The organism is Allohahella marinimesophila (assembly GCF_039538005.1).
Lineage (GTDB): Bacteria > Pseudomonadota > Gammaproteobacteria > Pseudomonadales > Oleiphilaceae > Allohahella > Allohahella marinimesophila.
Genome location: NZ_BAABBO010000005.1, coordinates 1 through 57,671 on the forward strand (window position 1 = coordinate 1; position 57,671 = coordinate 57,671).

Consider the following 57,671-nt stretch of genomic DNA (forward strand, 5'->3'; position numbering starts at 1 on the left):
GCGTGAAGTCCAGTACGAACCCCGGCGTCGAAGACGTAGTCACCGTGACTGTCAATGCGCCACCGCCACCGCCTCCGCCAGCGCTCACTGGCCTCTCGATCTCCGGACCGTCGTCAGTCACCCTGGAAGCCGGCGATAGCCTCGATCTGAATGTTGCACCCGTACCTGCAGATGCGCCCCTTGGAACTGTGGACTGGTTGAGTGATAACCCGGCCATTGCTTCGGTCAACGGCGATGGTCTAGTGGTTGGCACTAGTGCCGGTCAGACCTCCATACGCGTGAAATCCAGCACGAACGCCAGTATTGAAGGCGTGGTCCCCGTGACGGTCAATGCGCCGGCTCCCCCGCCACCACCTCCGCCGCCAGCGCTTACTGGCCTGACAATCACAGGCCCCTCGCCAGCCACGCTGGAAGCAGGTGGCAGCCTTGATTTGGATGTAGCACCCGTACCTGCAGATGCGCCCATTGGGGCCGTGGTATGGGCGAGTTCGGACACCACGATTGCCACGGTGAATGCTGCTGGTGTCGTGCAAGCCCTCTTGATCGGAGACGTTCAGATCAGTGTCTCCAGTGACGGTGTTCCGGCCGCCCAAATCCTGGTATCTGTCCAACCACCGATGGCCGAGCTGGACCCCGACACTGAAACGCCTCTGGAAGGTGATGATAGTAGCGGCAATACGCAAGAAGAATAGAGTGGCGGCATCCTCGGATTTATCTCCAGCCGCCAGGTCAGATCTTGCCCCACACTGAATGACGCAACAGGTCTGATGTCCATCTAAAAAACGTATTGGTACGCAAGCCCGGCTGCGCACCTCGAATAGGTCGCACATCCGCTCTAGGCATAACAACGGAGTGTTCACAAAAGGCTACAAGCAGTATCGTATGGTAACATTCGTCCGCCCTAGTCACGTGGTCAAACCCGAATCTGTCTCTAAATTATTGGATTGAAGAACGCTATGCTCGGATTTTTTAAGTCAGTACGATCTTCGGGGCCTGCAGGGCCCTTCGTCCGCTGGACCAGCATGATGGCGGCGGCACTGCTGCTGATCGCCTGCGGCGGCGAAAGCGGCGGCGGCGGTGGCAGTGGGCCGCCAGCAGTGTCTGGCGTAGTGGTCAAGGGACCTGTCAGTGGCTCTGTGGTTTTCGTTTTCAAAGGCGACACCCTCGACCCTGTTGGTCCGGAGACAGTGACTGATTCACAAGGGCAATATTCGGTTCGGAATGTCACGAATTATCGTGGTCCTATTCGAATTGAAGTCAACGGCGGGGCCTACATCGATGAGGCCAACAATGCCGATACGGCTTTGACTGCCACACTAGAGGCCTACGCAATCATTGAGGACTCGGTTGGGTCCACGACTGCTAACGTTACTCCGCTGACGACACTGGCTGCCGCCCGATTGAAAAGACAGGGCGGTATCGCTGACGGCGCTACCATTTCCAATGCGAACAACGACATATCCACCGCTTTTGGTGTCAGTGATATTCTTCGCGTCACACCCACCAACCTCCTGTCAAACCGTATAGCTGCCGAGCAGTTGAGCCAGGCAGATCGTTATGGCATTTTGCTCGCCGGCATCAGCCAGCTGGTCTTGAGTGGTGATCTTGGCCAGACATTGTCAGATGTTCTTGACGCGTTTTCTGATGACCTGGAAGACGGGGCGCTCAATAGCACAGACGGGATTCTGGATGCAGCGCTTGGTCAATTGGGGGCCCGAAACGCCGTATTGCTGCAAAATATTCCAAGCCAGTCCCTGTTGGCCGTTGCCCAGGCTACCGGTGCAGGCGCGTCAGTCCTCGAGATTGGACGCATCGAGTTCCTGGTTGATCCAGCAGAACTCGCCGTTGGTGAAACTCGCACTATCAATGCAGCTGTCTTTCCAAGGACCTCTGCAGACAACTCGCTCGTCTGGGAGTCAAGCATTCCCGAAATCGTGTCTGTGGACGCCAACGGTGTCGTGACCGCGGTGAGTCCAGGTACCGCCATTGTCAGAGCCACGAGCGCGAGCAACCCTGGTATATCCGCATCGATCGATATAGCTGTCAGAAACGATAATGGCGTGATACCGCCGCCTCTGACCGGGCTCGAAATCGTGGCGCCGGCAACAATCGTTCGTGGTGAAACCGCCACAGCCGTCGTTGCGCCGATACCTGCAACGGCTATCAGAGGCGACGTCATCTGGTCATCGAGCGACGAAAGTGTCATCGCAGTCGGTCCCACAGGCGTGCTGACTGCTTCGAGCGTAGGTCCAGCCACCCTGACCGTTTCAGCCGGCCCCATAAGCCAAAGCGTGCCTATTGAGGTCATCGCCCCCAATCTGGAAGGTATAGCGATTTCAGGGGCCGAAGAAGTTCCCCAGGGCTCGAACATTCGGCTCAACGTCGCTGCACGGCCATTTGATGCGCTGTTTGGCACGGCGGTTCAGTGGAGCAGCAGCAACCCGGCGCTCGCCACTGTCGACCCGAGCGGTCTTGTGACTGGTGTTTCGGTCGGCGAGGTAGTCATCACTGCGGTGGTCGGCGAGTTCTCGGCAAATATCAGCATCCAGGTGACCCCTCCACCTCTGACCGGCCTGGTCATCACCGCGCCGACGCAGATGAGCCTTGGGGAAGCGTCGACTGCGACAGTTGCGCCCAATCCTCCGGCCGCAGTGGTGGGCGGAGTAAACTGGAGCTCTGCCGATCCATCGATTATTTCGGTAGACGCCAACGGCCTGCTGACTGCGAATGCACTGGGTCGAACGAGGATTACAGTTAGTAGCGGCAGTGTCAGTCAGTTCACCGATATTCAGGTAGTGGCACCTTCACTTGCTGGCATCATCATTTCGGGAACTGATAGATTAGCCCGAGGCACGACAAGTACGCTTACCGCTCAACCTTCACCAAGCCAGGCTGTTCTTGGGCCCGTGTTCTGGAGTTCGAGCGCACCTGAAATCGTGAGCGTTTCAGGTGGAGTGATTAACGCCATCCAGACCGGGCAGGCCATCATCACTGCCACTTCCGGAGCGATTTCTTCGTCCATAGCCATCACGGTAATACCACCGGCAGTGAGCACATTGGCAATTGAGGGCGCAGCTCCCCTTACCGTTGGCGGTGGAGCGATACAGCTTAGCGCCGTGGCTACGCCTCTAGGAGCGGATACCGGCACCCTCACCTGGTCCAGTGACAATCCGGGGATTGCTTCCGTCAATAATTCAGGTGTCGTCACCGCCGTCAGTGCGGGGCAGACTACGATTCGCGTGAGATCCAGCACCAATGCAAGCGTGGAAGGCACAGTGTCGATTAATGTTTCAGCGCCGACGCCAGAGCCTCCCCCGATCTCTGTTCCAGACCCAGGGCCAGTTAGCCCCCCTGTGGGCGGTGATGATGGAGATGACGACGATGATGACGACGACGACGACGACGACGANACGACGACGACGATAATGACGGTATCTTCGGTGGTCTGCTTGGAAAGATCTTTGGTCGCTAAGCGCTAAACCCTGACCTTTCTAACAAGTCCTCTCGTAGTCTTTAACAAGACTCGAGAGGAGGTCAGAATGGATAAAACGCCGATTGATACCGCAGAAGCGGAAATTAAAAGGGAGCCAAAGAAAAGTCTGGTCGTTATCGCAATCGTTTCGATCTGCGAGATCATTATCGGGCTAGTGGTCATCCTGAATACAGATGGCTTAAGCGAACAGTATCTCAACTCAGCTGGCTGGATTGTCATGCTATTGGGCGTTGCGGGCCTGGTTCTTTACGCCATTTATCGAAAGCCGAAATAATCACCAATCGCCCGCCAGATTTGCTCTGGCAGGCAAGTTTACCAGGCCACCATCAGGCCGCCATCAGGCCGCCATATAGTTGCCACCCTCGGCCCGTGCGCTTTCAAGCTTTTCTTCTGCCTGCTCGAGCATCGAGTCCAACGCTAGCCCTCTGGCGTCGCACACGCCACCGCTCAGAGCCACTTCCAGTGTCTGGCCCTCAAGCTCAATATCGCAATCGTTCAAGCGGGCAATAATACCGTCGAACAGCGTCGCGCATCGGGCTGCGTCGATACCAGGTAACGCCGCTGCAAAGGTTGGCCCCATCTGGCGACAGACCTGAAAACGTGACAGTGCCTCGCCCACTAGCTCTCCGACAGTCCTCAGCACGCGATCAGCCACCTCGCGACCATAGTCAGCGTTGATTCTGTCGAAGTCATCGATCTCGAACACCGCGAGCGACAGCGGTCTGGGGTGCTCGGCAGCCTCGTTCTGTTCGACCAGCTCGTTGGCAAGCTCCCTGAAATGGGCGGCGTTCCATAAGCCGGTCGCCGGATCGCGCCGCAGGCTGTCCCTGAGTTGTTCCACCAGCTCCAGCGTCTCGACGCAGTTCATCATCCGGCAATAGAATTCTTCCTGATTGAACGGTTTGCGAAGAAAGTCATTGGCGCCGTTCTTGATGAATTTCGCAGACAGACTGCTCTGCCCTTCACCGGAGAGGCCGAGAATCACCAGGTCGGTCTTTTCGTATTTGTCACGAAGGAGCTGCGTCAGCTGGAAGCCGTCGATCTGGGGCATGTTGTAGTCGGCGATGAGAATCCGGGTATCGCTGTTGAGCAGCAACTGGCGAATCGCCTCTGCCCCATTGTCAGCCTCAATCACCTGGTAACGGTGACGCTCCAGAAGATCACGCAGATAGTGCCGCGCTGTTTTCGAATCGTCTGCCACCATGACCTTGATGCCTTCGTTGGCCTTGAGGCGCTTCACCAACCGGACGGCATAATTGTAGGAGTAACGTCCCTCCTTGATCACATAGTCGACGATACCCGTAGACAGCAGGCTTTCACGCCGCTCTTCGCTAAACGTACCAGTGAGTACGATGGTCGGTATCTTTTTCGACAGACAGAGGTCAACCACCTCGCCGTTCGGGGCGTCAGGCAAATTGAGGTCGACCAGTGCCGCGAAGAATTCGTCGCGTTCGGCCTCCAGTATGGACACGGCTTCAGCCATACTGGAAGCGAACCTGGCGTCGATGTCACCCGCTTTCAGGCAAAGATGCCGAATGATCTTGGTCGTCATGACACTGTCTTCGACAACGAGCAATTTAATGTTCTGGGTCATGGCAGGAGGCAACTCCCTGGCCTGTTAGAGATGAATGGTCTAACAGTATAGACGGCGGCCACAGACCTGCCCGGTTCAGGCGTCCCGCCAGGGGCGCCCGAGCCTCTACGGACGCAATTTCAGCTGAACTTCACCATCCCGGATTCTGATCGTGTCCACGCCGGCAGCCACCTGCTTCCAGAAACCGGAGCCGCCTTGCTCCGAGGCCGATACGAGGTCGACATTCTTGAGATTGCCAAGCCAGGCGTCCGGCAGGGGCACGCCGCCTACGCTTACGCCCTTGAGCGCGATTCGTATGCTTGAATCCTCGAGCTGAATGATCTCGAGTCCGGCATCGAGTCGTACAGTCTTGCCGGCCATAATTGGAAAATCCGGTGGGAGCGGCACCAGAAACGTGGCACTGGCGGCATCATCAGATAGATCAATGGCCAGTTGCTGGGCCATGTCTGTTTCCCGGGCGAGCAAAGCATTCAGTTCGCGCTCGCTGAAGCTCAGCTCGCGCTTGGCGTCGTCTTCGCTGTACGGCTGGGGCTCGGCACGCACGATCTGTTCAATTTTCTGCTCGAGGGCCTGTTCCTCAGCGCTGTTCAGCTCAACGGGCTCAATATCTGTGGAAAACACGTAGTTGTACCCGAGCCAGCCAGCGATGAGTAATGCCAAGAGCACGCCAAGGAAAACGGCCATAAAGATCTGCAGAGCACTAGTGGGCGGCTTCTCGTGTACGCGACCTGACTGGTGTGGGGCCTGTGAAGGCGCAGGCTCGGCCATGATTCTCCTCTGAACATGAGTAGGTAGTCCCAAATCGGGGTCTCGACTCTATTTATCCGGAGACAGGACCCCCCCTGTCTGTCTACAATTCCTCTACAATAAAGTAAGGTGCGGCCGATTAACCAGAAGTTTCCGGCGCGGCGTTACACACAGGTGGTCTCATTAGCGTTCTTCCTAAAAACAATACTCGCGCTTTAGCTCTGCGATGGGCGCGCAATCCGGCAGATTTCAGCGAATTCCTCACGATTGAGACCGCCGCAGAAGACAGTCGCTTCGGCGCTGAAACGCTGGTGATTTCGCTGCAGGGCAGTTGGACGACACTGCATATAGCCAGACTCGAGTTGGCTATCAATCGCTTTTGGCAACAGATCTCATCCCAGCGTATTCCGGCTCGTTGCTATATCCATACCAGCGACGTCGATGCACTCGATATATCCGGGACACTGATTCTGTACCAATCGATAGAGTTCCTCAAAGCTCGTGACTGTGAAGTCGATGTCGAGACCATCGAGGGCGATCGCCTCAATTTCGTCTCCGAACTGATGCAAGACGTACAGGATGCCGATGTAAAGCCCGAGCGGCCGCCTAATACGCTGGAACAGTCGACAGCCTTTTTGGCAGGCATCGGGCACAGTGTGGTGGATTCCCTGACCTTTCTGGGTCGCTCCACATTGGCTATGGCTGCGGTTATCCCCTCCCCGAAACGCCTTCGCTTCGCTTCGCTGGTACACCACATCGAGCATACCGGGCTGAGGGCAATGCCAGTCGTTGCGCTGATGGCCTTTCTGATCAGTATCGTTCTGGCCTATCAGGGCACAGCACAGTTGAGCCGCTTTGGTGCAGAGATCTTCACTATTGATCTCGTGGCCATTTCCATCCTGCGCGAAATGGGCGTTCTCCTGACGGCCATCATGGTTGCTGGCCGCAGCGGAAGTGCATTTGCCGCCGAGATTGGCGTGATGAAACTGAACCAGGAAATCGCCGCCATGCAGACGCTCGGTATCAATCCAATGAGTGCGCTGGCCGTTCCGAGAATTACTGCATTGCTGATAACACTGCCGATGCTTACCCTGCTGGCCGTTCTGGTTGGCTTTACGGGCGCAGCGGTGGTCTGCATACTGAGCCTGGACATACCTTTCAGCCTGTTCATGGAGCGTCTGCAGGCGGCGACCACCCTGACGCATTTCATGGTGGGAATGGCCAAGGCACCTGTATTTGCCTTCCTCATCGCGGTGATAGGCGTTCGTCAGGGCCTGCTGGTCGAACACTCCGCTGCAGAGGTAGGAAGCAATACCACGCAAGCCGTGGTGCAGGCCATCTTTGCTGTCATCGCTGCGGATGCCGTATTTTCGATCATGACCACCGAGCTAGGCATATGAATCAGCGCCCCATCATCAAGGTCAGCAATCTGGTCAACCGCTTTGGCAACCAGACTGTGCACGAGCAGCTTGATTTCGAAATCTTTGCTGGCGAAATTGTGGGCATTGTCGGTGGTTCAGGCACTGGCAAGACCGTCCTGCTCAACAGTATTCTGGGGCTGCAGAAACCCAGCAGCGGCAGCATCGAATTCTACGATATCAAGTCGAGAAGCCTGGGTGATGCCGAGCGTTGTCCGACCAGCTGGGGCGTGCTGTTCCAGAGCGGCGCCCTGTTCAGTAATCTCACTGTGCTCGAGAATATCGTCACGCCGCTCATCGAGCACACGAAAATGAGCGCCCGTACGGTCAAGGAGCTGGCCCTGCTGCGTATGCGCATGGTGGGTCTGCCACTGAGCGCGCAATTCAAGTACCCTTCGCAGCTGTCGGGGGGAATGGTCAAGCGTGCTGCGCTGGCGCGTGCGTTGGTCACCGACCCGCGCGTCATCTTCCTAGACGAACCGACCTCTGGTCTTGATCCCATTGCCGCTGAAGAATTCGATGAACTCATTCTCTACCTCAAGCAACATCTGGACCTCACGGTCGTGATGATTTCGCACGATCTCGATTCACTGTTCAATACCTGCGACAGAATCGCGGTACTGGTCGACAAGAAAATCAGAGCAGCGACGCCAGATGAAATAGTCAATAACGACCATCCGTGGATACAGCGGTACTTCGGGGGCCGTCGCGGTCGCCTTCACAGTCAGGGTTCGGAGGCTCATTCAGTACATGGAGCGTGAAGCACGATATGTTCTCATCGGCCTTCTGCTGGTCGTTTCGATCGCACTGTCCGTGGTGTTTGTCATCTGGTCGGCCAATTCAGGCGAAAACGAGGATGCGGTCCGCTACAAGATATTCTTTTCCGAAAGTATCAGCGGCCTCAGCAAAGGCAGTAGCGTTCGTTTTCTGGGGGTGCCAGTCGGCTCCGTAACAGCATTTTCGATAGGGCGTCTGGGTGATATCGATGCTACGGCACGAACGGCCAACGCAGACGGCGCGAATGACACTGGCGTCATTGTCGAGATCGCCGTGCAAAAGCGTGTGGATGTCACCGCAGGCACTGTCGCCCGGTTGCAAACGAATGGTCTCACCGGTCGAGCCACCATAGAACTGCAGTCGCGACGTGTCGGCAGTGACAGCGATGCCAGCTTCGAGGGCGTCATACCCGGCAAGGCTTCGTCCCTGGGACAGTTGACCGATCAGCTTCCAGATATCGCAGAAAATATTGGCGAAACCTTCGAGCGTATCGAACGACTACTCTCGGATCAGGTTATCGAGGATACACAGGCAACATTGTCTCAGCTCAGAGAGACCTCGGGGCAATTCGACAAGGTCTCTCGCTTACTGGAAAACCTTATCCAGGAGGTCAGAGTGACCAACTCGCAGGTACAGGATATGGTGCCACGCTATATAGCGCTGGCAGACGATATGAATAACAAGACCTTGCCGGCAGTTCGTGAATCAGCCGTCCGCATGCAGGCTACCGCAGGGCTGATTTCCCAACAGATGACCGACAATTCCAGCGCCTTTCGTGGTTTCATTGGAGATAGTCGGCAGTCCATGGAGATTATCAGGGATCAGATGATCCAGACTTCGGAAAAGGTTCGGGAATTCACGGATGAGCTGAGAGAGAATCCTTCCCGGCTCGTTTACAAACAGCGCGAATACGGTGTTTCCTTTGATGATGAAGAATAAGCACAGCCTGCTGCAGATGTCTCCGCGGATACATTCAGGGGCTTCTGGAGCTGGCGTCCTCGTCGTGGTCGCCTTGACGTGCGGTCTGAATGCCTGCACAAACCTGCTGAATGCAGAACCACCAGTCGTCAGGCGGTATACCCTGCTGGCCACGCCTGCCGTCGAAGCGGGCACCCCGACTAATGCCCTGACCAATAGCTCGATCATGGTTCATGTCGGTAGCGTTGGACTGAGCCTGAATACGGATCGGGTACTGGCTCGCGACGAACTGACCATCGCCCCCATCAGCGATCTGCGCTGGGTTGAAGCTGCACCGGATATGCTTGAAAAGAGTCTGACTGATTTCCTGCAGCAATCCGGTCAGTTCCGTTATGTCACCCACCATCGCGGGGGACCGAAAACGGATAGAATCCTTACGGTCGATCTGCGCGATTTATATGTTATTTCCGAAGATGGGCAGGCCAAAGCTGTGCAGTTCGGCCTGGCTGCACGACTGTCGCCTGAATCAGCAGAGCGCAAAGCTCGTGGGGCCCCGGTGGACGAAATGAGTGTGGTGCTGAACGAAAGGGTAGACATCAAGCGAACCGAAGGGCAAACAATAGACAAGGCCATTGCCCTCGCCTTCAGCACCGCAGCTCAGCAGGCATTCTCCAAGCTGCTGAAGGCCATGCAGGCCGAGTAGCCGGCGCTACTCTTCTACAGTTGGCGGCTCTGCATCTTTGGCACGGCCCTGAATCACTGTCTGGAACCCAAGCGCCCGCTCGGACGACTCTATACCGATATGGTAGGTCGCGAAGCCCGGCATGACCACCTGGTCCACGGCCATACCGATAACGCGTCCCCGAATATCAGAAATGATATCGGTACCCTTGTTGGTAATGGGATCGATCACCACGCCAAGACTGTCTCCTTTCTCGACCCGGGCACCAAGCTCAATGTGACTTTCAAGGATGCCGCCGCGATCGGTCCTGAGCCAGGTGGAGTTGTAGAACACCGGCCGTGGCTCACCCCAGATGAGCAGGCGTTTATACATGTCCTGCTTTTCAAGCAGACTGTTGATACTGTGAATACCGGCCTTGATCTCTTTGCGCTGAATACGCAGCGACTCGCCAATTTCAAGTGTTACCGCGGCAATTCCCCGCTCTACGGCTGCATTTCGCATCATTCCCGGGCTACCAGGACTGTGTACGACGATCATATTGTCGAAGCCCTTGGTGAACTCGACGACTTTTTCGCTGCGCATATCCGCGCGAAGCTGGGGCAGATTCGCCCGCCGCAGGCTGCCGGTATGGAGATCGACCAGCATATTGCAATTCATGATGATGTCATTGAAGAGCGAAGCCGCAATTCTCGAGGCCATACTGCCTGAAGCATAGCCCGGGAAGAAACGATTCAGATCACGTCGATCCACCAGATAGCGCGAACCCCGGTGAAAGCCCTGCAGATTGACGATGGGCACACCGACCACAGTACCGCTCAGTTCTTCCGGGTCGAGGTCATACATCACGCCCCTCACCACCTCGATGCCATTGAGCTCATCACCATGGACCGCGCTGGTCAGACACAGTGTCGGGCCAGGCTTGGCGCCATGTACCACGAGCACTGGCGTTGGCTGGTCGAGGCCGGAGATCGTTACGTCGGGTGACCAACTCAATCTGGCCGCAGTGCCGGGCTTGACTACACTACCAAGCAAGCGCAGATCGGCAGCCACTTCCTGCTCTGGCTTTTCCGCCGCAGATCCCGGCTCCCCGACTACCGCTTTGGGACGAGCAGGCGCTTCCACTTCAGCAGACAGGGGCTGGGGCTTACTGGACGGCGCGGGAGTATTACTCTCTGGCGAAGTATCGGGTTCCGGCTCACTTTCGCCGATCAGCTTTGCCGAGAAACCCTTGGCTACCGCATCTGCTGACTTGCTGGTGGCAGGCGGCGACGTCTCCTCGGCTTCTGCGTCTGCATCGTCCGACTGCGCTATGGCGTCATCCATCTGAGCAGGGGCTTCATCCTCAGGTGGGGACACGTCACCAGAGGACGCGGTCTCCTGCTTCTTTGCTGGTCTTACTGCGGAGTCTGCGGTCGAAGCCGTTGTCGGCGCTTCAGGCGTGGCTTCTTCTGACGTTTTTGCAGCGCCAGGCTTATCATCTGGCGAGCTGTCATTGTCGAGGGCTGTCTGCTTTGGCGAGGGCGCTTTCTCAGCCCTCGCAGTGGCGGGAGACTCGGCGGGGCTGTTCTCCTCGCTGACCGTAGGCTCTGCCTTAGCGGGTGTTTCAGCAGACTGCCCTGCGGTCGAAGCACCTGTCCCCGGCGACGGGTTAGCGGTGTCGACCACAGTGTCTATGCTCGTGACATCTCTGAGCTGGACGTTGGGGGCGACGGGCGCGACCTGCCCTGCATTGGCGTCAGCGAGCACGGCGTCTGAGGAGGTCTGAACGGGCGCCAGCGCCGATTCGGCAAGCACAAGCCTGCTGTTGATAGCAATAGGCGCTGCAAAGAGCAGCATGGCTGGAAATACGACCAGCGCGCCTTTACGTGGACGCGAACGGAAACAACGAACCTGCAAAATTAAGTCCCGAATAATCAGATAGCTTGTATCAGTCTAGTGATCAGCTACTGATACTGCCAGTGCAAGCCGTTCTTCGATACTTACAGGTAGGACAGGAATCTTTTCAAGCTTTCGCAGAGACGGTACCAGGCCGCGTTGATTGGCAATCTGAACGTTGAGCCCCGGCCTCGCATTCAGTTCCAGCATGAGCGGCCCAAGGTTCTTGTCCATGACGATGTCGACGCCCAGGTAACCCAGACCCACAATATCTGCACACTCGACTGCCAAGCGAAGTATTGCTGGCCAGTTCGGGATTTCAATGCCTTTGGTCTTGTAGCCAGTATCCGGATGGTGATCTGCGCGCTGGTTCTGGCAAACACCATCCAGCGTAGCGCCAGTCGCAAGGTCGATACCCAGCCCGAGAGCGCCCTGGTGCAGGTTGGCCTTTCCATCCGACGCCCTGGTCGGGAGACGAATCATCGCCGCAACCGGTACGCCACGGAACACGATCACGCGAATATCCGGCACGCCCTGATAGCTGATCTTGTCGAAGAACGGATCAAACTGCACCCGATATTCGAACAGGGCCCTGTCTGGCAGGCCGCCAAGGCTATACATGCCGCTGAGTGTATTGGACACATGGTGCTGCAAAGTGGACAGACTGACCAGATCACCGCTGGCCTTGCTGTACATCTTACCGATCTTGCCGGTCAGCACCATGATGCCGTTGCCACCACTGCCTTCGGCAGGCTTGATTACCAGATCGGTATGATGCTGGAGAATCAGCTCCTCGAGCTTGTGCACTTCATGCTGATAGGAAATAACGCCATACAGCTTCGGTACAGCGATGCCCTTCTCCAGCGCCAGCTTCTTGGTGATCAGTTTGTCATCCACCAGCGGGTACATGTTCCGCGGGTTGTACTTCATGATGAAGTCCGCGTTACGCATGTTCATGCCCAGTACGCCGATCTCACGCAGCGCCTTGGGCGACATGAACGACATCATGAGCCGCCGCGCCTCATCGCATTGAAGCGGAACAGTTCGGTCAGACGATAGCCGGTGTAACGGCCCATCCACAGACACAGTCCGAGAATCACGAGCAGAAGCTCAGGGAACACGAACATCACATACATAAGGCTTTCATTGGTCATGATGAGATAGCCTATACAGGCGACGATGAGAGAGCCGATCCCCATCTTGATGGCATCACCTGCGCCATTTTCTTCCCAGGTAATCGACATCCGCTCGATTGTCATCGCCAGGATAACCATCGGGAACAGTGATATCGATAGCAAGCGATCCAGTTCAAACCGATTGGTCGCCATACTGACCAGCAACATGAGGATGACGACGATGACCAGAATCGCCGCCAGACGAGGTATCAGTAGCAACATCATCCGCTCCAGCCAGAAGCGAATCATCAAGCCAATGGACACGATGCCAGTGAACAGCAGGATACCCCAGAACAGCTGTGTTTCGCGGAAGGCCAGTGCGATGAGTATCGGCATGAAAGTACCGAAGGTCTGCACCCCGACGAAGGTTCGCAGGAAAACCACGAACAGTGCACCCAGCGGCACCATCAACAGCAGACGGTAGACGTTCTGCCCCTGAACCGGCAGCGCAAAGAGTGAAAACTCTGCAACAAGGGAGTCCGATGCTTCTGCGCCCTTTCGAACCACGCTCATCAGTTCCGCATAGGTCTTGGTCACAGAAAAGCTCAGCTCGACATCCTTGGCGCCCGAGGCATCGTAGACGGGCCGGTCGCCGACCATCCAGACGAGGAGGTCAGGCGGCAGACCCTGCTGGCCGGTTCTTGGGTTGAAGGTGAACCAGCGTTCGCCATTATGCACCTGAAGCATCGGCGTCAGTTTCATATCGTTATTGCTATCGGAGACGGTGAAGCCCCAGATCTTGCGCGCAGGAATTCTGACACCCTTGAGAATGTAGATGATCTCCGAGGTCCATTCATCGAGATCGTCGGCGCGGCCTAGAAGAAGTTCAACATTCGCACCAGGGGATGGTGCATTCAACAGGATGAGGAGCGCTCTGACGTAGCTCTCCACATCAGCCGATTCCTCGCGCACTGTGCGCAGGATAGATTCAATGGCTGACTTGTAGGGCTCGACATATTCCGGCTTTTCGGGGAAGTCTGGCTTTGAGGTGAACTCGACCTCGTTGTTCGCCCGCGCTACCTGAACACGATAGTAGAGATTCTGGGTACCCTTGGCGCGTCTGACTGCCCAGCGTGCAACCCGGTTGCTATCGATTGTGTCGACCGACAGGCCGAAACGACTGGAGATGAAGTCTTCGTCCATCCGCAGGAAGTTCGGCGTGGTGCTCGGAATCGTAAGCGAGAATTTGGCAGGTCCGCCGTCGCCCGTAAAACTCGCCTGGGCCTGCACGGTCCAGAGCTCGGTATCCTGCTGCGGCGTGAGCGGCAAACCAACGTTGAAAATCTTGTGGGCAGTGATGGCCAGGCCAATGGTTGCCAGCACCAGCGCCCAGATCTTGACTGAAAAGCTATTCATCGGTTTTGCAGCTTGCTCTGGTGAGATAGGTCTCGTCTGAATCCACTACGGCGACGTCTTCGAGAAAACGGCGGCCCAGCAGAATCGCGTAGAGATATTCGCGCCGGTCGGCGAGTGTGAATTCAGTCGTACGCTTGCGACCGTCAAAGCAGATGTCGATATCGACCGTTACGCGTGAATCATGAACACCGTCGTGATTCTTGATCTTGACGCGGCGTGAACGCTCCCTTTCCATACGGATGCGTCGCTCTTTGCCATCGCCATCCTTGAGTACGAGTTCAAACCGGACCCATTTATCGCCATCTTTCTCGAACACTTCAATCTCGTCGGCATAAATGGATGAGGTCTTGGCACCACTATCCAGCTTGGCTTTGAACACGCCGTCGATGTCAGGCAGTGCTACTCGTTCAATCCAACCGGCAATGACCTTTCCAGGATCGTTATCGGCATGACTGAAGGACGAGGCGAAAACACTGAAAAAAAGAGCCAGACCAACGAACAGGATACGTGAATTTCTTGGCAAAACCGTCATGATTCATCCTAATGCATTGAATTCGCCGCCTTTGCTTCACCTTCTAACGGGAAGACTGCGGGCCGCTGTTCCGTTCGGGCACGCCAGGGCGGAATAAAGGGTGCAAATAGTAAGCTTTGTGGCCGTTTGCTACAACTTGATTTCAGCAAGCGACTCTGCCCGCCCTGGCCATAAATGGAAAAAGGCCGCTGATCAAATGATCAGCAGCCTGCTGTTAACACACGACAATCAGCATCAGACTGGCCTAGTCAGCGGCTGCGCCGACAGTCTCATCAAACTGCCGCTGTATCGTTGCCGATGGCTCGCGGGTCATCAGCGAAACAGCGACAATAGCAATGGTAGCGAGTATGAAGCCCGGGACGATTTCGTAGAGTTCGAATATCCCACCTGTCAGCTGCTTCCAGACGACCACTGTAATGCCGCCCACGAGAACACCTGCAATGGCACCCGCCTTGTTCATTCGCCTCCAGTACAGCGCCAGAATGAGCGTCGGTCCGAAGGCCGCACCGAAGCCTGCCCAGGCATAGCTCACCAGACTCAGCACGCCACTGTCCGGATCCATGGCCAGAATCGTGGCCAGAATGGCCAGACCTACGACTGCACCGCGACCAACCATCACCAGCTGTTCCGGCGAGGCGTCCGTCTTCATCAGTGTTCGATAGAAGTCTTCTGCCAGCGCAGAGGACGACACCAGTAGCTGGGAGTCAGCCGTACTCATGACGGCAGCCAGAATCGCTGCAAGCAGGATACCGGCCACTACTGGATGGAACAGCGCGTTGATCAGCAGCATGAAGGCCTTTTCAGGATCATCCAGCGGCGCATCGAAGAACACGACCGCTGCGAAACCACAGACCAGCGAACCGAATAGTGAAAGCGCCGTCCAGAACACGGCAATACGGCGCGCAGTGGGAATATCCTTGCCCGAGCGGATACCAGCAAATCTCGCCAGAATGTGAGGCTGACCAAAATAGCCAAGCCCCCAACCCAGTAGCGATACAATACCGATGACACTCAGGGCCTCGCCCGTCGAGCTGGTCATGGCATCGAGCAATTCTGGATTCATTTCATTCATGGCCGCCTGGGTTGCCCCCCAGCCACCTTCTGAATTGATGGCCATGATCGGCACAATCACGAGCGCTGCAGCCATGAGCAGCCCCTGCACCAGGTCGGTCCAGGATACCGCCAGATAACCACCGAACAGGGTATAGGAGACTATGGCGAGCGCACCGGCAATCACTGCCCAGGTATAATCGAGGCCGAACACCGTTTCGAACAGCTTGCCGCCTGCTACGAGACCAGAGCTGGTGTAAAACAGGAAGAACAGCAGTATGAAGAACGCAGCGATGATGCGCAGCACGTGGCTGTAATCTTCGAAGCGGTTTTCAAGGAAGGCCGGAATGGTCAGAGAGTCATTGGCGGCCAGTGTATACACCCGTAGACGCCGTGCGACAATGAGCCAGTTGAGCCATGTGCCGACGAGCAGACCGATGGCAATCCAGAAGGCCTCATACCCCGCCGCATAAGCGTAGCCAGGCAGGCCAAGCAGCAACCAGCCACTCATGTCGGATGCGCCCGCACTGATGGCTGATGGAAAGGGGCCCAGGCTCCGGCCGCCGAGAATGTAATCAGACAGGTTTTTCGTTCGGAGGAAGGACCAAAGTCCTATCCCCAGCATTCCTAGCAGATAGACCATGAAGGTCATGCCAACTGCAAACTGGTCTTCTATCATAACCGTACTCCTGTTTTCTTATCGTTGTTATGGTTGATCGGTCTGGCGTCCTGCCAGGGACAGCTGTCTGGTCGTTCCCCTGTAGTGCTTCCCCGGCAGAATGACTTCAGTCGTGCCCGCCTTCGAGTGACAGCAATGTAGCATTGCCGCCCACCGCGGTGGTATTGATGGTGCGTACTCGTTCCGTAGTGAAGCGCGGCAGGTAGTGAGGGCCGCCAGCCTTGGGTCCGGTGCCGGACAGGCCGAGACCACCGAATGGCTGCACACCCACTACGGCGCCAATCTGATTTCGATTGATATAGGTATTGCCGACGCGAACGCGGCGCTCGATATCCAGTGCTGCCGACTCATTGCGGGTATGAATGCCAAGGGTGAGACCGAAACCGGAATTGTTGATTGAATCGATAACCGATGTCAGCCCTTTTGCAGAATACCTGATGACGTGAAGCACAGGCCCGAAGTGTTCTGCTTGCAGCTGATCAAGGCTGTCGATCTCTACAATAGTTGGCGCGAGGTAATGGCCCTGAAGCCCTTCGGCGTGGCTGGAGCCAACACCGTGAACGCTGCCTCTCGCCTGCCAGCGGCTGTGCTCGCCAATCGTGCGGATGTGAGCTTTCAGATTGCCGAGCGCTTCGGCATCGATGACTGGTCCGACGTCCGTACTGAGATAGCGTGGATCATCGACCCGCAGTTCGCGCAGCGCGCCGCCAAGCACTTCGATCAATTGGTCAGCGATATCCTCCTGCACGAATAACACGCGTAGCGCCGAGCAGCGTTGGCCTGCGCTGGCAAATGCAGACTGCAGTACATCGCGACAGACCTGTTCAGGCAAAGCGGTACTGTCGACGATCATGGCATTCTGCCCGCCGGTTTCGGCAATGAGAATGCCGATGGCGCCATCACGGGCAGCCAGGGTCCGGTTGATCGAGTGCGCGGCGCCCGTTGATCCAGTGAAGGCGACCCCTGCGACGCGCTTGTCAGACAGGAGATCCGGGCCGATTTTCGCACCATCGCCCAATAGGAGTTGAAGCGCCCGCGCAGGGATACCAGCTTCATGCATGAGCGCCACGGCCCTGGCTGCGATGAGCGAAGTCTGCTCCGCCGGCTTCGCGAGTACGCAGTTGCCGGCCACCAGTGCGGCCACCACCTGGCCGGTAAATATCGCCAGCGGAAAATTCCACGGGCTGATACAGACAAAGGTCCCTCGACCTACGCTATACAGCTCGTTCGACTCACCAGTTGGCCCAGGTAACAGCTCAGGCTTGCCCATGAGTTTGCGCGCCTGCACAGCATAATAACGACAGAAATCGACCGCCTCTCTCACCTCATCGATGCCGTCCTGCATGGTCTTGCCAGCTTCACGGCAGCAGAGCGCCATCAGCTCGGCCAGATTGGACTCCATCAGGTCAGCGAATTTTTCCAGTGCAATGGCCCTTTTTTCCACGGGTGTCGCGGACCAGGTCGGAAAAAACTGCTCTGCCACTTGAAGTGCAGACTGCAGTTCCTCGGGCGTACTCCATACCACATGGCCAACCACTTCACGCAGATCACGTGGGCTATGCATGGTTTCGGCAGCGCCTCCGGAAGCGCGTTTCTCCGACAGCGAGGCTGCGCTGACCGGCGAGCTGGCGGCGTGCCACTGATGTGAATCCCACTGACGAAGATCGGCGTGCAGCTGCTTCCAGTGCTTTTCACACCAGAGGTTGACGCCCTTCGAGTTGCGCCTGTCGCTGAAGAGATCGCCTGGCAAGGGTATACGACTGTTCCGCAAGGTCTTGTAGTTTTTCACCTGCTCTACCGGGTGGACCGTGAGATCGGACACCGGAGTATTGGCATCAACGAGACGATGCACGAAAGATGAGTTAGCGCCGTTCTCGAGGAGTCGCCTGACCAGGTAGGGTAGAAGATCCTTGTGAGCGCCAACCGGCGCATAAATTCGGACGGGGACTTTCTGATTGCCTGCAGGCTCCATCACCGCCTTGTACAGCGCATCCCCCATCCCATGAAGACGCTGGAATTCGAAACCACGCGCCTTGCCGCTCTTCTTGGCCACCGTTTTGGCCGCAGCCATCACTGCAGCTACGGTATGCGCATTATGGGTAGCGAACTGAGGAAACAACCCACCACGGGTCGTCTCGCTGAGGAGAAAGTCGGCGCAGACCAGGTAAGAGATATCGGTATTTTCCTTCAGCGTGAAGACCGGGTATTCCGGTAGGCCCTTTTGCTGGGCCAGCTTGACCTCGGTATCCCAGTAGGCGCCCTTCACCAGGCGGACCGGAATCACATCGCCCTGCTCCTGCGCGAGCGCGTTGAGCCAGCGGAGTACGGGCAACCCGCGCTTGCTATAAGCCTGAACCACGAGGCCGAGTTTACCCCAGCCCTTGTTGATGGAAGAGCGATAGAGTTTTTCAAACAGCTTGAGTGAAATTTCGAGACGGTCCATCTCCTCGGCATCGATGTTGATACCGATATTCTGCTCGCGCGCGAGCTCGAGCAGTTTGACGACTGTCTGATACAGCTCGGTGAGTACGCGATCTTCCTGAGCCGCTTCATAACGTGGGTGCAGCGCCGACAGTTTGATGGAGATACTGGTTTGACCATGAACGTTCATGGCTTCCGCGTAGGCGCTACCTGCAGCCTTGTTGATACTTTCCGCTTCGCCGCTATTTTTTGCGTTATCTCGCCCTGAAGCCTGTATGGCGTTTATATAGCTCTGCAGATAGCGCTTGGCATCGTGCGCCGTCATCGCGGCTTCACCGAGCATGTCGAAAGAGTAGGTATATCCCTGCTTGCGTGGCTTGCGGCTATTGTCGAGCGCTTCTTCGATGGTACGACCAAGTACGAACTGCTTGCCCATGATCTTCATGGCCTGGTTCATTGCGCCTCGAATCACGGGTTCGCCGCTCTTCTTCACCAGACGGCCAAGCACGCCGCTCGGCGAGTCTTCGATATTCGAGTCGAGTTTGACGACCTTGCCGGTCAGCAGCAGGCCCCAGGTCGAGGCGTTCACCAGCGTGGAGCCACTGTGCCCAACATGCTTCTGCCAGTCGGCGGTGGACAGTCGATCCTTGATAAGCGCATCGGCGGTAGCCTTGTCAGGGATGCGCATGAGCGCCTCGGCCAGGCACATGAGCAGAACACCTTCCTGGGTATCGAGGCTATATTCCTGCAGCAGCGCGTCCACCATGTGGATGGACGAATCCTGGGCGCGAACGTTTTTCACCAGCGATTCGGCAGCTGTCTGAATGCTGGCGAGATGGGCGGATGAAGTGTCCAGAGCGCCTATCAGCTCAGTGACATAGGACGGCTCATCGACGTCGTAGTGAGCCACAATGGCCTGCCAGAGCTTATCCAGCGTGTTACCCCTGCTATACCCGTGCTTCGCGAGTTCCGCCACCCAGCCTCTCCTCTTGTTTTTTAAACTACCTATATAAAACTATAGGGCGGATGGCCTTAATTCTTTTAAAATCCTGCAGTATGCTGTCAAAATCCCGTCATCTTTATGGCCAACTGCAGGATTTTGCTAGCCGTTTCTGAGGCGACCGGGGGTTGTTCCACGATATTTACGTACACTGCTCGTCAAGGCGCTCTGGCTGGAAAATCCGCATAACTCGCTGATTTCAATCAGGGAGAGTGAAGTATTGGTGATGAGCTGAATCGCCTTGTCCAAACGCTGATCGATAATGTACTGATGAGGCGTCTGCTGCATCTGCGCTTTGAAGATGCCGTGAAAACGTCGCTCGCTCAGGCAGAGGCATGCCGCCAGGTCGGCAATCGAAATGGTTTCGTCGAGATGTTCGAAGATGTAGTTGTCGATCTTGTACATATCGAGAAGGCCGCGCTCATGCTGGCTTGTCGAGGGAAGCAGACGCTGCGAGAGGCAGCGAATGATGGCACTGCCAAGATAATGCCTGAGGGCCCGGTCATGAGGATTGCGCTGTATCTCCTGAATGCTGACCTGCGTGAGCTGGCGCATACCATTGTCCAGCGAGATCAATCGCGGCCGGTCGAATAGCGTGGCGAGACTGGCGTGATCCGGATGCGCCTGGTCTGTGAACACAGGGGAGTCGGCGTCAATATTGATGACGAGCACATGGTTGCTCGGCCGGCCGTAGAAGTCGTGATAGGTGTTCGATGGCACCACGCAGGCATGGCTGACATCCAGATGGGCTGCAAGGCCCAACATGTCGATTTCTGCTGTTCCGGTAAGGCCCATGACCAGCTGATGATAGGGGTGGGAATGCCGGTTCACATGCTGAGGCAGTCGTACCACTTCAGCGACCAGCATGCCGCCAGTCGCCGCCGCAGACACCTCAGCCTTGTGGGCAGCCGCCCTTCCCCTGGCTGAAACTGGTGCTATAAGCTGGCGCAGATTCTGGTCTGTGACGCCCATGATCGTCTACTCCGTTTACGAGTAGCTTACATCAGCGCTGACAGTATCTACAGCTGATCGAACAACGACAGACCAGTTACTCTGGAAAAAGTCTGCTGCGCAGCCTGCAGCACGAAGCTCTGAAAGGATAAATCACTGATCGCCTTGGCGTAGTCGAGATCCTCTACCTTGGAGCGCAGTTCGGTGAGGATGATTTCGTTATCCTCAAGCACTGCTCTGGTATCTTCGACGGTGTTGAGTCGCGCACCGACCTCGGTGCGCACCTCAAGCATCGCTGTTTCAGCATTGTCGAGATTGGCGATGGTAGTGTCGAGCATGGCAGAGAACGTTTCCCTGCCCTCAGGGGTATCGCTCACGTTCTCCAGGCCGTCGATGAAACGTTCGAGCGTATCGAAGACCGGCTGCTTGTCCGATGTGCGCACGAAAAAGGCATCGCCCACTGCTGGCGCACCCTGTATCTCCACCTGTACACCGCTCGCTTCAATACTGATCGCTGCGCCAGGCGTATAAGGTTGAGCCGTCACTATGGGCCGGTCATCGCTCACGGTGTACACCGAATAATTCGGACCGGGTGGCGCCACGCTGTTGACATCGTTGAACACGATTTTCATGTCTTCAGGGGCGAAAGCGTCCAGTTTGGCCTGATCAGTCACCTGACCGATCGTGATAAAGGCCGGTGGACTGGAAGTATTGCCCTTGCTGCCTTCGGTACAGATGGTGTTGCCGGCGCTGTCGACGTCCATGAACACCGACTTGCCGTTGTCGGTGCCGGCAATGGTCACGCTCGATGAAATCTGGATGAAACGGCGGCCTTCGTCAGAGGTATATTCGACGCTGCCTGAGGGCGTCTGCTCGAAAGGCGCCTGCTTGTTCTGAAAACCCCCGAAGAGATATTCGCCCCGGCCATCGGTACTGTTGGCCAGCCCTTTGAGCTGGTCGAGCCGGCTACGCAGCTCCTGCGCAATAGAATTGCGGTCGGCGGCGCTCAGGATGCCATCGCCGGACTGAATCGCCAGTTCGCGGACACGCTGATAAATTTCGGTCACGCCTTCGAGCACACCATCTTCAAGCTCGAGACGGCTCTGCGCCAGATCGACGTTCTTCTGGAACTGGCTGTTCTGCTCGAGTTCCTGATTGAGCCTGAGTACTCGCGAAGCACCAACCGGATCATCTGCTGGCGACAGAATTTTCTTGCCAGAGCTGATCTGCTGCTGCGTTCGCGTGACCTCCTGCTGCGCATTGCCGAGGTTAGCGATACCGTTGCTGTACAACATTTGCGTGGAAATTCGCATGTAAACCTCTTGTCAAAATCCTGTTATCGAACTGCGCCGAGCAGTGTGTCGAACAATTCGCGCGCGACAGAGACGATCTGGGCGTTCGCATTATAGGCCTGCTGAAACTGAATCAGTTTTGCGGCTTCCTCATCCAGGTTGACCCCGGCTACCGCATCGAGCCGACCTTCGGACTGTGTCAGCAAGGAGCTGGCCGCTTCCGCATCCGCTCGTGCCTCGTTAGTCTGGGCACCGATACTGGACACGAATGAGGCGTAGGCTCCATTGAAACTGTCCTTGCCAGGCCCGACAAATCCGCCTGCCTCGAGGCCAAGCAGCGCAAGCGCATTGCGATTGTCGCCGAAGCCATCACTATTATAGGCGATAGTGAATGCATCGCCCTTTGCCGGAGTTCCGGATATCGACGTCATGAAGCCGCGAAAGGCGGTCTCGGTAGCCGGTGTCGGTGTAAAAATGGCATTGTTGCTGCCGCGCAGCCGCAGGCCGTCCTCCAGCACCACATCCAGCTGCCCACCAACTACCGCTTCTTCGTTGTTGTTCAGGGTCTGTGGCACGGCGGTGCCTGCGCTGGTCAACTGAACCGAATCGCCATCCGCCGCAGCGCCGGTCAACCCGACCTGAATATTGCGGCCATCGGTCGAACGCAGGGATAAGGAAGTGCCATCTGAAAGCGCCACAATTCCGAGCGACTTCATGCCCTCATCCGCATTGATGGCATCGGCAATGGCTGCAGGACTGTCCGCCACCGGATCAGCAAAGCTGGCCTCGAAGCTGTATGGCGGTTGACCATTGGTGCCGGCTATCGTGACCCTGAGTGCTGCCGAGCCCGGGGTACCGCCATCATTAAAATTCGACAACTGCAGATCGGTAAAGGCTGAGGCCTTGATGCCCGGTGTGCCATTGAGTGCAGCCGCGATATTCCCAGCCGTCGAATTTGCGGGCACGTTGACTGTCGGGAACGTCGTAATTGCACCAGTTTCCGGATTGCGGCCTTCTATGGAAATCGTCTGCGCGCCGTAGCCATTGTTCAGCAGCGCTGGCGGCGTAGTCAGCGAGAGTGCCTGCGGTGGCTGAATAACGCCAATACTGGTGCCATCTGCAGCCACCTGCACCGCAAATGGATCAGATGAAAACAGCTCGTTGCGAATGCCCGGCACATAGCGCTGGTTTGACAGCGGTGGACTCAGCGGCTGCGGATTGGCCGGGTCGGAATTGTCGAGCACTTCGTAGGTAGTTTCGTTGAGAAAACGCACCACCAGCGGTGGCGTCAACTCGGCAGGGCTGGCGAAACCTGGTAGCAGCTCGTTGGTGTTCAAGCTCCGATTGCCGACCATACTGCCCTGGCTGATGGTCGCAGAACCGGTGTTGCTCTTCTGACTCTCGGTTCTTATTGGTGCGGCCAGCGCAAGATCCTCAACCCGGTCCACGACCAGACCAAGCCCGCTAATCCCGCTGCGGGTTGGCTGTATGAGAAATCGGTCACCTGGCTGAAAGCTGCCGGATTCAAACTGAATGGCCATGCCATCCAGCTCGAGTTTGGCCGGATAAAGGCCGCCCAGACTCGTCCGGGTAATCGTCGCGCCGGTAGTAGCATCCTTGACCACCAGGTCGTCGCGGCCAGGCCCGGTGAATTCGATGGCATAATCGCGGGTCTTCAGCGCGGTGGTGTCTTCGATGCGAACTGATACGATTCGATCATTCGGCTGCGCATTCGCCGCGTTGCCGACAACCCTTGCCAGCATGGCTTCTTCGGAATTGACATCATTGAAGTACAGGCCGCCGAACTGGTTCTCAAGCGTCATACCCTGCTGATGCTGATCGTTCACGCGATCTGCTATCGAGATGGCCAAGCGGCCGAGATTATTCTGCGCCGGTTCAAGCACCGCTTCCCTGAAGCGGATCAGACCACCCAGCTCGCCACCAGTAATCTCACGGGTAATCTGTACGAAGCGACCCTCCTTACCAATGGCAATTTCGAGCGAATTGGGATCATCTTCGTTCTTACGCGCAACGATGCTGCTCGAACTCGAGCCCATGACGAGCGCCTGGCCCTTGCCGATGAACACATTGAGCTGGCCATCGTCCTGGGGAATGACGTTGATCGACACCTTGGTCGCCAGTTCCTTGATCAGCATATCGCGCTTGTCGAGCAGATCATTCGGCTGGCTGCCGGAAGCCGCGCCTTTGGCTGAGACGATGGATCTGTTCGTTTCAGCAATGGCTGCAGCGAGACCGTTGACGTCCTCGACCTGGCTGCGAATACTGGTTTCGACAGAACTGGACTGTGCTGTCAGCCGATCATTGATCAGGCGAAAGCGGTCGACCAGACGGTTCGACTGCGATAGCAGTTCCTGTCGGGCAGGCACCGATGATGGATCTTCTGCGGCTATTTGCAGCGCACCGAAAAAATCTGACAGCGCCGGTGAAATGCCGGTGCGTGGATCAGCCAGCAGGTTGTTGATCTGCTCAAGATTCTCCGCAACGATGCCAATTTCCGCGGACACCGAAGTATCGCTTCGAACCTGAGTCTGCAGATACGAATCTGTCAGACGCTGGATATCCGTAATCTGCGCGCCACTGCCCAGGTAACCTGCACCCGTAAACTGGCCACCGAGCTGATCGAACTCTGCGCGCTGACGCGTGTAGCCCTCGGTATTGGCATTGGCAACGTTGTTACCGGTTACCCTGAGCGCGGTTTGATGCGCCAGTACACCACTCAGTCCAATATTCAGCAATGAGCCGGCCATCAGATATCTCCCTCGGCATCAGTCGATGCGCGCTGCGGGTTGAGCTGCTGCACGTCGGTCTGCGGGGAAGAAGCAGACTTGAGATAGGCGCTTTGAACAATTCGTTGAATCTTGCTCGCGTACTCTGGGTCGGTTGCGTAGCCAGCCTGCTGCAAGGCATTGGAAAAGCCAACATGGTCACTGGCGACAGCGACGGCTTCAGCGTACCGGGGCTTGGAGCCAAGGAACTTGAGGTAGTCCTGGAAACTGTCGGCGTAAGAGTCGTAAGCTCTGAACTCGGCTCGCTCCTTCATGGCGACGCCACCCCGGAATTCCGTAGTCAGGATCTCTGCCTTGTCGCCAGTCCAGTCACTGCCGGCCTTGATGCCGAACAGGTTATAACTTGGGGCACCGTCGGTTCCGGTGATCATGTGCTTGCCCCAGCCCGTTTCCAGCGCAGCCTGCGCCAGCAAAACCTTGGGATCGGCTCCCAGTTCTTCAGCCACCTGACGGGCATGTGGCAACAAGGTTTCGACAAACTCGGCTGGTGTTTCGAAACGAACCGGGTCGGCTGTGTGAGATGAGGCGGCCACAGTGACTGGCGAGGCAGCTTGCGCGGCAACGCTGTCTGCTTTTGCCGGGCTCATGCGATCGGCGTCGACCACCAAAGCGTCGACTTCATCCAGCACCTGCTGCTCTGCTTCTCGAAGCTGAATGGCTGGTACGTTACGTGCGGTCTCCGCCAGGCTTCTCCAATTGCCAGAGGAAGCAGTGTCGGTGTCGGTATCTTTCGGATTACCACTGGCATCGAGTCCATAACGCCCACCCAACTGTCTGACCAGCATATCTGCCAGGCCAGAGCCCTTGCCAGAGGACATGTTCAGCGTCATCTGCTGATCGAGCATGTCTTCATACATGTCAGTAGCCGACGAGTTGAACGGATTGTCCTTTGCGAATACCTCGTTAGCGGCACGCATGCTCTTCATGACTTCACCCATCATGATGGCTTCGAACTGACGGGCAACGGTCTTCAGTGCTTCTGCCTTGTCGGCGCCCTTTGCTTTTAGCCCCTGGAGGGCGCTGAGATCGTTATAGTTCTGGGCATCTGCAGCATATTTTTTAGTCATGGCTGCAGACGACCCTGCTGGGTTCAACAGTGACGCGCTGCCGAAAGTGCCTGTGCTGTTTGCCATGACGGTGCCTCTGCCCCAGCCTATATGACGATGAGTTCGGCGCGCAGTGCACCGGCTTGTTTCAGAGCTTCAAGTACAGCCATGACATCGCCAGGGGCTGCACCAACCTGATTTACTGCACGAACAATTTCTGCCAGTGTCGTCGCTGGCCCGAACTGGAACATCCTTGCGGGCTCCTGGTTCACGTCGATATCCGTCTGCGGAACGACGGCAGTTTCGCCACCAGAAAGTGCGTTAGGCTGACTGATACCAAAACTTTCGCTGATGGTCACGGACAGACTGCCATGCGTGACAGCGGCAGGCAGTACCCTCACGTTCTGACCCACGACGATCGTGCCGGTGCGGCTGTTGATCACAATGCGTGCAGTTTCTGTACCTGGCTCGACCTGCAGGTTTTCGAGGATCGACAAGTAGCTGACGCGCTGTGCTGCATCACGAGGTGCCTGCACCCGAATGCTATTCGCATCGACTGCACTGGCAACGCCCTCACCCAGCATGGTGTTGATGGCTTCCTGTACACGTTTTGCTGTCGTAAAGTCTGGCGAGTTCAGCTGCAAGGTGATGGTGTCACCTTCACTGAAGGCTGTAGGCACGCTTCGTTCGACATTGGCACCGTTAGGAATACGACCAACACTCGGCTGGTTGACGGTCACGCTGGAGCCATCTGCGCCTTCGATCCCGAAACCGCCGACGATCAGATTACCCTGGGCGGTCGCATACACCTGACCATCAGCACCGCGCATATTGGACAGCAGCAGACTGCCGCCCCGCAGACTCTTGGCGTTGCCGATGGAAGAGACCGTAATATCGATCCGTTGTCCTGGCTTGGCAAAGGCAGGCAGATCGGCATGCAGGGTGACCGCCGCGATGTTCTTGGTGTTCGGGTTGACGTTTGGTGGAATGGTCACGCCAAAGCGATTCATCATGTTGCGGAAGGTCTGATTGGTGAACGGTGCGGAATCGCCCGTCCCATCAAGACCCACGACCAGGCCATAGCCCACGATCGCGTTACTGCGAATGCCGGCAATACTACTGATATCCTTCAGTCGTTCAGCCTGTGCATAGGAGCCCAACATGGTGCCGACTACCAGCAGTGCTGCGATCACCAGACGAATGTTCATTACAGTGGCCACCATTCAGAGTTGAAGAACCGGCCAAGCCAGCCCTGTCGGTTGGCATCGGCAAAACTGCCGGTACCTGAGTAAGCGATGCGTGCATCGGCGATCTTGTTCGACATCACGGTATTGTCGACGCCAATATCGTCTGACCGCACCAGGCCCGAGAGGCGGATATATTCATCGCCTTCGGTCAGCGTGAGCCACTTTTCGCCGCGGATCCGCAACAGACCGTTCGGCAGCACTTCAGACACCGTCACACTGATGCTGCCGTTGAGACTGTTGCTCTGATCAGCTTCGGCTTCACCATCAAAACTACGCGCGGAGCTGCCGGCAATGCTCAGGTCGAGGCCGCCAAGGCTGGTTTCCCTGCCGAACAGGCGGGGGTTGCCAATGGCAATATCCGCCTCTTTGCTCATGGATGTTTCGGCTGATTTGGACGATCGCGTCGTTTCCTGCAACAGCACGGTCAGCAGATCACCCTGCCGATGTGCGGTCTTGTCACCAAAGAGCGTGAAGCCTGGCGCTGAGGAAGCGATCGAGCCATCGACCGGTGCTGGCTGCCTCAGTTCCTGAAAGCTGACAGGCGCGAAGTTCGGGTCGCCGGGCTTGATCTGCTCACGCATGACAGGCGCACAGGCCGTAGTACCAGCAACGAGCAGCACGATGGCAAGACTGAAGAGTTTTTTCGGGCTCATGTTTGGGCTCATGTTAGTCACCAGGCTAGGCCAAAGACGCATCAAAGGTTCTGGGTGATGTACTGCAGCATTTGATCTGCAGTGGTCACGACCTTGGCGTTCATCTCATAGGCGCGCTGGGTCGTGATCATGTTGACCATCTCTTCGACCACTTCGACGTTCGAAGTTTCGATGCTGCCCTGAATCAGCGTGCCGAGGCCATTCAGGCCAGGAACACCCTCTTCGGGTGCGCCGCTGGCATTGGTCTCACGAAAGAGGTTGCCGCCGATGGCTTCGAGACCAGCAGGATTGATGAACTGAACGGTATTGAGATTACCGATGCCCTGGAGTTGAGCTTCGCCCACGATGGTGACGGACACGGTACCGTCGGAACCGATGGTCAGTACGCCAGCATCTTCAGGCACGTCGAGACCTGGCTGGAGCTGATAGCCTTCAGGTGTGACCACCTGGCCCTCTGCGTTGAGCTGGAATTGACCGTCCCGGGTGTAGCCGATGGTGCCGTCAGGCATCAGGATCTGAAAGAAACCCTTGCCATTGATGGCGACATCGAGCGGTTGCTCAGTGACCTGGAGGTTACCTTCAGTCCACTGCTTCTGGGTGCCGACCACGCGAACACCGGTACCGATCTGAAGACCGGACGGCAGTGTGGAATCCTGGGCTGAAAGACCGCCAGGCTGACGGTCGATCTGATAAAGAAGATCCTGGAACATCGCACGGTCGCGTTTGAAACCGGTCGTGTTGACGTTAGCCAGGTTGTTGGAAATGGTCTTGAGGGCAGTATCCTGCGCGCTCAAACCAGTCTTGCTGACCCATAAGGCACCGTGCATTGCGATTCTCCCGAAAGCGGCAGACTACTGCCGTTGTTCACTGTCTTACTATGACAGCTGCAACAAGCGTGCCGAACTCTCGGAATTCTCCTGGAAGGTGCCCATTAGCTTCACTTGCATCTCATATTGACGAGACAGTGACATGATCTCCGTCATTTCTCCGACGGCATTGACGTTCGACGTCTCGAGAAAACCGGAGGCAATACGAACCGCGCCGTCAGGCTCGGCCACGCGACCTTCGACCGGCTGCCCAGCCAGGGCTGGATCGGCATTGAGAACTGCGTCAATGTCCTCACGGAAGCGGATAAGGCCATCCGAGCCCTTGCCGAGTTCGCGAGCATCAGGATTGACCAGACGAATCCTGTCGACCACCACCACCTCTTCAGGTGGCGCGCCAAGCGGAACGACGGAAATGGTGCCATCGCCGCCAATAGCCATCTTCGAGGCGGGCGGCAGCACGATAGGGCCTCCGTCACCCAGCACAGGCAAGCCAGATGCTGTACGCAGGACGCCGTTGACATCAATCTGCAATCCACCATCACGAGTGAAGGCTTCATTGCCATCAGGGGCCTGCACGACAAGCCAGCCCTCTCCCTTGACAGCGACATCGAGATCACGACCGGTCTGGATCATCGAACCACCGGCAAAGTCGGTAGCCGGATTTTCGGTCATTGCATAGGCACGGGTCGGAAAATGTTGGCCGTACACCGGCATGCTTCTGGCCTGGTGTAGGTCAGCCTTGAAGCCGGTGGTGTTGACGTTAGCCAAATTATTGGCGTGACCCTGTTGTGCGGTCATCGCCTGTTTGGCACCCGACATTGCTATATAAAGCCCTTTATCCACGAGATCGTACTCCCCATAAGGTCGTTGGAACCACGGCAGACGCGGGCTGTAGCATAATCACCGGCTCAGGGTTTCAACGCTCATTATCTGAGGTTGATGATAGTCTGAGTGATGGCATTGGCCGTTTCAATAGTCTTCGCGTTTGCCTGATAGTTACGTTGAGCAAGAATCAGACCAACCAGCTCCTCAGAAAGATCCACGTTGGATTCTTCCAGGGCACTGGCACGAATACCACCGAGCTGGGCCGTGCCAGGCGCACCGATAACTGGATTGCCGGACTTGAAAGTCTCGACCCAGGACGTATCGCCAACAGGCGCCAGACCCTGTGTATCGTTGAAGCTGGCCAGCGCGACGACACCCAGCACTCGCGATTCGCCGTTGGTATAGCGGGCAAAGATTTCGCCAGACTGCGCTACATCGAGACCGACTAACCGACCTGTTGTCGAACCATTCTGCTGCAGGTCATTTACCGAGAAATCGGAGCCAAACTGCGTAAACTCAGAGACATCGATACTGAAGTTGGAGCTGGTTGGCGGCGTCGGTATTGGCAACACGCCACCATTGATCACGTTGACCGGACCTTCTGCTCCATTGGGCGCACCATCGACACCGAGTGGTGTCCAGTTTGAAATAAGCACTTCATCCGACTCGACCTCATTGAAAGAGCCATCCTCATTGAATACCAGAGAGAATGCCGCTCGAGTTGCAGCGCCGCCGGCGACCAAGGGATCACCGACATCTTCGTTATCCACCTGCACATACATGGTCCAGAGATTGTCTGGTGAGTTCGTAGTTTGAGGTTCCTTGACGAAAAACTTGGTCAATACGTGTGAGTTGCCAAGACTGTCATATACAGTCGATGACGTGGCGTAGTTATACGTGCGCTCCTCCTCTGGATCGAACACGTTGTTCACGAATGGTGCGCCAGTAAAGTCGGAGACCAGGCCATCGGTCGTGGCCTGTGCTGCTGGCGGCGGATTCGCGGCATTGTAAGCGACACTGTTATCCACGACAGTGACGCCGCCGCTGAGATTCAGCTGCACACGACCACCAACCGTCGCCAGTTCATTGCCCCCGACCTGAAGCGTACTGGGGCTTATTGGTACTGGCAGCGCCTGGTTGTTCTGGATTGAATCAGCAGGCACTTCAGCAATTTCAAAACTATCGCCGTTGTTCGGGCCACTGATAGCGAAGTTAAGATCACTGCCTCTATCCTTCGTCAGCACAAGATCGCGAGTATCAGGGTTACCACCTGTTGGCGCTGGCCCTACCAGAACCGCGGACACGCCAACCAGAGTCGGAGACGAATTGATGGCGTTGCCCAGCTGCGTCAGGTCGGCAAAGCCATTGAAGGCGACGCCGTCGATCATCACCCCCATATTGCCGGAGGCATTGTTATAGCCAGAAGATGTCAGCCGCGCCTGTGTAATGGCTGTAGCATCAATATTGCGTACACCAGACAGCATGGAAGAAATGGCATCAGCACTGGAATTGGGTGGAATAAACACCGGCTGAGTGGTCCCGTCAGCCTGGGTAATGGTCAATGCCTGGCCAGGATAACCATTCACGGCAGGCGATCCAGCGGGTGCTGCAACCGGTGTACCTACAGCAGGTGTATTGGTAGCAATTGCCGTTCCCCGCTCGACCAGAATATCATCAGACGCATCGAGGTTAAGCACGGCATCGACTGAAGTTGTCCGCTTCGGCGCAAGGGCCGCTTCGTCCACTACCAGATCACTGAGCACACCGCCCACAGCACCATCTTCATCTGCCGGAAAGCCCTGAAGCCTGGCGCCTGTATTATTGACGACGAATCCATCCTTATCGACACGAGTCACGCCGGCGCGGGAAAAAGTCTGCGCACCGCTATCGTTCAGAACGAAGAAACCTTCACCATCAATGGCGAGATCGAGACCGTTCTCGGTGATGGAGATCGCGCCCTGGCTAAACTGCTGAGAGATGCTCTGCACCCGCACACCGTCACCCGCCCGCGCCGATCCGGTACTCAGAAAGCTGCTCGAATAAATATCACCGAATTCCGCACGTGACTGCTTGAAGCCGGTGGTGCTGGCGTTGGCAATGTTATTACCTGTGACTGACAAATCGGCGTTCGCAGCGCGGAGGCCGGTCAAAGCGACGTTAAATGGCATGATGAAATACCTCTATCATGTACAGCTATGCCCAGTTGGGCTTGTTACTCAGCCGCCCGGTCATACAGAGCGGCTAAAATCGAATTCTTTATTGCTAGACGCTTCTAGAAAATCTGTCTGACTTCGGACATGGCAATGCTGCCCTGCCCCGCCAGATTCAGCTTCACACCACCATCTGCCGCGATTGATACGCTGTCGACGTTAGCGCCGAGGAAGCTCTTGACCTGTTCAGGTTTACCGTCAAAATATCCTTCCACCTCTACGCGGTAGGAGCCGGCAGGCATGGGTTCACCATTGCTGTTCTTGCCGTCCCAGGTGAACTTCACCTCGCCAACCTGGTTCTGCCCGAGATCACTCTGACTGACAAGCGCACCGGACTGGGTATACACCTTCATGGTGAGCTTGCCCGAACCCTCAGGCACATCTGCAACACCAGAAATAGTGCCGCCCAGTGGCAGGGTGCCGCTCCCGACCGGCACAAGCACACTGCGGCCAACCATTGCCGATGCCTGCAAGGCCTGGGCGCTGCGGAACTCACCGGCAATATCGCCAACCGAGTTATTCAGCTCGGTGATGCCTTCAAGCGAACTGAACTGCGCCAACTGCGCCACGAAAGCCGTGTTGTCCTGTGGCTCCAGTGGGCTCTGGTTATTCAGCTGCGCAATCATGAGATTAAGAAACTCGTTCTTGCCCAGCTCGTTCTTATGCTTGATCTCTTCCTGCTTCGGCGCATATTGTTCCAGCGCTGATTTACCTATCGAGCCGATGTCGGTCATGCCAGTGGCCTCTTTGAACCTGTCATATTCGTTGTCTGTTGGTCATCAAACCGGGCTTTACTGGCCAAGCGTGAGCACTTGCTGAATCATTGTCTTGGCGGTGTTCATCACTTCCACGTTCATCTGGAAGCTGCGTGAGGCAGAGATCATGTCAGCCATCTCTTCCACCACGTTCACGTTCGGGTAAAACACATATCCATTCTCGTCAGCCGAAGGATGGTTCGGCTCGTAGCGTGGCTGCAGCGGTGCCTGGCTTTCGACGATGCCTTTGACAGCAACGCCCTGGCTCGCTGACTGCTCCGCCTGGTTCTCGAAGCCTGACATGTACGCGCCACCACCAGCGTTGTTCACGCCCAGGCTGCCCTGCATGCGCATCTGCTCCTGCGCCATCGCCGAGAAGATCGGCTTACGCGCCCGGTAGGTCTCGCCCTCACTCGAACTCGCTGCTTCGGCATTCGCTATATTGCTGGACACCGTGTTGAGTCGAATCGACTGTGCCGACATGCCTGAGCCGGCAACGTTGAAGATGTTCTGTAATGACATGGCGCCTACCCTCTATCTACCGCTGCTTACTCGCCACGAATGGCAGAAGTCAGACCCTTGAATTTCGAGTTCAGAAACTGGAATGAGGCCTGGAACTCCACCGCATTCGATGAAAACTCGGCAATCTCCACCTGACTATCTACCGTGTTGCCATCGATAGATGGCTGCGAAGGTACGCGATACTTGATATCTGCAGCCCCCGAGCCTGATATTTGCATATGACCTTCATGGGTCTTGTCGAGCTTGACCTGACCGCCGGACTGGCCACTGCTTGCCGCCTGCATGGCAGCCTTGAAGTCGAGATCCTTGGCTTTGAAATTCGGTGTGTCCGCATTCGCCAGGTTGTTGGAGAGGATCTCTGCCCTGCGCGAGCGCATCAGGAGACCTTGCTCGTGATTACCCAGTGCATTGCTCATTGATATCGTCATGTGTTTGTCCTGTGCTGAACGTGTCAGTCGTTTTCACAGTACAAAGCAAAAGCGGTGCCAGAGATCAACATGACTTTATATTCAGATGTTTAGCAAAAATTGACGTCAATAAAGCGAGCAGGCGGGGTGCTACTGCGGCAAGCCGCTACCGCCTGGAGGCGGCAACGGCAGCCGGGGTCGAAGCGGGGTCAGAGTTGGCGGGGAAAGCTGATAAGCATTTCCGCTGAAGGCGTATCGGGGCGATGCTGCTTTGGCTGTTCGATGGTGCCGCAGTAGAGGAAAGCGCAGATCTGCTCGTTGTCGGCCAGGCCCAGGCCCTTTCGCACGACATCGTGATAGGCAAAGCTCCCACTTCGCCACATCACGCCATAGCCACTGTTTTCCAGCATCAGCGAGTAGGTCTGCACCGCACAGCCCGCTGCCATCCACTGTTCGATGACCGGGACCTTATGCTGTTCATCCAGGCGCACGACGCCCACGATAATCATCGGGGCCCTGAGCGGTTTATCCAGAATCTTGGCCTGCTTCCCCTCCTTCAGGCCAGCTTCGCCAGCGTCCTGCAGTTCAGCTTGCAGAAAAAGTGTGCCAAGCTGCTTCTGGGCCTCGCCGGCCAGCACGATAAAACGGTAAGGCTTCAAATTGCCATGGTCAGGACTGCGACACACGGCGGGCAGCATGGCCTTCAGTTCGGCTTCGCTAGGCGCGGGTTCACAGAGTCTGGGCTCAGACTGCCTGGTCTGGAAAAAATCAGCGACAATGCGCCTTCCAGCGTCGGCAGCGGTAGAAAATTCAGTGGCGTCGTCAGTCATCTGGAGCATCCGAAAAAGGAAATGCCAACAATTGGCAAACCTGTTAGTCTGCACAGCGTCAGGCAGATTGCAATGGGTGCTTATGCCTGAGCAGCAACTCGCGTCCCATCGGACCCAGACAGTTTCTTTAGCAGAAGGAGGCAACGATGACTACGGAGCCGAAGCAGACCAGGACTTTCGCATCGTTCAGCGAGTTTTATCCTTACTATCTCAAGGAGCACAGCAATATACAGTGTCGCAGACTCCACTTCATAGGCACTTCACTGGTCATCGCCACGCTGCTGGTCGCGATATTTACTGCCAAATACAAGCTCCTGCTGATGCTGCCGATACTCGGCTACCTGCCGGCATGGATAGGTCACTTCTTTTTCGAACATAACCGCCCTGCCACATTCAAATACCCGCTGTACAGCCTGCTCGCGGATTTCGCCATGTATCGTGACATTCTGCTGAACAAGGTTCATATCTGACGCATGAATCAAATGGCTGTACTCAAGAAAGGCCGTAGCGGACAGACAGTTCCGCCGCGGAAGCTCCCAGGCTCGATGGCTAACGTTTCGCCACCGATGCCGGACTATAGCGCACGTATCCTCGGTTACATGCTGTTCGTCGGTATTATCGTCACCGGCATTGTGCTCGAACATTTCGACAAACGTCTCGTCTGGCTGGTGCCAGTAGCCATGCTATGGCCGCACCTGCTGTACTTCGGCATGCGCTACTGGCAGGTTCACGGCAATCTGCAAATCCGGCAGCGGGTCCTGTATTTCGATTGCCTCGTGACCGGTTTCATTCTCAATCTTCTGCAATTCAGTGTCACGCCCTCGCTCGCGATCCTGATCATGCTCTATTTCAGCCTGATCATCGTCGGCGGACTCACGGCCTTCTTCGTCGGCAACCTGGCCCTGCTTGCGGGGCTGACCGTTTCTTCGCTCACGATGGGACTGTCGCTGGCACCGATGACGCCGCCACTGCTGACCCTCGCCTGCATTCTGCTGGCGGCGCTCTTCATCTGCGTATCGGCACACTATATTCACCTGCAATCCCGGGCGCTGATGCTGGCGAAAACTGAAATCCAGATGCAGCGCGAGCAGTCGATCGCCCTGTCTCACAAGCTGGCGAAATACCTTTCGCCGCAGGTGTGGCAATCGATCTTTACTGGCGAACGCGATGTGAAGCTTGAAACACAGCGCAAGAAGCTCACGGTCTTCTTTTCCGACATCAAGGGTTTTACCGAGCTCTCGGAAGAGATCCAGGCCGAAAGCCTGACGGACCTGCTCAATACCTACTTCAACGAAATGGCGCAGATCGCGCTGAAGTTCGGTGGCACGATCGACAAGTTCGTCGGCGACAGCATCATGATCTTCTTCGGTGACCCCACCAGCCGCGGTTCTAAGGAAGACAGCCTGGCCTGTGTATCGATGGCCATAGAAATGCGTAAACGCATGAAGGTACTGCGGCAGAAATGGCGGAGTACTGGCGTGCGTGCGCCGCTTGAAGTCAGAATGGGCGTAAGTACCGGCTTCTGTACCGTTGGCAACTTCGGGTCGGAGAACCGCATGGACTACACGATCATAGGCAAGGAAGTGAATCTGGCCAGTCGCCTCGAGTCACTGGCCGAGCCCGGTGAGATTCTGGTTGGCTTTGAAACCTTCTCGCTCATCAAGGACATGATTCTCTGTCGTGACAAGGGCGAGATCGTGGTCAAGGGCTTCAACAAGCCAGTGCCCATCTATTCCGTAGTCGACTTCAGACGCGACATGGGGCGGAATCAGAGCTTTCTGGAGCAGGAAGCCGAGGGTTTTGCCATGTATATGGACTCGAGCAAGATCGGTGAAGAAGACCGTCAACGCATACAGCAATCGCTCGAGAAGGCGCTCGAGAAGCTCCGCGACGTCACCTGATTCTTATTGCCGCAGCAGCCTCGTGTTCGCCACGCGAGCGGGTACGTTGCTACGCCAGGGATTGATATCGATACCACCGCGGCGGGTGTAGCGCGCATACACCAGAAGCCCGCGATCTTCGCCCAATAGCGCTGTCAGATCTGCAAAGACCTCCTCTACACATTGCTCATGAAAGCCGGAATGTTGTCGGTAACTCACCAGATAATCGAGCAGCGATTGAGGATCAATCCGTCGACCTGAGTCCAGGCCCGCGCCCGCCGGCCCCGTCCAGACCAACACGCTTGCCCAGTCCGGCTGACCCGTGACCGGACAGTTCGTCTTCAGCAGATGAGAGACCAGCACATCCTCAACGGCCGGTGCTGAGACTGTATCGTCCGCCAACCTGAGCAACACCGACCGCTCAGCTCCTGCTGCCGGCAACTGTGGGCCGGCTGAAGACGAAGCGTGGATGAGCTTATCGACCAGCCTCCCATCCACCCAAAGCTGGTCACCGACGTCCAGAATGGCGTCGGCGGTGCCATGCGCATCGCTGGTCTGAGCCAGGCTCGAGGTCTGCAGCAAGGGCAGTGGATGTTTCAGCACCAGCTGCCACTCAGCACCCGCACACGCGGATAAATCCCGCTTCACCCGTTCCAACATGGATTCAGGTGAAGCAAAGCGCGTCTGGTTCAGTGAATTGAAATACAGCTTCATCGACTTGGATTCGATCAGGCTCGGGCTGCTGCAGGGCAAACGGCATTCCAGTGCGCCTACGCAGGGATAGCCGGCTCCGTCGAGCCATGACAGCTCGTACTGGTTCCAGATATCCTCCCCAAAGGCAGCAGCATTCCCCGGCCGCCGTCGAGGCAAGGCCTCCAGCAGGCTCGGGGCGTAGCTATCCGGATAGGCGGTATCCCGGCCCAATAACGAGCCGTGTGATGGCTTGCTGTCGTTGCTCATTGCCGAATACCCACGCCGCGGTTGAGCAGCGACAGCGAATAGGTGAAGAGCACGACGATAAACAGCAGGATCATGGCGTAAGCCGCCCAGACATTGATATCGCTGGTGCCCAGCAGTCCATAGCGGAAAGCATTCACCATGTAGAGTATGGGATTTGCCATCGACACGTTCTGCCAGAACTCCGGCAGCATGGAGATGGAGTAGAATACGCCGCCAAGATAGGTCAGTGGCGTCAGTACGAATGTGGGCACGATGGAGATATCATCGAAGCTGCGCGCGAATACGGCATTGATGAAGCCACCGAGCGAGAACAGGATGGCGGTGAGTATCACCACCGAAATCACGATGAAGAAATTGTGCACCTGCAGATCGGTGAAAAACATCGACAACATGGTCACGATGATACCGACCAGCAGGCCTCTGACCGCGCCGCCGACCACGAAGCCAAGCAGGATGACGTAGTTCGGCACTGGCGATACGAGCAACTCCTCGATGCTGTGCTGGAACTTCATGCTGAAAAAAGAAGAGACCACATTCGAATATGAATTGGTGATGACCGACATCATGATCAGACCCGGCACGATGAAGGTCATGTAGTCATAGCCGTCCATGTCGCCGATCCGTGGCCCGATAAGGTTGCCGAAGATAACGAAATACAGCGACATTGTGATACCGGGCGGTAAGAGCGTCTGCGCCCAGATCCGCGTGAAGCGGCGAATTTCCTTGACGACGATGGTGGTGAAGGCCACCCGATAGCTGCCGAGTTCCTGGCCAAGATTACGCATTGGGCTGATCCACTGTCTGTTCCATTATTGCTTGCCTTCATTGACCAGACGAACGAACAGTTCCTCCAGTCGGTTGGTCTTGGTGCGCATGCTGCGGACATGGATGCCTGCTTTCGTCAGCTGTGTGAACAGCTCGTTCAGGTCCTGATCACGATTGACGTCGGCTTCGATATTACCATCGCCGGTCAGTCGTAATGGGTAGGCTGGTAGCGCTGGCAGCTCATCCACGGCTGTGGCGACATCGAGAACGAAGGTCGTTTGCGTCAACTGGCCAAGCAGCTCGTGCTTGCTCGCGTTCTGCAAAATTCGACCCTTGTCGATGATGGCAATATTGCGGCACAGCGCTTCCGCTTCCTCCAGATAATGCGTCGTCAGAATGATGGTCTTGCCATCGTCATTGACCTTGGTCAGAAAAGTCCACATGGAGCGACGAAGCTCGATATCCACACCGGCGGTTGGCTCGTCCAGTATCAGCAGCATGGGATCGTGCACCAGGGCCCTGGCAATCATCAGACGGCGCTTCATTCCGCCCGACAGCATGCGTGACTGCTCTCGTCGCTTGTCCCAGAGCCCCAGGGCCTTGAGATAGTACTCAACCGCATCACGCGCCTCGTTCGCCGGAATGCCGTAATAGCCCGCCTGGGTGATGAGCACATCCTCGACTTTCTCGAACATGTTGAAATTGAACTCCTGCGGCACGACACCGAGGTAGCGTTTGGCCTGCTCAAGGTCGGTAGCGATGTCATGCCCAAATATGCGCACCTCGCCCTCACTCTTGTTCACAAGGCTCGACACGATGCCGAGCGTGGTGGACTTGCCTGCACCGTTGGGTCCGAGTAGACCGAAGAAATCACCCTGCCGCACTTCGAGATTGATATGCTCGAGCGCGCGGAAACCGTTGTTGTAGACTTTGGTCAATCCGCGAATCGACAGCGCACTCGGTTCGAGCGTCGAGCCCTTATGCTGCGTTTGCGAATGTCTTTCGTCAATCATGGCTCATGTCACTGTGTCCTGAAGATGTAATCTGCGTCACTATACCTGCGCGATCCCCAGCCTATAATGGGGCCTTTTCCAACTCAGACAAGTGACCTTTCTGAATGCAGGCTATTTTTAAAGCACGTTCCGGTGCAGGTGTCATCGCTCTTCCCCAATTCCTGTGGTCCTCTGCCAGACCCTATGCAGTAGTGCTCATACTGCTCGGCAGCCTATTCACCAGCGCCTGCAGCGACGGCAATTCAGGCGGTGATGAACCCTCTGTGGGTTATTTCATGGGCCGTGGCATGTCAGGCGTGACCTATCAGACTGAAACCCAGAGCGGCATCACCGGTGCCCGCGGTATTTATCGCTACTATCCTGGCGAGCGTGTCACCTTCTCCATCGGCCCCATCGTCATTGCAGAAAACATTCAGGCGAAGCGCTATATCACACCACCTGACTTTCAGCCGGAACTGCAGTCGAGACTGAACACGGGGACGACAGTCAAAGGTATTACCACCTACGGAGAACTTGAAAGGGACGTCGCAGCCAATAACCGTCAGGTAGGCAACAAGGCCGGTTTTCTGTCTGCATTGGACGACGATCAGGACAACGATGATGGCATTCAGCTCGGTGAAAGTACTCGTCAGCAGATCATCGACTCTGAATTTGCACCCCTGGTCGACTTTGATGTGGACCCGAACACCTTCGGCTCATCTATTCTGAACAACGACGACGATGACGCGCCCCCGCCGGTCAACTTTGCGCCAGAAACGGCGCTCTTCAACGACATATGCTTTCCGCAGGACCGCAACTGTAACGACAGCGTCAGCCGTGGCCTCTCAGGCGGCAACAGCGCTTCAGGCTTCATATCCAAGGAAACCGAAGAAGCGTATTTTGCGATGGGTGCCGGCATCTTCCTCATTCCCGAAGTCCTCACCATACCCGCCGGTGATACCAGAATCTGGCGGGTGGATGTCCGTCTTGTGAAGCTCGACGAACATCCGGTCGCCCAGCTGCAGGTCGTGCCTTATGGCGGCCTGCCGATCTGCGATCCGATACTTGGCGACGGTACGCCGGGTACGATTCCGCCGGAAGAGGAAGAGGTAGACGAAGAGGATCCCAATGCGCCTGAGCCAGAGGTCTGCGTGGATCCCGAAGAGCTTGCCATTGAAGATACTCCGGTAGTGGTGCACTCGGTCTCACCCGAAACCTCGAGCTTCGAGTTCTTTCTCGAGCCGAATACGCCACCCGGTGAGGCGTCTATCGCGGTCAACATCAAGCTGGCAAATGACTACCGCTGGTACCTGAAAAACTTCCGCATCATCATTCAGTAGAAGAAGGTGCAACCAGCGGCGTGAGGCGTCAGTCTCCGCTGCACACCTTTTCGTCGAGCTCCGGTACACGGTCCGAAAGACTGTCTGCCGGCGCTGATCGCACCGTCAGGCGATAAGGCACGGCAGACGCTCGCAATATGGCTCCCGCCTTACGCTCGCCCGCCTTGTCCTTGCTCGCCTGCTTCTGCGCTTCGACAGAGCTGGCCGGGTAGCAGGCTATCGTGACCAGAACCTCGCTGCCCAACTCCGAGGTCGACCTGGCAAACCCATCGCCATCGACTGCCGGGCCAGTGATCCATCCGCACAGCGTATCGCTACCTTCGATCTCGCGACCGGCAGCGGTCAGAAATTCACCCTTGGCACCGCACCAGCCAGCGGCCAGGCCATCTGGTGTACGTTTATCTGGAGCGCCGCAGCGCTCGCGGGTCTGAAATTCAATGATTTCGTCGCTGCATTGCGTCTTGATGCGCACTGGCGTGACCACAGGGACACCGCCGTACCAGCTCTTCGGCAGCTCGCTATTCCAGTACATGACGAAATTGCGCGGCTCGCCACTGCTGTCGAGCGCACGGAACCTGCTGTAGTGAGTTTCAGTCGTCGTGCAGCCAGTGACCAGCGTAGTCAACGCAAGCGTCGCCAGCAGTTGCCCGCGGAAAAGAGGATTTTTCAGGAACATCGATACCACTCAGTGTTGTCGGAAAACAAAACCACAGTATACCAGCCTGACTCGTCCACGTTATGGCATTACCCTTGATGGAGGCAAAACAGGCGAATGCCTTGTTAATGATAATCGTTTGCATTATTCTTCAGAGTCTTTATGAACCGTACGCATTGGCGGGCCACAGAAAGCTCGCATCGCGCACAAATACCTCACTGTAACGCAAGGACTCTCCATGACTCTGAACTTTTCTCAGCGGTGCACGCCGGCAGCCGGCACCAGACGACTGGTCGCGAAGACTCTGGCCGCTCTGACACTTGCCACAGGCGTGACCTCTCCAGCGCTTGCCGCAGACGAAGTCAATATCTATTCATATCGCCAGCCCTTTCTGATCCAGCCGATGCTCGATCAGTTCACCAAGGACACCGGCATCAAGACGAATATCGTGTTTGCACAGGATGGCGTAGCGGAGCGCCTCAAGCGTGAAGGCAAGAACTCACCAGCAGACCTGGTGCTGACTGTCGACATTGCACGCCTGCAGGAACTGGTGGATGCAGGCCTGACCCAGCCGGTCGACTCCGATGTGCTGGAGGAAAATATTCCTGCGCAATATCGTGGTGGCAATGACGAGTGGTTCGGTCTGACGCTCCGTACCCGTAACATCTATGCCTCAAAGGAGCGTGTTGAAGACACCGACCTCAGCTACGAAGATCTTGCCAAGCCTGAATGGAAAGGCAAGATTTGCGCGCGTTCCGGCAAGCATCCCTACAATATCGCGCTCATCGCCAGCATGATTGCGCACCACGGAGAAGAAGAAACCGAAACGTGGCTGAAGGGCGTCAAGAACAACCTGGCCCAGAAGCCCCAGGGCGGTGACCGTGACCAGATTCGAGCAGTTGCAGAAGGCGTTTGCGACCTGGCCATCGGCAATAGCTATTATTATGGCGCAATGGTTGCGGATCCCGAGCAGCGTGGCTTTGCAGAAAAGGTCAATGTGGTGTTTCCAAACCAGGGAGACCGTGGCGCGCACGTGAATGTCAGCGGCGTGGTACTGACGAAGTCGGCGCCGAACAAGGCCGAAGCCGTAAAGCTGATGGAATTCCTCACCAGCGAAGAGGCGCAGGAAATGTATGCCAACATGAACGTTGAGTTTCCTGTGAACAAGGCAGTCGAAGGCAGCGGACTCCTCAAGGAATGGGCTGGCTTCAAGGCTGACAAGTTGCCACTCGATGAAATCAGCAAGCATCGTGAAGCTGCTGTGAAGCTGGTCGACAAGGTAGATTTCGATAGCTGATGACGACTGGTGCCGCCCTGCCCCACCCACTTTTAGCTGGCGTATCGACTACGCCTGTTCGTAGGCGCGCCAGTGGGCGTGGGTGGCAACTGGTTGCACTGATTGCAGCACTGGCAGCACTGCTGCCAATTGCTGCGGTCGTCTATCTTTCAATCGCACCGAGCGACGGAATCTGGGACCACCTGTGGTCCACGGTCTTGCCGCGTTATATCGAAAACACCATCCTGCTGATGCTCGGCGTCGGCCTTTGCAGTGCGCTGCTGGGGTTTGGCAGCGCATGGCTTATTGCCCTCTATGATTTCCCCGGTCGTCGATGGCTCAGCTGGGCGCTTCTGCTCCCATTTGCAGTGCCAGCCTATGTCATCGCCTACGTCTACACCGATCTCCTGCAGTACGCCGGCCCCATTCAATTAACGCTGCGTGACATCTTCGGCTGGGAACGCGCCTCCGATTACTGGTTCCCCCACATTCGAAGCCTGGGCGGCGCGGTCATCATGTTCGCCCTGGTACTGTATCCATACGTTTATCTGACCTGCCGCACCGCACTGCTCGAACAGTCAGATAACCTCATGCTCGCTTCAAGGGTGCTCGGCGCTGGCCCGGCGCGCATATTCTTTCGCATCCTGCTGCCGATCTGCCGACCTGCACTGGCCGTGGGCCTTTCGCTTGTTCTGATGGAAACCCTGAACGACTATGGCACCGTCAGCTACTTTGCCGTCCAGACACTGACGGCCGGACTCTACGATACCTGGCTGAATATGGGTAGCCTCAGCGGCGCCGCACAGATTGCCGTTACCATGGTCGGGTTCGCCCTCTTACTGATGTTCCTTGAGCGTATATCTCGAAAAAGTCGGGAGCGCTATTCGAGTAGCAACCGGCAGCGTGCGATACAGGCTCGCTCATTGACAGGCTGGCAGGCCTGGCTGGCGACCTTGGCCTGTCTGCTCCCGATTACGCTCGGCTTCCTCGTGCCCTGTGCGGTGCTGCTCGACTACGCCATCACCTATTTTGATGTTTCCTGGAATAGCCGCTTTTTTACCTACGCCGGCAACTCGCTCTTTCTCAGCGGTATGTGCGCGCTTGTACTGATCGTCGTCGGCACTGTGCTGTCCTACTCCATTCGCATTCAGCCCAGCCGGTTGAATCGGGTACTCGCCCGACTGTCCTGCGTGGGTTATGCCATGCCCGGCGCTGTGCTGGCACTGGGTGTCATCGTGCCCTTCGCAGCCACTGACAACTGGATCGATGCGCGCATGGAGTCGTGGACGGGGGAAGGCACCGGGCTGTTACTCAGCGGCACTGCCTTTGCGATTATCTTCGCCTACTGCACACGCTTCGCCACTATTTCAATTGGGTCTATCGAAAGCGGCATGCAGCGCATCACGCCGTCGATGGATCAGGCCGCCACCATGCTGGGTAGTAGTCCACTCAATACGCTCAGGCGCATTCATTTGCCGCTACTCAGGCCCAGTCTGTTGACGGCAGCACTAATCATCTTCGTCGACTGCATGAAAGAATTGCCGGCCACGCTTATCCTGCGTCCGTTCAATTTCGAGACCCTGGCCACCTTTGTCTATCAATATGCTTCGGACGAACAGCTCGCCCAGTCGGCGCTCGCCGCGCTCTGCATCGTGCTGGCTGGCCTGCTTCCGCTGCTATTGCTCAACCGCGCATCCATGCAGCAGCATAACGACTAGGCCGCTTCGCTAGCACCGAACCAGGCCGACCATCGGCTGCAGTCAATCTCTTCGTCAGAACAAGCTTCAGAACTAGCAGGCGAAAAAAAACCTCCCGAGGCCGTGAGCCAGCGGGAGGTTTTTCAGTACAGCGGCTGACGCTTACTCGAAGATGACCTTCTTGCGTGCGGCATACCAGCCTTCGACCTGGCTCTTGTACTGGTCTTCGATGACGTTACGCTTCATTTTCATGGTCGGCGTCAGGAAGGCGTTCTCGATAGTCCACTGATCCTTGACCACGACAACGAACTGCAGATGCTCATGCGGGTCGAGTGTGGCATTCACTGACTTGATCAGTTCAGGCAGTTCCTTCTCGAGACGCTCACGCACTTCAGGCGTGTTGCGCTTCGGCCAGGTACCTTCAGACAGCATGAGCAGCGCATAGGGCTGTGGCTGTTCAACACCAGCTACACACACCATCTCAACATCAGAATGCGATACCAGCTTGTTCTCGATTGGTGCTGGCGCAACATACTTGCCTTTGGAAGTCTTGAAGATTTCCTTGGTGCGGCCAGTGATCTTGAGGCGACCCATTTCGTCGATCTCGCCACGGTCACCAGTCTTCAGAAAGCCATCATCTGTGAAGGTTTCTGCTGTCTTCTCCGGCTCCTTGTAGTAGCCCATCATCGTGCCTGGACTCTTGATCTGAATTTCGCCGTCAGCACTGATGCGCTGCTGCACACCTGGCAGTGGCTCACCGACGTAGCCCACACGAACCCGACCTGGCTTCATGATGTGGCTGTAGGCGAAGTTTTCAGACATGCCGTAACCTTCGAGCAGCTCGAGGCCAAGACGGCGATACCAGTTGATGATGTCTTCGGACAGCGGTGCGGAACCACTGGCGGCGAGACGCACGTGGTTGAGACCCAGACCCTTGAGGATCTTCTTGCGGATCAGGAACGATACACCAGGGATCTTCAGCAGCTTGTCGAGTTTCTTCTGTGGCAGTTTGCCAACGACGCCTGCCTGGAACTTCAGCCAGAGACGCGGCACCGAGATAAACATCGTCGGGGTAGCGCGCTGCAGATCCTTGAGGAAGGTGTCGAGCGATTCTGCGAAGAACAGGCGGAAGCCCTTGTCGAGCGAGGTCATTTCAACGGCATAGCGTTCGAACACGTGAGCCAGCGGCAGGTACGACAGCATGCGGTCATCCTTCGTCAGGCCGTTTGCATCGGCAGCGCCATTGCCAGCAGCGACCATGGCACCGAAGGACAGCATGACGCCTTTGGGCATACCGGTCGAACCAGAGGTGTACACAATGGTGGCCAGCTCGTCGTGCTTGCGGGTCGGACTTTCCTGCATCGGAGCGTTCTTCGCCACGATGTCATCCCACTGCGGATATTTCACCTTGACGTCGTCTGGTGACAGCGCAGTCGAAATACAGTTCATGTCGGCCGGTATACCGTCCTTCATCATATTCCAGTCGTCGAGCTTGCCGATGAGCAGAACCTTGGTCTCACTGTGCTCGAGAATCTTGCCAACAGTTTCAGCGTTCAGCGTGGGGTACAAAGGTACCGACACGTAGCCAGCCATCCAGATCGCGAGATCGGCCATGATCCAGTAGCTGCAGTTCTTCGAGAGGATGCCGACCTTGGCATCAGCAGGAAGATTCAGTGACTTCAGGTAGGTAGCCATACGACGCACTTCCTGTGCCGTACGCTGCCAGGTGTAATCCTGCACAATATCTCCGCCCATGGGCTGAGTCATGTAGATGTCACTGGGGCGGGATTGCTCCCATTGATAAAGTCTTTGAAGCGGGAGCGGGATGTTTGTATTTAATTCCATATTATAGAAGCCTTTTTTCTAGCTGTTTTTTGCTGTTTCCATGAGCCTGCGCGCGAGATTATACCTATATATAAGCCGCAGATGGCAGTGTGCAGTCGACGTTTTTTGTAATCCAGTTTCATTTATCGGAATCGGGCGGCAACGCGGTGCGCGCGAAAATCGCAGGGCTTGGCTATACTTCCCTGAATCGCCATATACAACCGGTCACTGACCGACCGAAAGCATTCGTATTCAGTAATAAAATACAGCGGAGATTTTTATCAATACTGGAGTCGGAGCCGGATCATGAAGGTCAGTAGTTACCGCTTCGCCAATGCGAAATGGCATCCTGAATTGCCCGAGCCTCAGCCTTCCGCGGTCGAGGTCAGCACCCAGGCTGATGGCAGCTTTCGAGCAGATACGCTTTGCCAGCATCTGGTGCTTTGCTTCGGTGGTTTCCGGTATGTGCAGGAGAGTGGTGGGCTGGCGCTGCTCCGGCGACATTTTCCCACGGCCCACCTCGTTGGCTGTTCAACGGCCGGGGAAATTTCGGGTGCCCGGGTGTACGATCGCGGCGTGACGCTGGTCTCGATGGAATTCGAAGCCACTGGCGTCGCTTGCGAAATCATGGCCCTCCATGGTGAAAATACTGGCGAGGTCGAGAGTCGCACTCTGATCGATGCCCTCTACAAGCGGGCCAGCGACGACAATCCGCTGCGTCACATTATTGTCCTGTCCGATGCTCAACATGTCAGCGGCGCTGCGCTCGTGGATGGCATCGAGGCGGCGCTGGATGGCCAGCTCAACCGTGTCAGTATCACCGGTGGTCTCGCTGGCGACAATGCCCGCTTCGGGCGTAGCGATGTCTGGTTCAACCAGCCACCTGAGACAGCCCAGATGTGTGCCATCGGCCTTTACGGCAATACACTTCAGGTAGGCATTGGTCTGGAGGGAGGCTGGATGGCACTGGGTGCCAGCCGCAAGGTGACCAAAGCCAGTGGCAATACGCTTTACGAACTCGACGATCGTCAGGCGCTGGATATCTACCGCGACTATCTAGGTGATTATTTTTCTGGTCTACCCAAATCAGGCCTGCTGTTTCCACTCCTCATCAAACCAGCCGACCGCGCGCCAGTGATTCGCGCACTGGTCGCCGTCGATGGTGAGGACGCGTCAATGACTTATGCCGGTGACATTGCCGAAGGCTCCGAAGCTCGTCTCATGACGGCAGGTCTCGAAGGTCTGCTGGGCGCGGCCAGTATAGCCGCAGCGACTGCAAGAGACAGTGCCGGCCCCTTGGAGGACTGTATTGGCGATACCTTCGCATTGGCCGTGAGCTGCTATGCCCGCCGGGCAGCGCTGGGTCAGCGTACTGATGAAGAGCTCGAAGCTGTGGCTTCGAGTTTGCCAAATCAGTGCACGGTGGCCGGTTTCTACTCCTATGGCGAGATCGGCCGCGACCCTCGCCACGATCTGGACGACAAGGGCACAGGTCTGCACAACCAGACCATGGCCATTACCTTCCTGGTCGAGCGCGCATGACAGATAGCAGATTCCACAGCCTCCTTGCGCGGCAGCTGGAGCGGCTCGCCGAAGCCGACGGCGTGGACGCGGCCACATTGCCGACGTCGTTTCTGCAGGCTGTCAACGAAGCCTATCTCCAGCATGACGAAGCACGCCGAGTGTTCGAGCGCACCATAGACCTGTCGAACAGGGATCTCGAAGAGCGCTATGAACTGCTTGAGAAGCAGCACAAGGCTCTAGATGACTCAACCAGTCAGCTCAAGCTGTCACACGCATTATTGTACGACACGCTGAACTCCACCAAAGATGCGGTAGTGGTTCTCGACCTCAAGGGCAACGTGATCATTCACAACAAGCAGTTCCGCAAGATGTTTGGTGTACCGGCCGAGGCCACCCCCCTCGACAAACATCACATCCGAAGCTGCTTCAAGGCACGGGTCGAGAATCTCGATGAACTCACCAGTGTCTGGAATTTCAATAAACAGTATCCGGCGCAGACCAGCCGCTGCATGATCATGCTGAAAGATGATCGCTTCGTTGAATGCTACACGATACCGCGCTTGCGCGATGGCGAAACCATCGGTCGCGTATGGAGCTTCAGCGATATCACTGAAATAAAGCGAAGTGAGCAGCTCGCGGTCCATAATTCCCATCATGATGCGCTGACAGGCCTGCCCAATCGCAATCTGCTGACAGAATGGCTCAAACGGGAGGCCGCGCGCGAACCGCGTGATCTGAAAAACCGTAAGTCGACCGCCGTACTCTTTATCGGCGTCGATGGCTTCAAGGTCGTCAACGAGTTGCAGGGCGTCGAATTCGGCGATCGCCTGCTGTGCCTGATTGCACAACGCCTGACCAATGCCTGCCGTGGCTCCGCCCTCGCCCGCCATGGCGGCGATGAATTCGTCGTGCTGGCAGAGAACCTGGGCGACACCTTCCAGATCACCCTGTTGGCCGAAGAAATTCTGCAGCAGATTTCCCAGCCTTTCATGTTGTCCAGCCAGACCATTCACATCAGCGTGTCGATTGGCATCGCGCTGTTTCCAGGCGATGGCCAGAACCCTGAAACCCTGCTACGAAAATCGAATATCGCAATGTTTCATGCGAAGCAGAAAGGCCGCAATAACTTTCAGTTTTTTGCCGATCAGCTGGAGCTCATGGCCCACCATCGTCTACAGCTACGGAACGATCTTCGTCGTGCCTTAACGAATCAGGAATTCAGGCTTGTCTATCAGCCGAAAATTGATCTGGCAACGCGTGAGATTCGAGGCGCAGAGGCGCTCATCCGCTGGCAGCCAGCCAATGGTGATCCCATCTCGCCGGCACAGTTTATTCCCAGCGCAGAAGAAAACGGCTTCATTGTGGAGATCGGCGAGTGGGTCATCGATGAAGTGGGGCGTCAGCTTGCTGAATGGCGTGAGCAGGGTCGGGGCTGCCCAGTTGCCCTGAACATTTCTACCAAGCATTTCCAGCTTGGTGATCTCGTCGGTTCTATAAAACAGATGATCGAGCGCTATAACATCGAGCCAGATTTGATAGAGATCGAAGTCACCGAGTCTGCCTTTATTGAAGACATGCCAAAAACAGCACTGGCCTTGACCACCTTGCGGGCCATGGGTGTACTGTGCAGCATCGATGACTTCGGCACCGGGTTTTCCTCACTCAGCTATTTGCTGACCCTGCCGATCGATATTCTCAAGATCGACAAGATTTTTGTCGACAATGCCACGCAAAGTGCAAAACAGCAGGCACTGTTGAAGACCATCGTCGAGCTCGCTCACGCGCTAGATATCCGGGTGGTGGCTGAAGGAATCGAAGACGAAGCCACCGGCACACTGCTGCACCAGTTACACTGCGATATGGCACAGGGCTTCTATTTCAGCCGCCCACTGCCGCCCGAAACTTTCCACACCTTGCTGCTGTCGGGAGGCAGCCTGCCACATGAGTCATGACAAACTGGACAAGGACGACCTGAAGCCCAGCAGTAGTGGCGCCATTGCGCGCAACGACCTGGCGGATGTCAGACGCAGTTACAATACAGGCATGCTGCTGGAAGAGGATTGTGAAAGCGACCCACTGGACCAGTTCCGCAAGTGGATGGAAGATGCGCTGGCGATCAAGGTGAACCTCGACCCTACCGCCATGATCCTCGCCACTACTGATGCTGAGGGCATGCCCAGGCAGCGTACTGTACTGCTGAAGGGTTTCGATGAGCGGGGTTTCTGCTTCTTTACCAACCTGGACAGCGCCAAGGGTCGGGAGATCAGGACAAATCCACAAGTCTGCCTGCTGTTTCCATGGCTGATCCTCGAAAGACAGGTCATCATTCAGGGCCAGGCACAAAGACTGGATCGAGAGGCTGACGATACCTACTTCCATTCAAGGCCGCGTGAGAGTCAACTTGGCGCACTGGCCAGTAGACAAAGCGAAGCGGTGTCGTCAAGAACTGTGCTGGACAAGACCTATGAAGAGACGGTCGAGCGCTTTGCTCACAGGGAAGAGATCGAACTGCCTGAAAACTGGGGTGGGTATCGAATCGTGCCCAGCCGCTACGAGTTCTGGCAGGGTCGCCGCAGCCGCCTTCATGACCGCATTGAATATAGCCGGCGTGAGCCAGATGGTTGGCGGCTCACGCGGCTTCAGCCCTGATCGGACCGTAAGGCAGGACTACTTCGATGCAGCCTGGGTAGCTGCGTCAATTTCGGCCATGAAGGGCTGAATCGCCTTCCTGTCGGCTTCCGGCACGCTCTTGATGGCATCATACGCCTGCTCTGCCATCGCGAACTGCTGCGACATCATCTGCTTCTGCTGATCGCTCATTGGTGAGTTTTCAAGCTCTTTCTTGGCTTCCTGCATTTGTTTGTACATCGCATCGACGTCCTGCCCCATCTCCTCTTTCATTTTCACGCTCGCGTAGGCGCTGAGAATCTGCAATGAGGTTTCGGAAAAATCTTCCGGGCTGTCAAAGCCATGCTTGCTCACCAGTTTCTCGGCCTCATCGTACAGGCCAGCGTCCTTGATCGGCTTGACCATGGCTTCAGCAGAATTGGGCATGACATTCGCCTTGTCCTGGTGCTGCTCGAGCTTGGCACGATTCTCTGCACCCCAGGCCTGCATGGCTGGCATCGCCGAAATCCAGCGCTTGATTTCGCTTTCTTCGAGCTTGTCCTTGGCATGAACCAGGCTGCTGACTGCGAGCGTCAGCATGAGCATCAGTGCGGATGTGATGTGAGTCAGTGTCATAAAAAAATCCTTGCGATTGCCGTTGAGTAGAAGGGCTCTGGTCTTGTGCTCAGTTCTCAGCCCCTGGTAAAGACAAGCTGGGCCTCGTCACTGAGGTCCCCCCGGTAGCTATATCCGTCGACATCGAAATTCTTGAGGTTATCCACGCGTTTGATGCGGTGGTCGATGATGAAGCGCACCATAGCACCTCGGGCCTTCTTGGCCCAGAAGCTGACGACTTTGTAATCGTCGCCCTTTCTGTCCTTGAATACGGGTGTGATGACCTTCCGGCGCAATGGCCGCTTGTCGACAGCCTTAAAGTACTCCTGCGAAGCCAGATTCACTATCAGCCGATCGGCCTTGCGTACGCCCGGACCAAGAGCTTCGAGCTGCTCACTGAGATCTACGGCGAGTTGCTCTCCCCAGAACTCGTAGAGGTTTCTGAACGACTTGCCGTTGGTGCCGAGCTTCAGGCGGGTGCCCATCTCTAGCCGGTAAGGCTGCATGGTATCAAGAGGGCGTAACATGCCGTAAAGGCCTGAAAGAATGCGCAGATGCTTCTGCGCAAACTGCAGGTCACTCTTCTTCAGCGAATACGCATCGAGGCCTTCATACACATCGCCGGCAAAGGCGAAAATGGCGGAACGCAGGTCGTTGTCAGCCGTTGGCTGATCCATACGCCAGCGTTGGAAGCGATCGTGGTTGAGCTGGCTGAGCTCCTCACTGATCGACATCAGTCCACCGAGTTCGCCAGGCGAGTAACTTTGCAGGGTGTCGACGATATCCGCACTGGATTCCAGATAGTCGGGCACAGTCGGCTCGAGCTTTTCAGGTTTCACGGGAAGCGGGGTCTTGTAATCGAGGGTCTTGGCAGGTGAAAGCAGCACTATCATGGCTCGGAAGCAGACGTCCTTCGCAGAAAATCGAGCGCTTCATCTTGCGTGAATGGCCAGCGTAACTCAAGCGCGGAATGTGCCAGCACCGGTATCAACAAGCCATAAGCGTCGACCAGTTCCTCTAATTCAGCAATATCGACATATTCTATGCTGAGCAGTTCAGCAAGCTCTGGATACCGACCAAGCAGATCGACCAGCATCGCTTCGGCAAGCTCACACAGGGTGCATCCCTCGGTGGCATAGAGCTGAAATGCTGTCATGGCTACGTCGTTCCGGCGTCGATTTTCGGGAGTGCAATTGCTGACGCATGTGCTAGGCTTGCCCAGCTAAACGCCCCGCAATTCCTTTTGTTCAACATCGAAGAGTACCATAGCACCCATGCCCCTCATGCATTTCAAACAGGTTTCGTTCTATCGTTTCACCAAGGACATCGACTTCACGCAGGAAAGCCTCTCCGCAGCCCTCGAAAATGCCCGCTTCCAGGAAGCGCCCGCAGACGGCGGCGCAGCCGGTGAAGACCGCGGTGCCGGCAGTTCATTGCCAGTGCGCTTTGGCTGGTCGAATCCGGTGCCTTTCGAGTCCGAATCCCTCGTGTATGAACAGAATGGCTGCCTGCTGTTCTCGCTGCAGAAAGCCGAAAAAGTGCTGCCCGCTTCAGTAGTCAACCAGAAGCTCGAGCAGCGCGTTCAGGCTATCGAAATGAAGGATGCGCGCAAACTGCGGCGCAAGGAAAAGCAGGAAATGAAGGAAGACCTCATTGCCGAGCTGTTACCCCGTGCATTCTCGAAAAGCAGCTGGTCCAAGGCCTACATCGACCTGACCAAAGGCCTGCTCGTCGTCGCCAGCTCTTCTGCCAACAAGGCCGATGAAATCACCTCGCTCCTGCGTGAAGATGTCGGCTCGCTGCCGATTCTGCCAGTGAAACCTGACGTCAACCCTGCCCTGCAGTTTACCGACTGGGTCAAGAATCAGAGTCAACCCGCCAATCTCGCTATTGGTGGCGCCTGTACCCTGACCAGTCAGGACCAGCAGGGCATGAGCATTCGCTGCAAGGGCTCGGAAAATCTGAAGGAGGCAGTCCTGTCTCATATTGAAGACGGCCTGCTCGTGAGCAAGCTCGATATCAGCTGGGAAGACCGGATGTCGTTTTCACTCGATGAGAAGTTCACGCTGAGCGGTATCAAGCTGCTCGATGCCGCCATCGATTCAATGCCAGAATCTGACGGTGATATTGCCGATCGCTTCGCCAGTGAGTTCCATCTCTTCACCAGCGATATGCGTGTGCTGCATGACGACCTGCTGAAGGCGCTTGGCGCGGACGAATCAGAAGCGGCTGACAAGGCTGCTGAAAAGGCGGCTGCGAACGACGATGGCGTTGCAGCGAAGACTGAGCAGCCAGGCGCTGGGCATTCGGATGCTGAATCAGAAGATAAGACCGAGGCTGCGACGGCCGAAGACGCGCCCTGGTAGGGCTTCAGTCCCGCCTAGTAGGCGCGGCGCAGTGCCATGCGCTCCGCCTGCCAGGCCTCGGGTTCATTGAGCTGCCGGGTGACTACCATCACATCCTCGTCCTCGTCGTAGCGAATCGCGAAGGACAGCTTGGCAGCGAGGCCGAGCATGGCACGATTGTTCGGCAGCACCAGTCCGAACATTTCGATAATGCCCTGCTCGGTCGCATATTCAAGTACCTTGCGCATCAATACCCAGCCCAAGCGTTCCCCGCGCAGCTCGTCGAGCACCACCACCGCAAACTCACAACGCAACTGATCGGCATCGACATATATTCGCACCTCGCCCAGCGTCCTGCCCTCATGCACAGCGACAAAGGCCATCTCACGGTCGTAATCGATCTGCACCATGCCGGCCATTTCGTCATGCGAAAAATTGCGTCTGAGCTGGAAGAAGCGCATGCGGACAGAGTCGTCGGCCAGTTCACTGAGGAATTGCTGGTGGCTGTCTTCGTCTTCACTGCGGACTGGTCGAATTTCCACCCGCTTGCGACTGAGCGGCAGCATGATCCACTCCACCAGCTCACGCGGGTACGGCTGAATCGAGAGCTGCACCGGCTCAGCCAGCTGTGCGCGGGCGCTCAGCACCAGCAGTGAACTCTGGTCCAGACGTACCGGGTTAATTTCAAGCGAATGCAGCTCGGGAATGTCTGCAGCGATCTGCGCGAGCAGGACCAGTGCTTCGCACAACTGCACCAGGGTATCTTCCGGATCACGACTCACTTCCTGCACAATCTTGTAAGCGTAAGTCTTGATAACGAGATTGCGCGCTAACGCCATGTTAAGCGGCGGAAGTGCGAACTGTCGATCTACCATGGCATTGGTTCGGGCGCCAGAGGCACCGCAGAAAATCAGGGGGCCGACGGTAGGATCGCGCGTGATGCCCATCGAAAAGGCTATCCCTGACTTGACCTCTTCACTCAGCTGCAGACCGTAGCCTACAAAGTCATCGTTGCTATATAGCTCACTACAACGCTGGCGCAGCAGACGACAGGCTTCCTCGGCCTCAGACTCGCTACTGACCCGCTTGACTGTTTCGAGGCGCGCAGTCGTCAGGCGTTGCCGCGGAGTATAGGCCGCCTCATTGTGGAAGGGCGTCAGATTGAAGCGATGCAGCAGGCTGATATGTACAGTCGTTTCAAGCTGTCTCACGAGCGCCTTGACGCACTGCTCCGTCGCACAGAAGTATGTTTCAGCACACTGTAATCCGTAGTCCTTCAGCAACGCTCTTACGGCCTCCGGCATCAGGAGATAACCATTGTCGGCCGCACTGCGCGGCGCTTTTTTCATCAGGCTCTGCAACCGCTTTCGAATGCGATGCCGGTCGAGTGCTGGATCCTGGTAGGAATCCGGCGTCTGCCGCAACATGATCTGATTTCGCCGGTGGTTGACCATGTGCATGAAAGCCGTGATGGCTTTTTCCGGTGTGGCAAAACTGGCAATACCGCGTTGAACGAATTCCTCCCGGGCTTCAGCCACGGTCGCCGCGCCAAGCCAGCAGGTCAGCACGCGCAAGTGGCTCTGCTCACTGGCGGCGATCACACTATCAGCCACCTGCAAGCTGTCTTCGGTCAAGTTTGGCGCGAACATGATGAGCACGGTAGTAACGGCGGGATCAGCATCGAGCGCGTCAACGACAGCGGCGTATTCGAGCGGGCCGGCGCTGTAATCGAGATCGATCGGGTTACGTCGACCCCAGAATGGCTGCAAGAGCTGGTCGAGCTTCGTAATCGTCTTTTCCGACAGTCTGGCCAGCTTGCCGTTGGCTCGCGTCAGTGCATCGCTCGCCAGCATGCTGGGGCCGATGCCATTACAGACGATAGCGATGTCTTCTGCATAGAGCTTCGGAATTCTGGACAGCGTCTCAAGGGCATCGAACATTTCATCCGTGCTGAGTACGCGCAATACACCCGCACGTTCGAACACAGCATTATAGAGCGCGTCCGAGTCGTACATCCCCGGCGCCAGGGGCGTCGGATTCCACTGCAGGTCGGCGTTGATACCGGTCTTCAGTACGATAACCGGTTTCGAGCGCGAGGCGGCCCGGACCGCCGAGATGAATCTGCGTGTTTCACGGATACGTTCCACATGCAGCAGCATGACCCGGGTATTGCGATCCTGCGCCATGAAATCAATCAGGTCATCGACATCGATATCGACGCCGTCTCCGAGCGTGGTGAGATAGGAAAAACCGATACCCCTGCTCACACTCCAGTCGATGACGGCGCTGGCCACGGTGCCAGACTGACCGATAAAGCCGACGTGACCCGGCTTCACGCTCATGTGCATGTAGGTCGCATTCAGCCGTAGAGATGGCACCATCACGCCCACGGTCTCGGGACCGAGTATGCGCACACCATATTCCAGTCCGAGCTCTTTCACTGAATACATGAGCGGACGGCCGCTATGGGAATGAGTGCGAGACAGACCGCCCGTTGCGATAATGGCGATGGGAATCTTCGACTGGCCGAGCTGACGGATTACCCCCGGCACTTTCTCCGGCGGGACGCACACCAGCGCCAGGTCCGGTTGCACGCCGCTCTTCTGCTCAGCCGAACACAAGAGCGAGATCTTGCGATAACAGGTGACTCCGAGCACACTCTCGTAGCCCTTCTCATTAATGACGCTGAGGCGGATATCGCTATGTCCCGCCAGCATATTGCGCAGCATCATTCCGCCGAGGCTGTCAGGGCGCTCCGAAGCACCGACGACAACGATGTGACGCGGTGCGAAGAGTTTGTCGAGATATCGGGTGCTCATGAGGGGTATGCTAGACTAATGATCCAGTCAGCGACAGTCGGACCAATGGCCAAAACCGCTTATTTTCAGGATGCCGCCTTTCAACGGCACACCATGGGGCCTTTGCACCCCGAAAGCCCCATGCGACTCGAAGCCATCAGCAAACGGCTCGAACTCAGTGGAATACTCAAGGATCTACGGCAAGTGAAAGCAGTGGAAGCCAATGCCCACCAGCTCGAGCTTGCGCATAGCATTCATCATATACAGTATCTGCGAGACGTCTCACCAGCGTCGGGGGAGTTCCCTATCGATGGTGACACGACGATGATGCCGCATACGCTCGAAGCAGCCCTGCTCGCGGCGGGGTCGGCTACGCAGGCGGTCGACTGCGTATTTGGCAAGGGCGCGTCGTGGGGGGATCGTGGCATCAAGCGTGCTTTTTGCGCGGTGAGACCACCAGGCCACCATGCGGAGCGCGAACAGGCCATGGGTTTCTGCTATTTCAATAACGTGGCCATCGCGGCGCTGCATGCGCTGGAGACCTGCAAGATCAAACGTGTGGCGATTCTGGATTTCGATGTGCATAACGGCAACGGCACCATCGATATCTTCAAGGATGATCCACGCGTGATGGTATGCTCAAGCTTCGAGCACCCGCTCTATCCCTATAAGTATGTATCGGTAAACCGGGACAATATCATCTGTACGCCGCTCGAAGCGCACACGACCAGCCGCATGTTTCGTAGGGCGGTTGAGCGTAGCTGGCTGCATCGGCTACAGACTTTCAAGCCGGAGCTGATCATCATTTCAGCCGGTTTCGATGCCCATACACTGGACCCGCTGGCAAGCCTCAATCTGGAGACTGACGACTATCGATGGGTGACTGATATGATCGTGGATGTCGCGAGAGTGTATAGCGAGGGACGAATCGTATCGTGCCTCGAGGGCGGGTATCACCTCGAGGCACTGGCGGCGAGTGTGGAGGCCCACCTCACCGCACTGATGCAGTGAGCCTGACTAGACCAGCTGCTTTTCCAGTACTTCAGGACGGATGCCATCCCAGCCAGTCTTGATTTCACGAATCAGACCAGCCACTTCATCGAGTATCTCGATGTTGTTGCTGATATTGGCGTCGAGCAGGCGACGTTCGATGTACTCATACAGATCGTTCAGGCTGCTGGCAATCGAACCGCCACGCTCGAGGTCGAGAAAGCTGCGCAAGCCGCCGACGATTTCCATCGCTTTGCTGATCAGACGATTCTTGCCTTCGTAATTGCGCATCTGAATCTGCACTTTTGCCATGTTGATGCGCTCGAGTGCACCATCGAACAGGAGCTGGATAAGCCGGTGAGGATCTGCATCCACAACGCTGGTCTGTCTGTTCACGTTCTGATAAGCCATCAATGCATTCATAGTATTTACCCGATGTTCGTTACTGCTGGAAAAGTGTCTGGTTCAGTGCTGTCTGTTCAATTTAGTCGTTGGCACCAGGTGCCATGGCCTTGAGCTGTGCTGTCAGGAAATCGCCAGTGTTGTTCAATCGTGAGACCAGCGAGTCGGCTGCCGAGAACTGCTTCACCAGGCGCGCCGTCAGTGATTCGATGCGAAGATCGAGCTTCTGCCGGTCCTCCTTGATCTGCCCAATTTCAGTGTTGAAGCCTTCGATGGCTACTGACAGTGAGCCCCTGGCAGACAGCATGTTGTTGATACGATCGACCATCTGATCGCCAACGCCTTCGATATAGCTGACCTGGCCGCGATCGCCGATGGTGCCGCCGGTAATCTGAACGCGAAGACCGCTTGAGTCACCTTCGTCGGAACGAAGATACTGGCCTGTGCCCGTCGCCTTCTGGCCATTGATCGTGCCCTCGACGTCGAGGCCGGCAACGCCGGCGCCTACAGAGAGGCCAAGACTTGCCGCCGTGTTCACGCCCGTGGACATAATCGACACATTGGAGGTCTTGCCATAGACGGTCGAGCTGAGCAGAAGTTCACCGCCAGGGCCCAGTGAAGCCTTGGCCGCAACACCAGCACTTTGCAAACCGGCATTCGCATCGAGCTGCTTCTGAATTTCGCTGATCATTTCTGCCTGAGTATAAGTGCCCGCAGTCAGCGTGATCTCGCTTGAATTCTTGCCATCGACACTGATGCTGAACACGCCATTGTCGGCATCGATAACCGTAGAGGCTGCCAGTGGCGAAGCACCTGTGTATGCCCCCTTCGTCGCCATCTGTGTGACATTGATGCCATAGCTGCCGACTTTGGTATTGATGCTGCCACCAGAGTAAGTGACCGACGCATCAG

The 57,671-nt window shown here is 56.5% G+C and carries 49 protein-coding genes (1 of these 49 running past the window's edge); 17 read left to right on the plus strand and 32 right to left on the minus strand.

Going from position 1 to position 57,671, the window contains the following annotated elements; genetic code table 11:
• The 3 genes from ABD735_RS05265 to ABD735_RS05275 all read left to right on the plus strand — a co-directional run.
• On the plus strand, positions 1 to 692 hold a 692-nt coding region (locus ABD735_RS05265; RefSeq protein WP_344804047.1), incomplete at its 5' end, for an Ig-like domain-containing protein.
• A gap of 333 nt (positions 693 to 1,025) precedes the next feature.
• Complete coding sequence (locus ABD735_RS05270) at positions 1,026 to 3,479, plus strand: Ig-like domain-containing protein (protein WP_425548576.1); 2,454 nt, start codon at positions 1,026 to 1,028, stop codon at positions 3,477 to 3,479.
• A 60-nt stretch (positions 3,480 to 3,539) separates the two neighbouring features.
• Positions 3,540 to 3,767 (plus strand): hypothetical protein, encoded by a 228-nt coding sequence (locus ABD735_RS05275; RefSeq protein ID WP_344804051.1) that lies wholly within the window; start codon positions 3,540 to 3,542, stop codon positions 3,765 to 3,767.
• A gap of 63 nt (positions 3,768 to 3,830) precedes the next feature.
• Here ABD735_RS05275 and ABD735_RS05280 read toward each other — a convergent pair whose 3' ends face one another.
• Both ABD735_RS05280 and ABD735_RS05285 read right to left on the minus strand, forming a co-directional pair.
• Positions 3,831 to 5,087: a GGDEF domain-containing response regulator gene (locus ABD735_RS05280; RefSeq protein ID WP_344804053.1), complete on the minus strand. Its 1,257-nt coding sequence runs from the start codon at positions 5,085 to 5,087 to the stop codon at positions 3,831 to 3,833.
• A 105-nt stretch (positions 5,088 to 5,192) separates the two neighbouring features.
• Complete coding sequence (locus ABD735_RS05285; RefSeq protein ID WP_344804055.1) at positions 5,193 to 5,855, minus strand: hypothetical protein; 663 nt, start codon at positions 5,853 to 5,855, stop codon at positions 5,193 to 5,195.
• A 290-nt stretch (positions 5,856 to 6,145) separates the two neighbouring features.
• Here ABD735_RS05285 and ABD735_RS05290 point away from each other — a divergent pair, with 290 nt between their 5' ends.
• Genes ABD735_RS05290 through ABD735_RS05305 form a run of 4 tightly spaced genes read left to right on the plus strand, consistent with a single transcriptional unit; the run spans position 6,146 to position 9,650 of the window.
• On the plus strand, positions 6,146 to 7,234 hold the full coding sequence (locus ABD735_RS05290; protein ID WP_344804057.1) for an MlaE family ABC transporter permease: 1,089 nt from the start codon (positions 6,146 to 6,148) through the stop codon (positions 7,232 to 7,234).
• Positions 7,231 to 8,013 carry an ABC transporter ATP-binding protein gene (locus ABD735_RS05295; RefSeq protein ID WP_344804059.1) on the plus strand — a complete coding sequence of 261 codons (783 nt, stop codon included), beginning with the start codon at positions 7,231 to 7,233 and terminating at the stop codon, positions 8,011 to 8,013. The genes ABD735_RS05290 and ABD735_RS05295 overlap by 4 nt, the downstream gene beginning before the upstream one ends.
• On the plus strand, positions 8,003 to 8,968 hold the full coding sequence (locus tag ABD735_RS05300) for an MlaD family protein (RefSeq protein WP_344804061.1): 966 nt from the start codon (positions 8,003 to 8,005) through the stop codon (positions 8,966 to 8,968). The genes ABD735_RS05295 and ABD735_RS05300 overlap by 11 nt, the downstream gene beginning before the upstream one ends.
• Positions 8,955 to 9,650 carry an ABC-type transport auxiliary lipoprotein family protein gene (locus tag ABD735_RS05305; RefSeq protein WP_344804063.1) on the plus strand — a complete coding sequence of 232 codons (696 nt, stop codon included), beginning with the start codon at positions 8,955 to 8,957 and terminating at the stop codon, positions 9,648 to 9,650. Before ABD735_RS05300 ends, ABD735_RS05305 begins: the two co-directional genes overlap by 14 nt.
• A 6-nt stretch (positions 9,651 to 9,656) precedes the next feature.
• On the opposite strand, the gene ABD735_RS05310 is transcribed toward ABD735_RS05305, so the two are convergent.
• The 19 genes from ABD735_RS05310 to ABD735_RS05400 all read right to left on the minus strand — a co-directional run bounded on the left by ABD735_RS05310 (position 9,657) and on the right by ABD735_RS05400 (position 34,089).
• Entirely contained in the window at positions 9,657 to 11,525 is a 1,869-nt protein-coding gene (locus ABD735_RS05310; RefSeq protein WP_344804065.1) for a succinylglutamate desuccinylase/aspartoacylase domain-containing protein, read from the minus strand.
• Between the two features lie 36 nt (positions 11,526 to 11,561).
• Complete coding sequence (locus ABD735_RS05315) at positions 11,562 to 12,512, minus strand: alpha-L-glutamate ligase-like protein (protein WP_344804067.1); 951 nt, start codon at positions 12,510 to 12,512, stop codon at positions 11,562 to 11,564.
• A complete protein-coding gene (locus ABD735_RS05320; RefSeq protein WP_344804069.1) occupies positions 12,509 to 14,035 on the minus strand; it encodes an inactive transglutaminase family protein in 1,527 nt (508 codons plus the stop codon). Before ABD735_RS05320 ends, ABD735_RS05315 begins: the two co-directional genes overlap by 4 nt.
• On the minus strand, positions 14,028 to 14,567 hold the full coding sequence (locus ABD735_RS05325) for an ATP-dependent zinc protease family protein (protein ID WP_344804071.1): 540 nt from the start codon (positions 14,565 to 14,567) through the stop codon (positions 14,028 to 14,030). The genes ABD735_RS05320 and ABD735_RS05325 overlap by 8 nt, the downstream gene beginning before the upstream one ends.
• Positions 14,568 to 14,811: 244 nt before the next feature.
• Positions 14,812 to 16,296, minus strand: coding sequence for a sodium/proline symporter PutP (putP, locus tag ABD735_RS05330; protein WP_344804073.1), 1,485 nt, complete (start codon positions 16,294 to 16,296; stop codon positions 14,812 to 14,814).
• 106 nt (positions 16,297 to 16,402) lie between these two features.
• Entirely contained in the window at positions 16,403 to 19,693 is a 3,291-nt protein-coding gene (putA, locus tag ABD735_RS05335) for a bifunctional proline dehydrogenase/L-glutamate gamma-semialdehyde dehydrogenase PutA (RefSeq protein ID WP_344804075.1), read from the minus strand.
• A 126-nt stretch (positions 19,694 to 19,819) separates the two neighbouring features.
• Positions 19,820 to 20,689, minus strand: a complete 870-nt coding sequence (locus ABD735_RS05340) for a helix-turn-helix transcriptional regulator (protein ID WP_344804077.1) — start codon at positions 20,687 to 20,689, stop codon at positions 19,820 to 19,822.
• Between the two features lie 47 nt (positions 20,690 to 20,736).
• Positions 20,737 to 21,981, minus strand: coding sequence for a flagellar hook-associated protein FlgL (gene flgL, locus ABD735_RS05345; RefSeq protein ID WP_344804079.1), 1,245 nt, complete (start codon positions 21,979 to 21,981; stop codon positions 20,737 to 20,739).
• Between the two features lie 23 nt (positions 21,982 to 22,004).
• Entirely contained in the window at positions 22,005 to 24,728 is a 2,724-nt protein-coding gene (gene flgK / locus ABD735_RS05350) for a flagellar hook-associated protein FlgK (protein ID WP_344804081.1), read from the minus strand.
• Positions 24,728 to 25,900, minus strand: coding sequence for a flagellar assembly peptidoglycan hydrolase FlgJ (gene flgJ / locus ABD735_RS05355; RefSeq protein WP_344804083.1), 1,173 nt, complete (start codon positions 25,898 to 25,900; stop codon positions 24,728 to 24,730). Before flgJ ends, flgK begins: the two co-directional genes overlap by 1 nt.
• A gap of 20 nt (positions 25,901 to 25,920) precedes the next feature.
• Positions 25,921 to 27,021, minus strand: coding sequence for a flagellar basal body P-ring protein FlgI (locus ABD735_RS05360; RefSeq protein ID WP_425548575.1), 1,101 nt, complete (start codon positions 27,019 to 27,021; stop codon positions 25,921 to 25,923).
• Positions 27,021 to 27,725, minus strand: a complete 705-nt coding sequence (flgH, locus tag ABD735_RS05365; protein ID WP_344804085.1) for a flagellar basal body L-ring protein FlgH — start codon at positions 27,723 to 27,725, stop codon at positions 27,021 to 27,023. The genes ABD735_RS05360 and flgH overlap by 1 nt, the downstream gene beginning before the upstream one ends.
• 29 nt (positions 27,726 to 27,754) lie before the next feature.
• Complete coding sequence (gene flgG / locus ABD735_RS05370) at positions 27,755 to 28,540, minus strand: flagellar basal-body rod protein FlgG (RefSeq protein WP_344804087.1); 786 nt, start codon at positions 28,538 to 28,540, stop codon at positions 27,755 to 27,757.
• A 48-nt stretch (positions 28,541 to 28,588) separates the two neighbouring features.
• On the minus strand, positions 28,589 to 29,383 hold the full coding sequence (locus ABD735_RS05375; protein ID WP_344804089.1) for a flagellar basal body rod protein FlgF: 795 nt from the start codon (positions 29,381 to 29,383) through the stop codon (positions 28,589 to 28,591).
• A gap of 83 nt (positions 29,384 to 29,466) precedes the next feature.
• Entirely contained in the window at positions 29,467 to 31,533 is a 2,067-nt protein-coding gene (locus ABD735_RS05380) for a flagellar hook-basal body complex protein (protein WP_344804091.1), read from the minus strand.
• Between the two features lie 104 nt (positions 31,534 to 31,637).
• Positions 31,638 to 32,309: a flagellar hook assembly protein FlgD gene (locus ABD735_RS05385; RefSeq protein ID WP_344804093.1), complete on the minus strand. Its 672-nt coding sequence runs from the start codon at positions 32,307 to 32,309 to the stop codon at positions 31,638 to 31,640.
• A gap of 57 nt (positions 32,310 to 32,366) precedes the next feature.
• The gene (flgC, locus tag ABD735_RS05390) at positions 32,367 to 32,852 is read right to left on the minus strand and encodes a flagellar basal body rod protein FlgC (RefSeq protein WP_344804095.1); all 486 of its coding nucleotides are present in this window, start codon (positions 32,850 to 32,852) and stop codon (positions 32,367 to 32,369) included.
• 26 nt (positions 32,853 to 32,878) lie between these two features.
• Positions 32,879 to 33,280, minus strand: coding sequence for a flagellar basal body rod protein FlgB (flgB, locus tag ABD735_RS05395; RefSeq protein WP_344804097.1), 402 nt, complete (start codon positions 33,278 to 33,280; stop codon positions 32,879 to 32,881).
• A 188-nt stretch (positions 33,281 to 33,468) separates the two neighbouring features.
• A complete protein-coding gene (locus tag ABD735_RS05400) occupies positions 33,469 to 34,089 on the minus strand; it encodes a nitroreductase family protein (protein WP_344804099.1) in 621 nt (206 codons plus the stop codon).
• A gap of 146 nt (positions 34,090 to 34,235) precedes the next feature.
• Between ABD735_RS05400 and ABD735_RS05405 the strand changes: the two genes are divergently transcribed.
• The gene (locus ABD735_RS05405) at positions 34,236 to 34,559 is read left to right on the plus strand and encodes an Mpo1-like protein (protein ID WP_344804101.1); all 324 of its coding nucleotides are present in this window, start codon (positions 34,236 to 34,238) and stop codon (positions 34,557 to 34,559) included.
• Positions 34,560 to 34,634: 75 nt separating this feature from the next.
• Entirely contained in the window at positions 34,635 to 35,990 is a 1,356-nt protein-coding gene (locus ABD735_RS05410; protein WP_344804103.1) for an adenylate/guanylate cyclase domain-containing protein, read from the plus strand.
• 3 nt (positions 35,991 to 35,993) lie between these two features.
• Here the strand turns inward: ABD735_RS05410 and ABD735_RS05415 are convergent, their stop codons facing one another.
• The 3 genes from ABD735_RS05415 to ABD735_RS05425 are packed head-to-tail and all read right to left on the minus strand — an operon-like array spanning position 35,994 to position 38,707.
• Positions 35,994 to 36,929: an NADPH-dependent 7-cyano-7-deazaguanine reductase QueF gene (locus ABD735_RS05415; RefSeq protein ID WP_344804105.1), complete on the minus strand. Its 936-nt coding sequence runs from the start codon at positions 36,927 to 36,929 to the stop codon at positions 35,994 to 35,996.
• Entirely contained in the window at positions 36,926 to 37,714 is a 789-nt protein-coding gene (locus tag ABD735_RS05420) for an ABC transporter permease (RefSeq protein ID WP_344804107.1), read from the minus strand. Before ABD735_RS05420 ends, ABD735_RS05415 begins: the two co-directional genes overlap by 4 nt.
• Before the next feature lie 24 nt (positions 37,715 to 37,738).
• Positions 37,739 to 38,707 (minus strand): ABC transporter ATP-binding protein, encoded by a 969-nt coding sequence (locus ABD735_RS05425; RefSeq protein ID WP_344804109.1) that lies wholly within the window; start codon positions 38,705 to 38,707, stop codon positions 37,739 to 37,741.
• Positions 38,708 to 38,811: 104 nt separating this feature from the next.
• Here ABD735_RS05425 and ABD735_RS05430 point away from each other — a divergent pair, with 104 nt between their 5' ends.
• Positions 38,812 to 40,026 (plus strand): hypothetical protein, encoded by a 1,215-nt coding sequence (locus ABD735_RS05430; RefSeq protein ID WP_344804111.1) that lies wholly within the window; start codon positions 38,812 to 38,814, stop codon positions 40,024 to 40,026.
• Positions 40,027 to 40,054: 28 nt separating this feature from the next.
• On the opposite strand, the gene ABD735_RS05435 is transcribed toward ABD735_RS05430, so the two are convergent.
• On the minus strand, positions 40,055 to 40,702 hold the full coding sequence (locus ABD735_RS05435) for a hypothetical protein (protein WP_344804113.1): 648 nt from the start codon (positions 40,700 to 40,702) through the stop codon (positions 40,055 to 40,057).
• Between the two features lie 217 nt (positions 40,703 to 40,919).
• On the opposite strand from ABD735_RS05435, the gene ABD735_RS05440 reads away from it, so the two are divergent.
• Positions 40,920 to 41,978, plus strand: coding sequence for a Fe(3+) ABC transporter substrate-binding protein (locus ABD735_RS05440; RefSeq protein ID WP_344804115.1), 1,059 nt, complete (start codon positions 40,920 to 40,922; stop codon positions 41,976 to 41,978).
• Positions 41,978 to 43,675: an ABC transporter permease gene (locus ABD735_RS05445; protein WP_344804117.1), complete on the plus strand. Its 1,698-nt coding sequence runs from the start codon at positions 41,978 to 41,980 to the stop codon at positions 43,673 to 43,675. The genes ABD735_RS05440 and ABD735_RS05445 overlap by 1 nt, the downstream gene beginning before the upstream one ends.
• 141 nt (positions 43,676 to 43,816) lie before the next feature.
• Here ABD735_RS05445 and ABD735_RS05450 read toward each other — a convergent pair whose 3' ends face one another.
• A complete protein-coding gene (locus ABD735_RS05450) occupies positions 43,817 to 45,421 on the minus strand; it encodes an AMP-binding protein (RefSeq protein ID WP_344804119.1) in 1,605 nt (534 codons plus the stop codon).
• Between the two features lie 363 nt (positions 45,422 to 45,784).
• On the opposite strand from ABD735_RS05450, the gene ABD735_RS05455 reads away from it, so the two are divergent.
• The 3 genes from ABD735_RS05455 to pdxH are packed head-to-tail and all read left to right on the plus strand — an operon-like array spanning position 45,785 to position 49,651.
• Complete coding sequence (locus ABD735_RS05455) at positions 45,785 to 47,020, plus strand: FIST signal transduction protein (protein ID WP_344804121.1); 1,236 nt, start codon at positions 45,785 to 45,787, stop codon at positions 47,018 to 47,020.
• On the plus strand, positions 47,017 to 48,954 hold the full coding sequence (locus tag ABD735_RS05460; protein ID WP_344804123.1) for a putative bifunctional diguanylate cyclase/phosphodiesterase: 1,938 nt from the start codon (positions 47,017 to 47,019) through the stop codon (positions 48,952 to 48,954). Before ABD735_RS05455 ends, ABD735_RS05460 begins: the two co-directional genes overlap by 4 nt.
• On the plus strand, positions 48,944 to 49,651 hold the full coding sequence (gene pdxH / locus ABD735_RS05465) for a pyridoxamine 5'-phosphate oxidase (RefSeq protein WP_344804125.1): 708 nt from the start codon (positions 48,944 to 48,946) through the stop codon (positions 49,649 to 49,651). The genes ABD735_RS05460 and pdxH overlap by 11 nt, the downstream gene beginning before the upstream one ends.
• Before the next feature lie 18 nt (positions 49,652 to 49,669).
• On the opposite strand, the gene ABD735_RS05470 is transcribed toward pdxH, so the two are convergent.
• Genes ABD735_RS05470 through ABD735_RS05480 form a run of 3 tightly spaced genes read right to left on the minus strand, consistent with a single transcriptional unit; the run spans position 49,670 to position 51,380 of the window.
• Positions 49,670 to 50,245 (minus strand): hypothetical protein, encoded by a 576-nt coding sequence (locus tag ABD735_RS05470; protein ID WP_344804126.1) that lies wholly within the window; start codon positions 50,243 to 50,245, stop codon positions 49,670 to 49,672.
• 56 nt (positions 50,246 to 50,301) lie between these two features.
• Positions 50,302 to 51,117, minus strand: coding sequence for a peroxide stress protein YaaA (gene yaaA, locus ABD735_RS05475; RefSeq protein ID WP_344804128.1), 816 nt, complete (start codon positions 51,115 to 51,117; stop codon positions 50,302 to 50,304).
• Positions 51,114 to 51,380, minus strand: a complete 267-nt coding sequence (locus ABD735_RS05480; protein WP_344804130.1) for a glutaredoxin family protein — start codon at positions 51,378 to 51,380, stop codon at positions 51,114 to 51,116. Before ABD735_RS05480 ends, yaaA begins: the two co-directional genes overlap by 4 nt.
• Positions 51,381 to 51,498: 118 nt before the next feature.
• On the opposite strand from ABD735_RS05480, the gene ABD735_RS05485 reads away from it, so the two are divergent.
• Positions 51,499 to 52,590 (plus strand): recombination-associated protein RdgC, encoded by a 1,092-nt coding sequence (locus ABD735_RS05485; protein WP_344804132.1) that lies wholly within the window; start codon positions 51,499 to 51,501, stop codon positions 52,588 to 52,590.
• Between the two features lie 14 nt (positions 52,591 to 52,604).
• On the opposite strand, the gene ABD735_RS05490 is transcribed toward ABD735_RS05485, so the two are convergent.
• Positions 52,605 to 55,388: a bifunctional acetate--CoA ligase family protein/GNAT family N-acetyltransferase gene (locus tag ABD735_RS05490; RefSeq protein ID WP_344804134.1), complete on the minus strand. Its 2,784-nt coding sequence runs from the start codon at positions 55,386 to 55,388 to the stop codon at positions 52,605 to 52,607.
• A gap of 45 nt (positions 55,389 to 55,433) precedes the next feature.
• On the opposite strand from ABD735_RS05490, the gene ABD735_RS05495 reads away from it, so the two are divergent.
• Positions 55,434 to 56,378: a histone deacetylase family protein gene (locus tag ABD735_RS05495; protein ID WP_344804136.1), complete on the plus strand. Its 945-nt coding sequence runs from the start codon at positions 55,434 to 55,436 to the stop codon at positions 56,376 to 56,378.
• 6 nt (positions 56,379 to 56,384) lie between these two features.
• Here ABD735_RS05495 and fliS read toward each other — a convergent pair whose 3' ends face one another.
• Positions 56,385 to 56,780: a flagellar export chaperone FliS gene (gene fliS / locus ABD735_RS05500; RefSeq protein ID WP_344804138.1), complete on the minus strand. Its 396-nt coding sequence runs from the start codon at positions 56,778 to 56,780 to the stop codon at positions 56,385 to 56,387.
• Positions 56,781 to 56,841: 61 nt separating this feature from the next.
• Positions 56,842 to 57,671 carry the end of a flagellar filament capping protein FliD gene (fliD, locus tag ABD735_RS05505; protein ID WP_344804140.1) on the minus strand. Its footprint extends 1,135 nt past the window's final position, so only the last 830 of its 1,965 coding nucleotides appear in the window; the start codon falls outside the window, past its right edge — the gene reads right to left on this strand; the stop codon is at positions 56,842 to 56,844.

What these genes read in the sequence shown, in the direction of transcription:
- ABD735_RS05380 (WP_344804091.1), bottom strand. Translation starts at nt 31,533, where the DNA reads ATGCCATTTAACGTCGCTTTGACCGGCCTCCGCGCTGCGAACGCCGAT.
- ABD735_RS05300 (WP_344804061.1), top strand. Translation starts at nt 8,003, where the DNA reads ATGGAGCGTGAAGCACGATATGTTCTCATCGGCCTTCTGCTGGTCGTT.
- yaaA (WP_344804128.1), bottom strand. Translation starts at nt 51,117, where the DNA reads ATGATAGTGCTGCTTTCACCTGCCAAGACCCTCGATTACAAGACCCCG.
- ABD735_RS05490 (WP_344804134.1), bottom strand. Translation starts at nt 55,388, where the DNA reads ATGAGCACCCGATATCTCGACAAACTCTTCGCACCGCGTCACATCGTT.
- ABD735_RS05410 (WP_344804103.1), top strand. Translation starts at nt 34,635, where the DNA reads ATGGCTAACGTTTCGCCACCGATGCCGGACTATAGCGCACGTATCCTC.
- ABD735_RS05460 (WP_344804123.1), top strand. Translation starts at nt 47,017, where the DNA reads ATGACAGATAGCAGATTCCACAGCCTCCTTGCGCGGCAGCTGGAGCGG.
- flgC (WP_344804095.1), bottom strand. Translation starts at nt 32,852, where the DNA reads ATGTCATTACAGAACATCTTCAACGTTGCCGGCTCAGGCATGTCGGCA.
- flgJ (WP_344804083.1), bottom strand. Translation starts at nt 25,900, where the DNA reads ATGGCAAACAGCACAGGCACTTTCGGCAGCGCGTCACTGTTGAACCCA.
- ABD735_RS05320 (WP_344804069.1), bottom strand. Translation starts at nt 14,035, where the DNA reads ATGAATAGCTTTTCAGTCAAGATCTGGGCGCTGGTGCTGGCAACCATT.
- ABD735_RS05340 (WP_344804077.1), bottom strand. Translation starts at nt 20,689, where the DNA reads ATGGGCGTCACAGACCAGAATCTGCGCCAGCTTATAGCACCAGTTTCA.
- ABD735_RS05425 (WP_344804109.1), bottom strand. Translation starts at nt 38,707, where the DNA reads ATGATTGACGAAAGACATTCGCAAACGCAGCATAAGGGCTCGACGCTC.
- ABD735_RS05285 (WP_344804055.1), bottom strand. Translation starts at nt 5,855, where the DNA reads ATGGCCGAGCCTGCGCCTTCACAGGCCCCACACCAGTCAGGTCGCGTA.
- ABD735_RS05360 (WP_425548575.1), bottom strand. Translation starts at nt 27,021, where the DNA reads ATGAACATTCGTCTGGTGATCGCAGCACTGCTGGTAGTCGGCACCATG.
- ABD735_RS05315 (WP_344804067.1), bottom strand. Translation starts at nt 12,512, where the DNA reads ATGATGTCGTTCATGTCGCCCAAGGCGCTGCGTGAGATCGGCGTACTG.
- ABD735_RS05480 (WP_344804130.1), bottom strand. Translation starts at nt 51,380, where the DNA reads ATGACAGCATTTCAGCTCTATGCCACCGAGGGATGCACCCTGTGTGAG.
- flgH (WP_344804085.1), bottom strand. Translation starts at nt 27,725, where the DNA reads ATGAGCCCAAACATGAGCCCGAAAAAACTCTTCAGTCTTGCCATCGTG.
- flgL (WP_344804079.1), bottom strand. Translation starts at nt 21,981, where the DNA reads ATGCGAATTTCCACGCAAATGTTGTACAGCAACGGTATCGCTAACCTC.
- ABD735_RS05430 (WP_344804111.1), top strand. Translation starts at nt 38,812, where the DNA reads ATGCAGGCTATTTTTAAAGCACGTTCCGGTGCAGGTGTCATCGCTCTT.
- ABD735_RS05435 (WP_344804113.1), bottom strand. Translation starts at nt 40,702, where the DNA reads ATGTTCCTGAAAAATCCTCTTTTCCGCGGGCAACTGCTGGCGACGCTT.
- ABD735_RS05455 (WP_344804121.1), top strand. Translation starts at nt 45,785, where the DNA reads ATGAAGGTCAGTAGTTACCGCTTCGCCAATGCGAAATGGCATCCTGAA.
- ABD735_RS05415 (WP_344804105.1), bottom strand. Translation starts at nt 36,929, where the DNA reads ATGAGCAACGACAGCAAGCCATCACACGGCTCGTTATTGGGCCGGGAT.
- pdxH (WP_344804125.1), top strand. Translation starts at nt 48,944, where the DNA reads ATGAGTCATGACAAACTGGACAAGGACGACCTGAAGCCCAGCAGTAGT.
- ABD735_RS05405 (WP_344804101.1), top strand. Translation starts at nt 34,236, where the DNA reads ATGACTACGGAGCCGAAGCAGACCAGGACTTTCGCATCGTTCAGCGAG.
- ABD735_RS05440 (WP_344804115.1), top strand. Translation starts at nt 40,920, where the DNA reads ATGACTCTGAACTTTTCTCAGCGGTGCACGCCGGCAGCCGGCACCAGA.
- ABD735_RS05445 (WP_344804117.1), top strand. Translation starts at nt 41,978, where the DNA reads ATGACGACTGGTGCCGCCCTGCCCCACCCACTTTTAGCTGGCGTATCG.
- putP (WP_344804073.1), bottom strand. Translation starts at nt 16,296, where the DNA reads ATGATAGAAGACCAGTTTGCAGTTGGCATGACCTTCATGGTCTATCTG.
- ABD735_RS05495 (WP_344804136.1), top strand. Translation starts at nt 55,434, where the DNA reads ATGGCCAAAACCGCTTATTTTCAGGATGCCGCCTTTCAACGGCACACC.
- ABD735_RS05385 (WP_344804093.1), bottom strand. Translation starts at nt 32,309, where the DNA reads ATGACCGACATCGGCTCGATAGGTAAATCAGCGCTGGAACAATATGCG.
- ABD735_RS05485 (WP_344804132.1), top strand. Translation starts at nt 51,499, where the DNA reads ATGCCCCTCATGCATTTCAAACAGGTTTCGTTCTATCGTTTCACCAAG.
- ABD735_RS05305 (WP_344804063.1), top strand. Translation starts at nt 8,955, where the DNA reads ATGATGAAGAATAAGCACAGCCTGCTGCAGATGTCTCCGCGGATACAT.
- ABD735_RS05450 (WP_344804119.1), bottom strand. Translation starts at nt 45,421, where the DNA reads ATGACTCAGCCCATGGGCGGAGATATTGTGCAGGATTACACCTGGCAG.
- flgG (WP_344804087.1), bottom strand. Translation starts at nt 28,540, where the DNA reads ATGCACGGTGCCTTATGGGTCAGCAAGACTGGTTTGAGCGCGCAGGAT.
- flgK (WP_344804081.1), bottom strand. Translation starts at nt 24,728, where the DNA reads ATGGCCGGCTCATTGCTGAATATTGGACTGAGTGGTGTACTGGCGCAT.
- ABD735_RS05275 (WP_344804051.1), top strand. Translation starts at nt 3,540, where the DNA reads ATGGATAAAACGCCGATTGATACCGCAGAAGCGGAAATTAAAAGGGAG.
- ABD735_RS05420 (WP_344804107.1), bottom strand. Translation starts at nt 37,714, where the DNA reads ATGCGTAATCTTGGCCAGGAACTCGGCAGCTATCGGGTGGCCTTCACC.
- ABD735_RS05470 (WP_344804126.1), bottom strand. Translation starts at nt 50,245, where the DNA reads ATGACACTGACTCACATCACATCCGCACTGATGCTCATGCTGACGCTC.
- flgB (WP_344804097.1), bottom strand. Translation starts at nt 33,280, where the DNA reads ATGACGATATCAATGAGCAATGCACTGGGTAATCACGAGCAAGGTCTC.
- ABD735_RS05295 (WP_344804059.1), top strand. Translation starts at nt 7,231, where the DNA reads ATGAATCAGCGCCCCATCATCAAGGTCAGCAATCTGGTCAACCGCTTT.
- ABD735_RS05280 (WP_344804053.1), bottom strand. Translation starts at nt 5,087, where the DNA reads ATGACCCAGAACATTAAATTGCTCGTTGTCGAAGACAGTGTCATGACG.
- ABD735_RS05325 (WP_344804071.1), bottom strand. Translation starts at nt 14,567, where the DNA reads ATGACGGTTTTGCCAAGAAATTCACGTATCCTGTTCGTTGGTCTGGCT.
- fliS (WP_344804138.1), bottom strand. Translation starts at nt 56,780, where the DNA reads ATGAATGCATTGATGGCTTATCAGAACGTGAACAGACAGACCAGCGTT.
- ABD735_RS05400 (WP_344804099.1), bottom strand. Translation starts at nt 34,089, where the DNA reads ATGACTGACGACGCCACTGAATTTTCTACCGCTGCCGACGCTGGAAGG.